General features: G+C 44.1%; 39 protein-coding genes and 2 tRNA genes (1 of these 41 running past the window's edge). 25 read left to right on the top strand and 16 right to left on the bottom strand.

Annotated features, from left to right (window positions below; all coding sequences use genetic code 11):
* From CWD77_RS15410 to CWD77_RS15395, 4 genes are all read left to right on the top strand, one after another.
* Nucleotides 1–1,873, top strand: the 3' portion of a protein-coding gene (locus CWD77_RS15410) for a cation:proton antiporter domain-containing protein (protein WP_101074502.1). The gene continues 617 nt to the left of window position 1, outside the view; only the last 1,873 of its 2,490 coding nucleotides appear in the window; its start codon lies off the left edge, out of view; the stop codon is at nt 1,871–1,873.
* Nucleotides 1,874–2,065: 192 nt separating this feature from the next.
* Nucleotides 2,066–4,225, top strand: a complete 2,160-nt coding sequence (locus tag CWD77_RS15405) for a cation:proton antiporter domain-containing protein (RefSeq protein WP_101074501.1) — start codon at nt 2,066–2,068, stop codon at nt 4,223–4,225.
* A 76-nt stretch (nt 4,226–4,301) separates the two neighbouring features.
* Nucleotides 4,302–6,428: an amino acid permease gene (locus tag CWD77_RS15400; protein WP_101074500.1), complete on the top strand. Its 2,127-nt coding sequence runs from the start codon at nt 4,302–4,304 to the stop codon at nt 6,426–6,428.
* A gap of 157 nt (nt 6,429–6,585) precedes the next feature.
* A complete protein-coding gene (locus tag CWD77_RS15395) occupies nt 6,586–8,454 on the top strand; it encodes a SulP family inorganic anion transporter (RefSeq protein WP_101074499.1) in 1,869 nt (622 codons plus the stop codon).
* Nucleotides 8,455–8,485: 31 nt separating this feature from the next.
* Here the strand turns inward: CWD77_RS15395 and hisS are convergent, their stop codons facing one another.
* Complete coding sequence (gene hisS, locus CWD77_RS15390; protein ID WP_101074498.1) at nt 8,486–9,745, bottom strand: histidine--tRNA ligase; 1,260 nt, start codon at nt 9,743–9,745, stop codon at nt 8,486–8,488.
* Nucleotides 9,746–10,287: 542 nt separating this feature from the next.
* Between hisS and CWD77_RS15385 the strand changes: the two genes are divergently transcribed.
* Nucleotides 10,288–11,958 (top strand): M1 family metallopeptidase, encoded by a 1,671-nt coding sequence (locus tag CWD77_RS15385; protein ID WP_101074497.1) that lies wholly within the window; start codon nt 10,288–10,290, stop codon nt 11,956–11,958.
* Nucleotides 11,959–12,049: 91 nt separating this feature from the next.
* Nucleotides 12,050–13,333, top strand: coding sequence for a metal-dependent hydrolase family protein (locus tag CWD77_RS15380; protein ID WP_101074496.1), 1,284 nt, complete (start codon nt 12,050–12,052; stop codon nt 13,331–13,333).
* Between the two features lie 74 nt (nt 13,334–13,407).
* Here the strand turns inward: CWD77_RS15380 and CWD77_RS15375 are convergent, their stop codons facing one another.
* From CWD77_RS15375 to CWD77_RS15365, 3 genes are all read right to left on the bottom strand, one after another.
* Nucleotides 13,408–14,313 carry a universal stress protein gene (locus CWD77_RS15375; RefSeq protein WP_101074495.1) on the bottom strand — a complete coding sequence of 302 codons (906 nt, stop codon included), beginning with the start codon at nt 14,311–14,313 and terminating at the stop codon, nt 13,408–13,410.
* Between the two features lie 8 nt (nt 14,314–14,321).
* Nucleotides 14,322–15,944 (bottom strand): BCCT family transporter, encoded by a 1,623-nt coding sequence (locus tag CWD77_RS15370; protein ID WP_101074494.1) that lies wholly within the window; start codon nt 15,942–15,944, stop codon nt 14,322–14,324.
* Between the two features lie 134 nt (nt 15,945–16,078).
* Entirely contained in the window at nt 16,079–17,314 is a 1,236-nt protein-coding gene (locus CWD77_RS15365) for a hypothetical protein (protein WP_101074493.1), read from the bottom strand.
* Nucleotides 17,315–17,471: 157 nt separating this feature from the next.
* On the opposite strand from CWD77_RS15365, the gene CWD77_RS15360 reads away from it, so the two are divergent.
* The 4 genes from CWD77_RS15360 to CWD77_RS15345 all read left to right on the top strand — a co-directional run bounded on the left by CWD77_RS15360 (nt 17,472) and on the right by CWD77_RS15345 (nt 21,884).
* A complete protein-coding gene (locus CWD77_RS15360; protein ID WP_101074492.1) occupies nt 17,472–18,893 on the top strand; it encodes a DASH family cryptochrome in 1,422 nt (473 codons plus the stop codon).
* 75 nt (nt 18,894–18,968) lie between these two features.
* Nucleotides 18,969–20,702: a DUF885 domain-containing protein gene (locus CWD77_RS15355; protein WP_101074491.1), complete on the top strand. Its 1,734-nt coding sequence runs from the start codon at nt 18,969–18,971 to the stop codon at nt 20,700–20,702.
* Between the two features lie 16 nt (nt 20,703–20,718).
* Complete coding sequence (locus tag CWD77_RS15350) at nt 20,719–20,934, top strand: DNA-binding protein (protein WP_101074490.1); 216 nt, start codon at nt 20,719–20,721, stop codon at nt 20,932–20,934.
* A 38-nt stretch (nt 20,935–20,972) separates the two neighbouring features.
* A complete protein-coding gene (locus tag CWD77_RS15345) occupies nt 20,973–21,884 on the top strand; it encodes a DUF697 domain-containing protein (RefSeq protein ID WP_101074489.1) in 912 nt (303 codons plus the stop codon).
* A gap of 153 nt (nt 21,885–22,037) precedes the next feature.
* On the opposite strand, the gene CWD77_RS15340 is transcribed toward CWD77_RS15345, so the two are convergent.
* Nucleotides 22,038–22,110: transfer RNA gene (locus CWD77_RS15340), tRNA-Arg, on the bottom strand.
* A 132-nt stretch (nt 22,111–22,242) separates the two neighbouring features.
* Here CWD77_RS15340 and CWD77_RS15335 point away from each other — a divergent pair.
* A tRNA-Thr gene (locus tag CWD77_RS15335) sits at nt 22,243–22,314 on the top strand.
* A gap of 1,059 nt (nt 22,315–23,373) precedes the next feature.
* Here CWD77_RS15335 and CWD77_RS15330 read toward each other — a convergent pair.
* Nucleotides 23,374–25,107: a Na+/H+ antiporter NhaC family protein gene (locus tag CWD77_RS15330; protein WP_101074488.1), complete on the bottom strand. Its 1,734-nt coding sequence runs from the start codon at nt 25,105–25,107 to the stop codon at nt 23,374–23,376.
* Nucleotides 25,108–25,407: 300 nt separating this feature from the next.
* On the opposite strand from CWD77_RS15330, the gene CWD77_RS15325 reads away from it, so the two are divergent.
* Nucleotides 25,408–26,067, top strand: coding sequence for a protein-L-isoaspartate(D-aspartate) O-methyltransferase (locus CWD77_RS15325; RefSeq protein WP_276307531.1), 660 nt, complete (start codon nt 25,408–25,410; stop codon nt 26,065–26,067).
* Between the two features lie 295 nt (nt 26,068–26,362).
* Nucleotides 26,363–26,833 carry a fasciclin domain-containing protein gene (locus CWD77_RS15320; protein WP_420821215.1) on the top strand — a complete coding sequence of 157 codons (471 nt, stop codon included), beginning with the start codon at nt 26,363–26,365 and terminating at the stop codon, nt 26,831–26,833.
* Between the two features lie 159 nt (nt 26,834–26,992).
* Here CWD77_RS15320 and CWD77_RS15315 read toward each other — a convergent pair whose 3' ends face one another.
* Nucleotides 26,993–28,603 (bottom strand): bifunctional aminoglycoside phosphotransferase/ATP-binding protein, encoded by a 1,611-nt coding sequence (locus tag CWD77_RS15315; protein WP_101074485.1) that lies wholly within the window; start codon nt 28,601–28,603, stop codon nt 26,993–26,995.
* A gap of 268 nt (nt 28,604–28,871) precedes the next feature.
* On the opposite strand from CWD77_RS15315, the gene CWD77_RS15310 reads away from it, so the two are divergent.
* From CWD77_RS15310 to CWD77_RS15295, 4 genes are read left to right on the top strand one after another with little or no spacing between them, the layout of a single operon-like run.
* Nucleotides 28,872–29,243, top strand: coding sequence for a BlaI/MecI/CopY family transcriptional regulator (locus tag CWD77_RS15310; protein WP_101074484.1), 372 nt, complete (start codon nt 28,872–28,874; stop codon nt 29,241–29,243).
* Entirely contained in the window at nt 29,240–31,015 is a 1,776-nt protein-coding gene (locus tag CWD77_RS15305; RefSeq protein WP_101074483.1) for a M56 family metallopeptidase, read from the top strand. Before CWD77_RS15310 ends, CWD77_RS15305 begins: the two co-directional genes overlap by 4 nt.
* Before the next feature lie 53 nt (nt 31,016–31,068).
* The gene (locus CWD77_RS15300; RefSeq protein WP_101074482.1) at nt 31,069–32,571 is read left to right on the top strand and encodes a M56 family metallopeptidase; all 1,503 of its coding nucleotides are present in this window, start codon (nt 31,069–31,071) and stop codon (nt 32,569–32,571) included.
* Between the two features lie 6 nt (nt 32,572–32,577).
* Nucleotides 32,578–33,267, top strand: coding sequence for a toxin-antitoxin system YwqK family antitoxin (locus CWD77_RS15295; RefSeq protein ID WP_101074481.1), 690 nt, complete (start codon nt 32,578–32,580; stop codon nt 33,265–33,267).
* Between the two features lie 66 nt (nt 33,268–33,333).
* Here the strand turns inward: CWD77_RS15295 and CWD77_RS15290 are convergent, their stop codons facing one another.
* The 5 genes from CWD77_RS15290 to CWD77_RS15270 form a co-directional block, all read right to left on the bottom strand.
* On the bottom strand, nt 33,334–33,837 hold the full coding sequence (locus CWD77_RS15290; RefSeq protein ID WP_101074480.1) for a hypothetical protein: 504 nt from the start codon (nt 33,835–33,837) through the stop codon (nt 33,334–33,336).
* A gap of 24 nt (nt 33,838–33,861) precedes the next feature.
* Entirely contained in the window at nt 33,862–34,740 is an 879-nt protein-coding gene (locus CWD77_RS15285; protein ID WP_101074479.1) for a TlpA family protein disulfide reductase, read from the bottom strand.
* Nucleotides 34,741–35,064: 324 nt separating this feature from the next.
* A complete protein-coding gene (locus tag CWD77_RS15280; RefSeq protein ID WP_101074478.1) occupies nt 35,065–36,087 on the bottom strand; it encodes a peroxiredoxin family protein in 1,023 nt (340 codons plus the stop codon).
* Between the two features lie 378 nt (nt 36,088–36,465).
* A complete protein-coding gene (locus tag CWD77_RS15275) occupies nt 36,466–37,128 on the bottom strand; it encodes a hypothetical protein (protein ID WP_133120250.1) in 663 nt (220 codons plus the stop codon).
* 221 nt (nt 37,129–37,349) lie between these two features.
* Nucleotides 37,350–39,833, bottom strand: coding sequence for a zinc-dependent metalloprotease (locus CWD77_RS15270; protein WP_101074476.1), 2,484 nt, complete (start codon nt 39,831–39,833; stop codon nt 37,350–37,352).
* A 168-nt stretch (nt 39,834–40,001) separates the two neighbouring features.
* On the opposite strand from CWD77_RS15270, the gene CWD77_RS15265 reads away from it, so the two are divergent.
* The 3 genes from CWD77_RS15265 to CWD77_RS15255 all read left to right on the top strand — a co-directional run bounded on the left by CWD77_RS15265 (nt 40,002) and on the right by CWD77_RS15255 (nt 42,861).
* Nucleotides 40,002–40,757 carry an alpha/beta hydrolase family protein gene (locus CWD77_RS15265; RefSeq protein WP_101074475.1) on the top strand — a complete coding sequence of 252 codons (756 nt, stop codon included), beginning with the start codon at nt 40,002–40,004 and terminating at the stop codon, nt 40,755–40,757.
* A gap of 54 nt (nt 40,758–40,811) precedes the next feature.
* Nucleotides 40,812–41,372: a superoxide dismutase family protein gene (locus CWD77_RS15260; protein ID WP_101074474.1), complete on the top strand. Its 561-nt coding sequence runs from the start codon at nt 40,812–40,814 to the stop codon at nt 41,370–41,372.
* Between the two features lie 97 nt (nt 41,373–41,469).
* Entirely contained in the window at nt 41,470–42,861 is a 1,392-nt protein-coding gene (locus tag CWD77_RS15255) for an alpha/beta hydrolase (protein ID WP_133120249.1), read from the top strand.
* 1,377 nt (nt 42,862–44,238) lie between these two features.
* On the opposite strand, the gene CWD77_RS15250 is transcribed toward CWD77_RS15255, so the two are convergent.
* Complete coding sequence (locus CWD77_RS15250; protein ID WP_101074472.1) at nt 44,239–45,696, bottom strand: glycine--tRNA ligase; 1,458 nt, start codon at nt 45,694–45,696, stop codon at nt 44,239–44,241.
* 217 nt (nt 45,697–45,913) lie between these two features.
* On the opposite strand from CWD77_RS15250, the gene asd reads away from it, so the two are divergent.
* The 3 genes from asd (at nt 45,914) to CWD77_RS15855 (ending at nt 47,650) form a co-directional block, all read left to right on the top strand.
* Entirely contained in the window at nt 45,914–46,969 is a 1,056-nt protein-coding gene (gene asd / locus CWD77_RS15245; RefSeq protein WP_101074471.1) for an aspartate-semialdehyde dehydrogenase, read from the top strand.
* Nucleotides 46,970–47,032: 63 nt separating this feature from the next.
* Entirely contained in the window at nt 47,033–47,491 is a 459-nt protein-coding gene (locus CWD77_RS15240; protein WP_101074470.1) for an energy transducer TonB, read from the top strand.
* A 12-nt stretch (nt 47,492–47,503) separates the two neighbouring features.
* Nucleotides 47,504–47,650 (top strand): DUF2256 domain-containing protein, encoded by a 147-nt coding sequence (locus CWD77_RS15855; protein WP_101074505.1) that lies wholly within the window; start codon nt 47,504–47,506, stop codon nt 47,648–47,650.
* Between the two features lie 535 nt (nt 47,651–48,185).
* Here the strand turns inward: CWD77_RS15855 and CWD77_RS15230 are convergent.
* Nucleotides 48,186–48,770 (bottom strand): DJ-1/PfpI family protein, encoded by a 585-nt coding sequence (locus CWD77_RS15230; protein WP_101074469.1) that lies wholly within the window; start codon nt 48,768–48,770, stop codon nt 48,186–48,188.
* A 670-nt stretch (nt 48,771–49,440) separates the two neighbouring features.
* The gene (gene pulA / locus CWD77_RS15225) at nt 49,441–52,293 is read right to left on the bottom strand and encodes a pullulanase-type alpha-1,6-glucosidase (protein ID WP_101074468.1); all 2,853 of its coding nucleotides are present in this window, start codon (nt 52,291–52,293) and stop codon (nt 49,441–49,443) included.
* A 227-nt stretch (nt 52,294–52,520) separates the two neighbouring features.
* Between pulA and CWD77_RS15220 the strand changes: the two genes are divergently transcribed.
* Nucleotides 52,521–53,576 (top strand): S1 family peptidase, encoded by a 1,056-nt coding sequence (locus CWD77_RS15220; RefSeq protein WP_101074467.1) that lies wholly within the window; start codon nt 52,521–52,523, stop codon nt 53,574–53,576.
* Nucleotides 53,577–53,693: 117 nt separating this feature from the next.
* Here the strand turns inward: CWD77_RS15220 and CWD77_RS15735 are convergent, their stop codons facing one another.
* Complete coding sequence (locus CWD77_RS15735; RefSeq protein ID WP_276307530.1) at nt 53,694–53,828, bottom strand: hypothetical protein; 135 nt, start codon at nt 53,826–53,828, stop codon at nt 53,694–53,696.
* A gap of 546 nt (nt 53,829–54,374) precedes the next feature.
* Here CWD77_RS15735 and priA point away from each other — a divergent pair.
* Nucleotides 54,375–56,801, top strand: a complete 2,427-nt coding sequence (gene priA, locus CWD77_RS15215; protein ID WP_101074466.1) for a replication restart helicase PriA — start codon at nt 54,375–54,377, stop codon at nt 56,799–56,801.
* Nucleotides 56,802–57,671: the final 870 nt, after the last annotated feature.

Genomic DNA, 57,671 nt, shown 5'->3' with positions numbered 1-57,671 from the left:
CCCCAGACTGGGTCGTTGGTTTTTCCGAAACGTGAAGTCGAGGGACAATACAGACTACATCTTTCTTGTAGCCATTCTCTTTACAACGGCTTTCTTTGCTGAGCTTGCAGGCCTGGCCCCGATTATCGGTGCATTTATGGCGGGACTCCTTTTGAATCGACTGGTCCCGGCAACCGGTACTCTCATGAGCCGTGTACAGTTTGTAGGAAATGCACTCTTTATCCCATTCTTTCTGATCAGCGTGGGGATGCTGGTTGATGTATCGGTTCTTGGAAGTCTGGACGTTTGGGTAAAGGCGATTGTTTTCAGTCTGCTGGTTTTTGCCGGTAAAGGAATAGCCTCGTTGGGAATAACTAAACTCTTCAATTTTACAAAAGAGGAGGGTTTTGTTATCTATGGGTTGACTACGCCTCAGTCGGCCGCAACACTTGCCGTTACGCTTATTGGGTATGACCTGGGATTTTTCAACTCCACGGCTGTAAATGCAGTTGTTATTATGATTTTAATTACCTGCCTGATTGGTCCCTGGCTGGTTGAAAAGTATGGGCGTGCCGTTGCTATACAAGAGGATCAAAAACCATACAAATCATCAGAGGCGCCTCAAAGAATTCTTGTTCCGCTTGCCAACCCCGAAACGTCTGATGCGCTCATGGATATTGCATTTATGGTTCGGGATCAGAAACTGGATCAGCCGATCTATCCGCTGACTGTTGCACGGGATGGAAGAGACGCCGAAGCGCAGGTTGCCAGGGGAGAGAAAATGCTGAGTCATGCCGTGATCCACGCAGCAGCAGCAGATGTGCCGGTTAATCCGGTAACGAGGGTAGATCTGAATATTGCCAAGGGGATCACCCGGGCGGTCAGCGAAATGAGAATTTCCAATATCATCATTGGCTGGAACGGCCAGATTTCGGCGAAACAGAAGATATTTGGAAGTATTCTGGATCAGCTTCTTGATGATGTTCAGACTATGCTTATGGTGAGCAAAATTGAAAAACCAATCAACTCCTCTAAGCGGATTGTAGTAGCCATTCCGCCATTTGCTGAATTTGAATCCGGGTTTAGGGAAGCTGTCAGATCTTTAAAGTTGATGGCCGACCAGATTGGGGATGAGCTTGTTGTTGTAACCACAAAGGCTCGTCAGGAGTTTGTGAAACCGAGAGTTCTGGATATTAAACCCGAACCTGAAGTGACCTTCGAAATCCTTCAGAAGTGGGGAGATCTGCCCGAATGGTACGATGGTTTCAAGGATGAAGAAGATCTGTTTGTTCTGCTCAGTGCTAGAGACGGTTCGGTATCGTGGAGGCCCGGACTGGACCGGTTGCCGCGTGTGATTGCACAGCGTTATCCCGGACTAAGTTTTATAACGGTCTATCCGGAACAGGTGCAAACTTCCTCCTTATCAGATAAATCTGATAATAAAGATCTTCAGCTGGTTCAGCAGAAGAGAATTAAAATGGATCTTAAAGAAAAGCCTACAGAAGAACTGCTGGAGGATATTATTCACAAGGACCCTGCATTTGACGGCATCGACTTAAACCGAATCTCAAAACGGTTGTTGAAGAATTCGGCTGACTATACACCGGAGGTAATGCCGGGCGTGCTTTTGTACGAAGCCCATACTTCAAAAGTGGAGAGTCAGCTGCTTTTTATCGGAGTAAGCAGAGAAGGAATGAATTTAAAGCAGGCCGCTCATACCGCTTATGTGATATTGATTTTATTGAGCCCAAAATCTTACAGCGTAGACCAACATCTTGAAGGAGTTAATAAGGTGGCAAAATTGATTAAACCGGGTAAAAATTTGAAAGCTGTGAGAGATGCTGAAAATATTCCCGGAATTTATCAGGCAATTTTGGAAACTGATGTGAAGTAATATTTGCTTATAGTAACCTCTGTGTATTTTAAGTGAAAGTAGAATGCATACTGAATGTGGTTGAAGGACAGATTCAGAAATACCGCGTTCATTAAAGAGACCAATGGAAATCTGAAAATTTTTAGTTTAAACTAAACAATAACTATTTTTGCCGTCAGGCTAATAAACTATTAACCGGAACCGGTTTATTCTATGGACGTATTTTCTGCAGCGCCACATCATGATATTTTTCTACTTGTCTTTCAGGTTGGTTTACTGCTTCTGGCTGCCCGGGCTTTTGGCGAAGTGGCAACGAGACTCGGTCAACCCTCCGTTATCGGTGAAATTCTAGCCGGTATCATTTTGGGGCCGTCCTTGTTGGCCGGTTTTTTCCCTGCATTTGGTGAACTTATTGTGCCCCAGACTGAAGTGAGCGGTTATCTGCTTGAAGTTATCTCGCTCTTGGGTGCCATGTTTCTGCTTCTGATAACGGGTCTTGAAACCGATATTCAACTGATTAAGCGACATGCTAAAACAGCTATTAGTGTATCTTTTGGCGGAATATCTATAACATTTATCACAGGATTCTTTCTGGGGCAACATCTCCCAGATTTTTTATTGGCCGATTCGGATGAGCGCCTTGTATTCTCCCTCTTTGTTGCAACGGCCATGGCCATTTCGGCAATACCGGTTATTGCCAAAGTGCTGATGGATATGAACCTGATGCGCCGTGATATTGGTCAGACCATACTGGCTGCCGGTATGAGTGATGATACAATTGGATGGATTCTGCTCTCCATTGTAGCGGGGATTGCTGCCGGTGATGCGGTAACAACAGGTACGGTTCTGACCACTGTGGGAAGCGTTTTAGCATTTTTGATATTGAGTTTTACGATTGGACGCTGGATGGTGCGTAAACTGCTTATCTATGTTCAGGATGAAGTGGTCAGTACAGACAGAATCCTCTCTTTAGTGATTATTCTTGCATTTTTCTGGGGTGCCATCACACAGCTTTTAAACCTGGAAGCTATTTTAGGTGCATTTGTGATGGGTATTATTTTTGGCATGATGCCTCGTCTGCCCGAAGATGTAATTAATAAACTGGAAAGTCTTGCACTTGGAATTTTTGCACCTATATTCTTTGCCGTAGCCGGTTTGAAGGTGAATATTATCAATCTTTTTGATCCGACACTGATCGTAATCACCCTGATTGTAATTGCAATAGCAACACTCGGAAAGGTGGCGGGAACCTATACAGGAGCCCGCTTCATCGGGAAAAAAGATCACTGGACATCCCTCAGTTTCGGGGCCGGACTTAACGCCCGTGGAGCCATGGAGATCATTATTGCTACCATCGGTCTTCGGCTTGGAATCCTTTCGCAGGATATGTTCTCCATCATTGTAGTGATGGCGATGGCCACGTCTCTCATGGCACCTTCAGCTCTCAAGTGGGTACTCAGTAAAGTGGAAATAGGCAAGGAAGAAGAAGAACGGCTTAAAAAAGAAGAGCTTGAAGCGGAAAGCCTCGTGGCCGATATCCACCGAGTATTACTGCCTGTTCGAACGCGCAAGACAAGTGATGTAAGAGAGAAGAATATTCAATCTACCGAAGCTCAGATTCTTGAGTTAATTGGTCAGGATACGAAAATTTCCCTCACTCTGCTTACTGTATCGAGAGGGAAGGATAGAGCTCAGTGTGAAGAGTACCTCGATGAATTGGCCGAATATTTCAACCTCGATGAAGTGATGAAGAAGGTGGTGTCGAGCGATAAACCCGGTGATGCGATCATCGATGAAGCTAAAAAAGATTACGATTTGGTTGTGCTTGGTGCTACAGAGCGGTCGGAAGATCACTCTCATCTCTTTAGCCCAATAGTGGATTTCATTACACGTTTTGCTCCCTGCCCTACACTTATTGTGCAGGCCGGAGCGATCTCAAAAGGCTGGGAACCTGAAAGAATTCTGGTTCCAACCAATGGCAGTACGGAGTCTAAAAATGCAGCTGAACTCGCATTCTTCATTGCTAAATCGGATCGAAGTAAAGAGGTGGTAGCTCTTAACGTGATAACAAATGAGTTAACACCTGTTCAGAAATCGAAACAGGCCTACATTAAATCCAGACAGCAATTTGCAAACGAAGCTGTAAATGAGCTCAAAAGGCTTGGAGAAGCTTTTGAAGTGAAAACGGAAGCGTTGGTCCGGAAGGGAGATTCTGTTGAGGGAGTGATTACCGATTTGGCCTCATCAAATGCTATTGACCTTATTGTTGTAGGTACAAATGTTCGACCGGGATCAAACCGACTGTATCTCGGGCCGCGTGTGGAAAGCATTCTCCAAATGGCATCGTGCCCGGTAATTGTTTTTAACACATAAGGTTAAATATTATTGAAAGAATCGTTGTAAGTTAAAAGCTGCAATTACAGAAGTTGAATCAGCAGTAGAAAAATTTATGCCCAAATTAAATAAGAGTAAACGCCTAAAAAAGGAGTTGAAACTCTTTGATGTATATGCAATAAGCACCGGCGCTATGTTTAGCTCAGGATTCTTTTTACTACCCGGGCTTGCCGCTGCGCAAACGGGTCCCTCTGTTGTACTTGCCTATTTTGTTGCCGGAATACTCATTTTGCCGGCCATGTTCAGTGTTGCTGAACTATCCACTGCAATGCCCCGTGCCGGTGGCGCCTACTATTTTATTGATCGAAGTCTGGGCCCGCTCTTCGGTACGGTTGGCGGAATAGGATCGTGGTTAGCACTCATTTTTAAAAGTGCATTTGCTTTGATTGGGATGGGGGCTTACATCTCTATTTTCATTGAAGTTCCGATCACTCCGGTAGCGGTTGCGCTGACTATTGCATTTGGTATCACCAATATTGTGGGGGCAAAAGAGAGCAGTTGGCTGCAAAATGTAATGGTGGCCACCCTGGTCAGTATTCTCTTTTTCTACGTTTTCCAGGGTGTTTTTGCAGTAGTTGATGTTGACTTTTTTGATGTTCTACGATCAGAATTCACCCCGTTTTTTGAGTTTGGTCCACAAGGATTCTTTGCCACCATCGGATTTGTATTTGTATCGTATGCGGGTTTAACGAAAGTTGCAAGTGTATCGGAAGAGGTTCAAAATCCGGACCGAAATATTCCCCTGGGGATGATGCTTTCGCTGGGTACAGCTACATTTATCTATGTTGTGGGTGTTTTTATTATGGTGATGGTGCTCGAACCTTCTGCACTGCAAGAAGATTTAACCCCGGTTGCCACAGCCGGTGAAGTATTCCTGACATGGCTGCCCGGACAAACCGGACTTATACTGGTCGTAATTGCTGCTATTGCCGCCTTTGCGTCCACAGCCAACGCCGGGATCATGTCGGCCGCCCGTTACCCGCTGGCAATGGCACGCGATGATTTAATTCCAACTTATTTTTCAAAACTTGGCCGTTTCGGTACACCAACAATCGCCACGGTAGCCACTACAATTCTGATGATTTTTCTTCTGGTTGTATTTAATGTTGAGTCCGTAGCAAAACTTGCCAGTGCATTTCAGCTGTTGCTTTTCGGGATCTTAAATATCTCTGTGATCGTGATGAGAGAAAGTAAAATTGAAGGTTACGATCCCGGGTTTAAATCTCCATGGTATCCCTGGATGCAAATTGCCGGATTCTTCATCTGTTTGTTTCTCATTGCTGAAATGGGGTTACTCTCGGTTATCTTTACATTTGCAATTGCCGCGGTTAGCGTAGCATGGTACTTCAGCTACTCCAAAGGAAATGTTGAGCGCGAAGGAGCCATTTATCATGTTCATGCCCGTTTGGGAAAGTATCAGTACAAAGGGCTTGAGAGTGAAATGCGTGGCATTATGCGCGAAAAAGGCCTCCGAAAAGAGGATCCGTACGAGAAAGCGATTGGGCGCTCGGCTGTATTTGATCTGGAAAAGAGTCCTCCTGTCGAAGAAATTATTGAAATGGTTTGCAAAGAGTTATCAACGAGAATTAGCTACTCTAAAAGCGAACTGGTTGAGCTGTTTGAATCTGACTACAAAGATGGCATTATCCCGGTGGGGAATACCAGCGCGTTACAGCATATCCGCATCAACGATGATGTTGATACAGAAGTGGCATTGGTTCGATTGCACGAGGGTATTGAACTGGACCGTGAAGAGTTTGAGGATATCAGTGATGAAGAGAAGAAAGACGGTAAAATTCACTGTATTATCTACCTGATCAGCTCGAAGAAGAAGTCGGGGCAGCACCTGAGAATTATCGCTCACCTGGCTGAAATGATCGACAGTATTGACTTTTACGAACGCTGGATGGCGGCAGAAGATGAAGGACAAATTCGTGAAATATTACTGCGTGATGAACGGTTTATAAATATTACCCTCAAGAAGAATGATATCACTGCATCGATGATTGATAAAGAGGTGAAAGATCTTGAGCTTCCCGGCGAAAGTCTGATTACCCTCATCAAACGAGATGGGAATATTATATTCCCTCACGGAAAATCAATTCTGAAAGAGAACGATGAACTCTCCATTATCGGGGATAAGAGTGATATCAAAGAGATGAAAAATATGCTGAATCTCTGAGGTTCCGGTCAATAAAATCAGACAGGTTTGAGATTTTACTGCTTTCTATCGAAAATCGCCTGTTGTGTTAACAGGATTAAATGTTGGACTCTTGGGGTTGGTTGAGTTAACTTTCTCTGCAAACAAAAAGTTGATCATCTCAAAGGCTGAATAATCGATGAAACCAACGGCAATCCTTTCCTGGATAAAAAACCAGTTCAACATATTGAACTGGCTGCCCGATTATACCAAAGAAGAATTTTCAGCAGATCTTAAATCGGGTGTCACCGTTGGAGTTATCGAAATACCTCAGGTGATGGCGTACGCCGTCATTGCGGGACTCTCACCGATCTACGGTTTATACGGATCACTAATTCCTCTGCTCATCTATCCGCTTTTTGGAACATCCAGGCATTTGGCGCTGGGAACTGTTGCTACGGATATGATAATTATTGCGACCGGCGCCAGTATGATCGCAGATCCCGGAACAGATCAATATGTTTCCGTGGTCCTTTTGCTTACACTTTTTGTGGGCGTAGTTCACATCAGTTTATCTTTAATGCGAATGGGCTGGCTGGTGAATTTGCTCTCTAAACCGGTTATTTACGGATTTATGATCGCTGCGCCATTGATCATTGGAGCAAGTCAGCTGGGGAACTTCTTTGGTGTGGAAACCGAAGGCTCTCAATATGTTGGGAATCTGATTATGCAGATCATTCAGCAGTTTGATCAGGTAAATAATATGTCTGTACTGATTGGCGTCATCGGAATCGTGTTTCTATTCATTATGAAAAAACTGTTCCCCATTTTTCCGCGAGCTTTTGTGTTAATCGCAGGAGGAGGTGTCGCTGTCTGGGCTTTGAACTTTCAGCAGCTTGGGGTTGATGTTATTGGAGTCGTTCCATCCGGGCTACCTTCATTTCAGTTGCCCGAGTTTACATTGGAGGATATAAGGCAGCTCATTCCTACAGCGGCAACACTTGTATTGGTCCAGTTAATGTCTGTAATGTCTATAGGCAAAACCTTTGCGAGCAAATATAAATATCCACTGAATGCGAATCGTGAGTTTTTTGCAGTAGGGATGTCCAATCTGGTCGGAAGTTTTTTCCAGAGCCCACCGATTTCGGGTAGTTTTTCGAGAACAGCGGTAAGTGAACAGGCGGGCCGAAAAACGGCACTTTCTAATGTATTCGTAGCTCTTGTTATCGGTTTAGCACTTGTCTTTCTAACACCTCTTTTTTACTACATACCCATTCCGGCACTTGCTGCAATCATCATTGCAGCTACAATTTCAATGATCGACCTGAAAGAGATTCGTTACTTTTTCAGAACTAAACCGGAAGATGCATACATCGCAATATTTACAGCTTTAAGCGTATTGGTGATTGGTATTCAGGAAGGGATTTTACTGGGTATAAGTGCTTCGCTAATTGCAGTACTCTACCATTCAAGCCGTCCAAATATGTCTGTTTTAGGGCATGTACACGGTTCCAGAGAGTTCAGGGATGTGGACCGGAATCCGAAAGCGATGCCTATTGAAGAGATCCTGATCCTTCGGTTTGACACCTCTATAGCTTTTAACAATGCAGAGATCATTAAGGATTTCATCATACAGAAGAGTGAGGAGAGTAATAAGAAAATCCGTGCAATTATTGTGGATGCAAAGAGTATTAATGATCTGGATACAACCGCTATTGAAGTATTTCAGTCTGTGGTGGAAACTCTTGAGAAATGGGATATCGAACTTCATTTTGCCGGACTTAAAAAACCGGTTCTGGATCTCTTGCTTAAATCCGGTCTGGCCCGCGAAATGGGTGGGGCACATTTTCACAACACCACGCATAAAGCGGTTAAGTTTCTGCTGAATAAGTGGGATGCAAAAGAGAAGAGCGACAGTGACCGGGAGGAGTATCAAAGTGAACTTGATAAAGAAAATCGTGAAAGTGAGGAAGAGAACGAGGATAAAAAAGAAAAGGAGCAACCGGAAAATCAGGAAGAGAAAAAGCCACCTCACCGACTCAGTGATTACCTGAAAAACATCGACTGAGGCAGCCTTCTTAGTTTTTATATCAGAGCAATTATTTGCTCAATTTTTTCAGGATCTCATCAAATTCCAGTGAGTTCTCTTCACTCTCCACCATATTTCGCAGGGTGAATTTTCCTTCTGTAAGCTCATTTCCACCCACGATTAGTGTGTACTGCGCATTCTCCCGATTGGCGTCCTTCATCTGCGCTTTCATCGACCGCCCCATGTAGTCCATCGTAGCCGAAAGTCCGTGTTCACGCAAAATTGGAAGTTTGCTAAGTCCCCATCGCCGGGCTTCATCACCCAGTGTTACGATGTAGACATCTACTTTTTTCTCGGACCCAAGTTTAATTCCAAGCTCTTCGCAGGCTATAAACAGGCGTTCCATTCCGGCTGCAAATCCAACTGCCGGTGTAGGCTGACCTCCAATTTCCTCAACCAAAAGATCATATCGTCCACCACCTGCAAGAGCGTCCTGTGCACCGAGATCGGGGCTGATCAGTTCAAACGCAGTCTGGGTATAGTAGTCCATTCCGCGAACCAGATAGGGATCTTCCTCAAATGGGATATCTAAGTCGGAGAGATACTCTTTTACTTTCTTGTAATGGGCAAGGGATTCTTCGCCCAGATAGTCTGTAATGACCGGGGCAGATTCAATAAACGGTTGGTCTTCTTCCTCTTTGGAATCCAGAATTCTGAGTGGGTTATTCTCAAAACGTTTCTTTGATACGTCGCTTAATTGATCAAAATTGGGCTTCAGATGAGCTTTCAAAGCCTCCTTGTATTTTTCACGGCTCTCCGGATCTCCGATGGAGTTTAGCTTCAGTGATGTATTGGTAATCCCCACTTTGTTGTAGATGTGGATCATAAAAGCGATTACTTCCACATCGGCTATCGGGTCGTCACTGCCAATCACTTCCGCTCCAAACTGATGAAACTGACGCTGCCGGCCTTTTTGCGGTCGTTCGGCACGAAACATTGGGCCAATGTAAAATAGTTTTTGAGAGCCGCCACGCTGGTCAAGATGATTTTCCACATAGGAACGAACCACCGGCGCAGTAAGCTCTGGACGCAAAACATAATTATCTTCACCCCGGCTGAAAGAGAAAATCTCTTTAGAAACGATATCGGTCAGCTGACCCAAACCCCGTACAATCAGCTCGGTCTGTTCCATTATGGGAGTGCGAATCTCTTCAAGGTTGAACTTTTCGGCCTCCTCACGAATCAGGTTTTCGAGATATTGCCATTTTCGAACGTCATCGGGGAGGATATCAACCATCCCGAGGTGAGTGGTATATTTTGCCTGGGCCATTGTTTAGTTACCAAATTTCAAAGTTTTTAATTGTCCGATGCAAAGATAAGGTTGATTTGGCAAAGATAGTAAGATGGATGTATGATGTTTGAGGGAAAGGTAAAACAAGGAATGGAATGGTTTCTCGCGGAGGTTCGCTGAGTTAACCGCGGATTTACGCAGAGTTTCTGTGAGAATCTGTGAAATTTTTCTGCGTAAATCTGCGAGAAAAAAGGGGGGGTTAATTTATGATTAAAAAAATTCTCATTAAGTGACCATACGTGAAAATCTGTTTAGAATTCTAAGATGCCTGGATTGATTACCGAACCCACTCCGAAGAAAAATCTTGTTAGAAGTACAAAACAGGAAATATATTATGGCTCCATCGGAGCCTCCTACCGGTATTTTAAATTCATAAAATGATTGAGAATCATTCATAGCGACTATCCTTAAATTTTCTATTTTGACAAGGTAGGTTTCTGACTTCCGTTTTTGAGAGTATATTGATGATATGTTCAGAAAGAAAGATTCTCTATTTGATACGTGAAAACTAATCTATAATCATGGCAAGAATTTCATTACTGATCACAGCTTTCTTACTCATCATGAGTTCCACAGCCACAGCTCAGGAAGTTGTGTACGAATCGGGAGGGGAGTTACCACCCGAAAAATCATCTTATGATGTCTTTTTTTATGATTTGAATTTGAAACTGAATCCGGCTGACAGTACTGTAGACGGCAGGGTTGGGGTCCATTTTAATGTGGTACATCCTACAAATGTGGTTGCGCTGGACCTGGATCCAAAACTTGAAATATCGTCAGTGAACTGGACTGAAGACGAACCAGAGCGAGCTGTTAAGATAGAGCGTAGTGATACCTCCAAAACTTTTTATGTCTATTTTCCGGAAACCCTTCAGCCCGGACGGTCGACAGCTCTTGAAATCGAGTATTCCGGGATACCCCGAGTGGGTGATAATCCGCCATGGGATGGCGGTTTGGTATGGAAAAGAACACCATCAGGAGAACCGTGGGTAGGTGCTGCCCTTCAATCACTTGGGGCATGGGTTTGGTGGCCAAATAAAGATCACCCTACGGATAAGGCCGATTCGGTAGCCATCAATTTTACGATGCCGGATAATCTGGTTGTGGCGTCAAATGGCCGTGACAGGGGAGTCACCGACCACGAAGATGGATGGAAAACGTCCCATTGGTTTGTTTCAACACCGATTAATAACTATAACGTTACTGTCAACGCGGCTCCATACGAAACCATGTCGGAAACGTATACCAGCACGGCGGGTGATGAAATGGAGATCAAGTTCTGGTATCTGCCTGAATTTCGTGAAGAGAGCGAGTGGCTTTTTCCACAGTTTGCTGAACAGATTCGATTTCTGGAAGAGACTGCCGGTCCTTACCCTTTCCGGGCAGATAAATATGGAGTAGCTCATTCACCCTATCTGGGTATGGAGCATCAATCTATTATCGCATATGGAGCAAGCTTTGAGAACGATAATTTGTTTGGACAAGATGCGGGGTTTGACGATCTCCATCAACACGAACTGGCTCACGAGTGGTGGGGAAACTTAGTAACCGCCTGGGACTGGCGCGATTTCTGGATTCATGAAGGAATTGGTACCTACATGCAGCCGTTGTATGCTGAACATCTAAACGGGATGGAATCGTACCGCGAAATGATGGAATTCTTGAGAACTAGAATTACATCAAATAGAGCAACTGCTCCCAGGGAGTCATCAATGAGTTCGCTGGATATTAGGGAAGGAGAACGCGGCGGAGATGTCTACTACAAGGGGGCTTGGTTTATGCACACACTAAGATATGTAGTGGGAGAGGATCACTTTTTTGAGATTTTAAGGAAATTCGCGTATCCAACGGAAGAATTGGAAAACACTACGACCGGTGAACAGGTACGATATGCAACCACAGATGATCTGCTTTATCTGTCAGAGGAGATTTCAGGGATAGATCTGGATTGGCTTTTTGAGGTCTATTTGCGCCAGGCAGAGCTTCCGGCTCTGAATATTACCCGTGCAGGACTTCAGGTAGTTATGGAGTGGGATGTGCCAAATGGAATCGACTTCCCGATGCCGGTGGAAGTCAGAATTAACAATGAAATGGTGACACTTGTACCGGAGAATAACCGGATTACTTTAGAAATACCGGAGTCTGCTGATATGGAAGCAGATCCGAATCACTGGATTTTGAAAGAATTATAGGACTTACGGTTAATATTTTTGGTACCAGCTGAAAATGTGACTATCGATATTTATTATTTTGAATAATTACTCCAACTAAACCAATCCATTTATGACTCTTCGACTTTTACTACTCACCCTTTTTGTAGCTATGAGCAGCTCGCTGGTTGCTCAACAAACCTATATTCATGCCGGATCGCTGTTTGACGGGACCGGTGAACAGATGAGGTCAAATGTTACCATTATTGTTGACGACGGCCGGATTGTGGATGTCCGCGATGGACTGCTGAATCCGGATTCAGAAAGCGTGCTCATTGATTTGAGTGATAAAACGGTACTGCCAGGATTTATTGATTTGCATGTACACCTGGAAAATGAAACAGGTCCCGACCGGTACCTCGATCGTTTTACCAAAAACCCGGAGGATATCGCATTTGAATCTTCTCGGAATGCAAAAAAAACACTTTTGGCAGGTTTTACTACTGTTCGGGATCTGGGAGGAACCGGAGTTAATACCTCCCTTCGTGATGCAATTCGGACCGGATATGTTGATGGCCCTCGGGTCATCAGTGTTGGAAAGTCACTGGCTACAACCGGCGGTCATGCCGATCCAACCAATAGCTTTAAAAGGGAACTGATGGGGAATCCCGGCCCCGAATCGGGTGTGGTGAATGGAGCTGATGAAGCTCGTGAGGCCGTTAGGCAGAATTATAAGCTGGGTGTAGACCATATCAAAATCACCTCCACTGGCGGAGTTCTGAGCGTGGCGAAATCGGGACAAAATCCACAGTTTATGGAAGATGAACTGGAGGCGATTATTGAGACCGCGCGCGACTACGAGATGCACGTTGCAGCCCATGCCCACGGTAAGGAGGGAATGTTGAGAGCAGTGAAAGCCGGAGTGCATACCATTGAGCACGGAACCTACATGGACGAGGAAGTAATGCAGGCGATGGTTGATAATGATACCTACTACGTGCCAACTATTACGGCCGGTAAGTTTGTCGCCGAAAAAGCTGAAGTGGAGGGGTACTATCCGCCACTGGTGGTTCCAAAGGCACGTGAAATTGGCCCGCTAATTCAGAACACCTTCGGAGAAGCGTATCGCTACGGTGTGAAAATAGCCTTCGGAACAGATGCCGGTGTTTTTCATCACGGCGATAACGCCAAGGAGTTCGGTTTTATGGTAGAAGCGGGTATGCCGGAGATTGAAGCTCTGTTAAGTGCTACTCAAACGGCATCCGTTGTTCTTGGACTCGAAAACGAAATTGGTTCCATAGAAGCCGGGAAGTCAGCCGATATTATTGCGGTTTCAGGGAATCCTTTAAGTGATATCTCAGTGCTGGAAAACGTTAATTTTGTGATGAAGGAAGGAATAGTTTATAAAAGTGAATAGAATCACCGAAAATTATTTGCATAAAAAAAGCCCGGCGCTAAAACCGGGCTTTTTATTTGGGAGTTTATTTTAGTTTAATCTCCAAGAAGGGCTCGTAAAAATTTACTATGCCTCTCTTTATTTTTCTGTACAAGCAGTGGAATGCCAAAAGCATAATCGACCATTTTGTCGGTAAAATCGTGACTGATTATACTGCTTATCTTTTTGGATTTGGCTGATACGATGATGAAGTCAACCTGATCTTTAACAACCTGATTATATACCTCATCCGCTACTTTGCCTTTTTTATGCAGTGTCAAAACAAAATTGACACTATCTGAAATGCCGTTTTCATTCTGAAAAGACTTCATCTTTTTCTCAATCTTCTTATCCACTTCTCTCTTCTCCTCATCCGATAGTGTATAAGGGAAGAACTGTGCCCGATACCGATAGATATGCTGAGCGGTAACATGACCACCATCCACCAAACTACTGGCGGTTTGAACCGCTTTGGCCGACTGTTCAGAAAAGTCGACCGGAACGAGAATATTTTCTAAGCTGTAACGGCTGTTTTCCGGTATAAACAGTACAGAGGCTGATACATACTTTAGAATTCGGCGGGGAATAACACCTTCACCGGCATACCCGATTTTCTTACCCATTAAGATAAGATCGGGCTCCAGCGAATTAGTCAGTTCAATGATTTGATCTGTCGGTTTCCCCTGTTTAATGACAATTCTGATTTCTATAGACTCATCATCAAAATGCCCGGATATTTTTTCATGAAGCTCATTTCGAATAAGATCCAGGAACTCTTCTTCTGAGTCTATTTCCGGAAATTGTTCGACAATTTCCAGTGCTGTGGGGCCTGATTCAATCGTATGGAAAAAGGTGATTGTTTTAGGCTTCACAATAGATGTTAAAAAAGCAGTGTACCCAATTAAAACATCGTCCATATTGGACAGGTCGAGACATGCTAACCAGTGTTTAGAATCTTTCATAATATCCTCTAATCCGATTTTTTCTGTTTTTTAATAGCATTCGTAACGAGCTCTCTGTACGATTGTCGCTCTTTATCTTTGTCAATTCTCTGCAGATCTTCATGCTCTTGCTGCAGTCCTTGTTGTAAACTGTAGCACATCACAAGCAGAACGATCACAAATGGAAGGCCTGTACTTATAGCACCGGCCTGGAGTGCGGTAAGACCGCCACCAACCAGCAGTACGGCTGCGACAAGTCCCTCAGTGGAAGCCCAGAAAATTCGCTGGCCCACAGGGGCATCCAGTTTACCGCCGCTTGTCAGACCATCAATTACTAAAGAACCTGAGTCAGACGAAGTCACAAAGAAACTGAGTACCAGAATTATGGCCAGAAACGATGTTATCGTTGCCCATGGAAATTGATCAAGCAGAATGAATAGCGATGTTGTTTGATCCGCCTCAACAGCTGCTGCAATCTCGGCAATTCCGTTTGTTTCCAGAAAAATTGCACTTCCGCCAAATCCGCTCATCCACAAGAATGTGATGAGAGTCGGCACAATCAGAACTCCAAGTACAAACTGCTTGACGGTACGGCCCCTGGAAATTCGGGCAATAAACATACCCACATATGGCGACCAGGAAATCCACCACGCCCAGTAAAATACAGTCCAGGTGGACATAAATTCACCCTCTTCGTATGACTGAGTCCAGAATGCAAAAGATGGAAAGTTTTGTGCATAATGCCCGATATTTTGGATAAAGGAGCTGAGTATAAAGAATGTCGGTCCAACAACAAGGATAAACAGTAGAAAGAGAGCCGCAATACGGATATTGAACTCACTTAAAACCTTAACACCCTTGTCAATACCGAGCACAACAGAAATTGTAGCAATTGCTGTTACACCGACAATGATGATGACTTGAAGCATGGTTGTATTCTCAAGTCCAAACACATATTCCATACCGGCCCCGGCTTGCGAAGCTCCAAGGCCTAAAGAGGTAGCTAAGCCAAAGAGTGTTGCCAGAACTGCCAGAACATCAATGATATCGCCCATCCATCCGTTAATACGATCACCTAACAGTGGGTAAAAAACCGATCGAAAAGAGAGAGGCAGTTTCCTGTTGAAAGCAAAAAATGCAAGTGCCAAAGCTACAATAGCATAAACAGCCCATGCGTGTAATCCCCAATGAAGGAATGTTACCCCCATTGCATCGCGGGTAGCTTCAATTGTGCCACTTTCTGCATGTGGCGGATAGAGCAGATGCCACATTGGTTCGGCTACGGCAAAAAACATCAAACCGATACCCATACCGGCACTAAATAACATTGCAAACCATGCCATGGTGCTGAAATCGGGTTCGGCATCTTCTCCGCCTAAACGAATACTTCCATATTTGCTGAATGCAAAATAGAGTGCAAAACCGATGAAAATATTTACGGCAGCTACAAAGAGCCAGCTTGCCCAACTTGTAATACCGGCTTGAATAGCGCTAAAGGTTTCTTCTGCTGCCTCACCGGCCCACAGTGTTCCAACGATCAGAACTGTGATTAGAATTACTGACGGCCAAAAGACCGGTTTGTGTATATCAAACAAACGATTGATGCCGGTTTTTTTTGACTCCGGCTTGTCGTCTTGTCCTCGTAAAGCCATACGTATTACACCTTAGATTTAGGTTAATGCGCTCAGCGACTGAGTTTGGTTAAAGAGCGACTTTCACAGATAAAATATCTGTGATTAAACATTCAGTCGCTAAACACAATTAGGATAATAATTTAATCCGTTGGTTAGAAATAGAATCCAATGTTAATATTGAATCGGATATTGTACTCAGATTCGCCAATGCCAAGATCTTCATGGCCCGGGCCAACTCCCACGCCAAAGTTATCGGTCAACCAGGGCTGATTGATTCCCTGAGCTATGTCGAAATAGGTAAATACCGGTCCGGCAGTAACCAAAAAGCCGGTGATATTCTGGACCGTATATTCAAAGTTATCGCCAAGGGTGAGGTTATCTCCTGTTGCTCTGGTAGTTGTGCCTTCACCAATTGTGTTATTCATATAACTGAAGTCGTTATAGAAGTTGATGTTGGTGATAGGTCCCCAATCCACATCATAAGAGTAGGCAAGCCCGAGTGTAGCAATCCAAGCTTCAGTAGAAACCTCATACGGAATTCCGTAGGCTCCCATAAAAACAGTACTCAGATCTGAACCGTCATTGTCGGTTGCGTTCATTCCGTAGTAGAGGAACTGCGGTTTAATATTAATATTCCCAACATTATAATCGGCATGTACAGCAAATGCATACTGGCTATCAAAAACGTCCGTCGCAGTATTATAGAGCTGTCCATATTGGAAAGATGCCCCTAATTCACCGCTGTCCAGTTGATAGGCACCCCTTACGTTAAATTGATTTCTTTCGGTAATTGAAGCGTTTGCTTCCGGAATCACATCGTATGCGTAGCGTCCGGAACCACCGGTTCCAAAATTGCCTGCACCGTTAACGGGACCTTCCGGTGCAGCCTGAAAGAAGTAGGCAAAATCCCACTGCATGTTGTCCGTGGTACGGGTAACTTTTACACCCATATCGTGATCATCCTCTAACCCAACATAGTAGGGCAAGCTGAACCACCAGTTGTTTGAGTTGTACTGAAGATTACCAAACGGTACTTGTGTTACACCCAACTGCATTTGTGTCTGCTCGTTGAAATCATATTCGAGCCACCCCTGTTTAATAAAATGGGTTCCAAAAGTAGGGTAGAATCGATATTCAAAATTCAGACCGATTCCGCCCGGATTATCATAAAGAACATTAATTCTCCATGTGTCCCAGGTAAATTGAGAGCTTTGAGCATCCATGTCACTCTCATAACTGGTCAGTATCATATTATATCGCAGAGCCCCGCCAACATGCAGCGACGACTCCTCGTCAGATTGTGCTTCTGCAACAAAAAGCAATCCGGTGAATAAGGTGAAAATTACACCTATCAATAAAGTAGTAGTCAGTTTGTATAATCCTCTCATTGTTAATTTGTTAGTTAGCATTGATTTACGAATTCCACACTCATATAAAAAGAAATTAGGTCGAATAATTCCAAAACTTCTGAATATTGGAATTGTTCATCGCTAAAGTATTGTTTGGTTACCGTTTATGAGAAGTTTTTAAAACAATCTTTAGCGGATGAAAACACTTATTTGGTTTAGAAACGATCTTAGAGTGAAAGATCATGAGCCTCTTGTGCGTGCATCAGAGGCCGGAAAAGTTGCAGCTGTTTACTGTTTTGATCCTCGGCATTTTGAAACAACAACATATGGATTCCCAAAAACAAACTCACTACGAGCACAATTTCTGATCAAGTCTGTTTCTGCTTTACGTTCTACTTTTAGAAAGTTGGGTGGCGATCTAATAATCAGGCAAGGTAATCCGGAAGAGATCATCCCAAAGTTGATTAAAGAACTCCAAATTGAGAATCTCTTTTTCCACGGGGAGGTCACATCAGAAGAGAAGAACGTAGAACTACGTATAGAAAATTCAGTAGAAATACGTATAAAAAAATATTGGGGACACGAGATGGTTCACCCCGAAGATCTACCGTTTCAACCGGATGAAATACCTGATGTATTTACTCAATTCAGGAAAAAAATCGAAAAGAGTTCTATGATTCGTGATCCGCTGCCGGTTCCCAATCATCCGGAGTTTATTTCAGTGGATGATCCGGGCGAAATTCCACATCTGAAAGACTTAGGACTTAATGCCCCACCTGCCGATGATCGTTCAGTTTTAGAATTCAAAGGTGGAGAAGAAGAGGCCTGGAAAAGACTGAACCACTACTTTTTTGAATCTGATGAGCTTCGTAATTACAAGTATAAGAGAAACGGTTTGCTTGGTGCGGATTTCTCATCCAAATTTTCTCCCTGGCTGGCTCATGGATGTCTTTCAGCGAGGTCGATCCATCATCAGGTTGAAAAATATGAGCGGGAGGTTCATGAAAACGTATCAACCTATTGGATGAAATTTGAGCTGATCTGGCGTGACTATTTCAGATATTCTGCCCGCAAACACGGCGATAAGATATTTAAACTGGGAGGGATTCAGCAGAAAAGTCTGGATAAGCGAACAGATGAAAACATTTTCCAGAAGTGGAGAGATGGCACCACCGGAATACCTTTTATTGACGCAAATATGCGAGAGTTAAAGCAGACCGGATACATGAGTAATCGGGGGAGGCAAAATGTGGCTAGTTTTTTGGCTCAGAATCTGAATTTCGACTGGCGATGGGGAGCCTCCTGGTTTGAGTCGATGCTGATCGATTACGATGTGTGCAGCAACTGGGGAAACTGGGCGTATAACTCTACCGTGGGTCACGATCCCCGGAACCGTTATTTCAATATTGTGGGACAGGCTCAGAAGTATGATCCAAATGGGGAGTATGTTCGCCACTGGCTGCAGGAGTTGAAATATGTGCCGGATGAATTTGTGCACGAGCCGTGGAAGATGAGTGAAGATCAGCAAAAACTGAATGAGTGCATTGTCGGGCAAGATTATCCAAAACCGATGATTAATCTGGAGGATAGCTATGAGGAGATTAAAAAACGAGGATGAGTTACGGTTCAACTTGACTCAGTGACCTTTCCGCATTAACATGAAGCGACTGTAATTCAAACTACATTGGCTTTCATGTTCAGAAATATTCTTCTTCTATTCTTCGTATTTCTATTTTCATCTTGCATTTCAAATGAGCGGCGCCTCGATAACCTTTTTGATGACTACTGGCGATATTCGCTGGAATCAAATCCGATGATGGCTACAGATCAGGGAGTGCATGAATGGAACGACCGCCTTGCAGATACTTCCCTTGATGGCCTTGAAGAAAACTATCAGCGAAATATTGAATTTCAGGAGAGACTGAGTCGAATCTCCAAAGAGGATCTTTCGTCTCTGCAGCAGGTGAATTACGATATTTTTGAGTTGCAGATTCAGAATGCCATCCGTTCTTATGAACTGAATGATCAACTGCTACCGTTGAATGGCTGGTGGGACTATCACGCCACATTTGCCGATCTTGCTAATCGGGTGCCGTTAAATAATGTGGAAGATTATGAGAACTATTTAAGTCGGCTGGAGGCTTTCCGGGAGTATAATGCGGGGTATATCGAAAGGATGCGCAGGGGAATTGAGATCGGGTTTGTTCGTCCAAGACAGTCATTTGATGATTATCTGCCATCCATTGAAGCTCATATTACAAGTGATGTCACAGAAAGCCGACTGTATGAGCCTTTTGAGGATTTTCCCGACTCAGTTTCAGAAGATGATCAGAGTGAACTGACGGAGAGAGCTCAATCAGTCCTGTCAGAAACCGTTATTCCGGAGTTTGAACGTCTTCTTCAATTTTTGGAAGAGGAGTACATTCCGGCTGCAGCTGATGAAATTGCAATTACCGATCTGCCCGGTGGTGAGGAGTATTACAAGCATCTGGTTCAATCTTACACCACCATGGAGATTACACCGGATGAGGTTCATGATATCGGGCTGAATGAAGTGGAGCGAATCCGTAATGAAATGATGGAAATTATTGAGGAAGAAGGGTACGGGGATGATTTTGATACGTTTGTAGAATTTTTAAGAACAGATTCTCAATTTTATGCAGAGACTCCGGATGAGCTATTAAAAGAGACGGCATACGTTTTGAAAACCATGGATGGTCATCTGCCGGAACTTTTTAAAACTCTTCCGAGACTGCCATATGGAATTATGGCGGTTCCCGATTATCTGGCACCCCGAACGGCAACGGCATATTACAGTCGCGGTGCTGCCGATGGTACACGGGCGGGTTATTATGCAGTAAATACGTACGATCTGCAGAGCCGCCCGCTCTATGAAGTAACTGCGCTATCTCTTCATGAAGCCGTGCCGGGACATCATCTGCAAATTGCTCTTCAGCAGGAGCTTGAGGATCAGCCCAAGTTCCGTTCTGTGGCCGGATTTACCGCATTTGTCGAAGGGTGGGCACTCTACTCCGAACGGCTGGGGCTGGAAGTGGGTATGTATGATGATCCTTACACTAATTTTGGACGATTGAGCTACGAGATGTGGCGGGCACTGAGGTTGGTGGTGGATACAGGAATGCATGCGAAAGGATGGTCGCGTGAGGAAGCGATCGATTTTATGGCAGAAAACTCCGCACTTTCACTGCACAATATTCGTTCTGAAGTAAACCGCTATATTTTCTGGCCGGGTCAGGCGCTGGCTTACAAAATGGGTGAGATCAAAATACGTGAACTTCGGGAGCAGGCTGAGGAAGAAATGGGGTCTGAATTTGATTTGAGGGAATTTCATGATGTGGTTCTTCTCAAAGGAAGTGTACCTTTGAGCGTTTTAGAGGACAATGTTTTAAACTGGATGAACAATTAAGTCGAAAAGAGAAAAAATGGCTAATAGAGAAGTGAGTGAGGTTCGGGTAGACGGAAAGAAAATTACCTGCCCGGTTTGTGATCACGATCAATTCTGGACCCGCAGGACTCTAATGAATACAAGAGGAGCGAGCTTTTTCAGTTTCGATTGGCTGAACCGGGATGCTTTGAATAAGATCTGCGACAACTGTGGATATGTGTTTTGGTTCTATAGGCAGCATCTGGATGAGTAAATGTGATATCGAAATAAATTCAATTCAAACAAGATGAGATGAAACGTGAAATAAGAAGAGTTTTAACCATCACGGCATTTGCTGTTTCTGCTCTGATACTGATTGTTATTGTAAATCAGCTCATTCAGTTTGCAAACTTTTTGGGAGGTATCCATCCTGTATTTGGTCAGGTCTCATTAATTCTGTTCTTGATTGTAGCAGCCGTTGCAGTACTTGCGCCTGTATGGCTCTATTTTAAACTGCCGGGCAGGTTAATTCCTCCCGAGACAGACGAAGGCGCAGAGTTTGACCGGTATATTGAGAATCTTTCAAAGAGATTAGGCGGTAATCCCATCGTAAAGATGGATCAGGTGTCCGGTGTGGATGATGTCAGGGAGGCGATTCATGTATTAGATAAAGAGTCTGATAAATCGATCAAACGAACGGCTAACCGGGCATTCATTACTACGGCTATTTCTCAAAACGGAGCTTTGGATGCACTATTTATTTTAGGACTACAGTTCAGGTTGATTTGGGAGATCGCCCATATTTATGCTCAGCGACCGACTATTAAGGATTTGAGTTATCTCTACACCAATGTGATGGTGACGGCATTCATTGCCAGCAGCATTGACGAAGCGGAGTACTACGAGATTGTGGAGTCGTCCATGTCGCAGGGAATTGGCTCTGTACTCTCGTTTGTACCCGGAACTACCATGGTGATCAACTCGGTAATTACCGGGAGCTCAAATGCTTTTTTAACGTTGAGGGTAGGAAAAGTGGCTCAGCAATATTGCGGTACGTTAGTAAAAAGGCGCCGTCAATCGATCCGGAATTCAGCAACAGCTGAAGCAGCCAAGATGCTGGCCGGAATTGTGTACGATGGAACAAAGATCGTTGTAAAGCATATTGGAAAAGCTCCGCTGAGGCTGGCTTCCAAACCGTTTCGAAGAGGTAAGAAAGAGGAGTAAAGTTTTTAGTTGAAAAATGTGACCCCGCCGGGCCTTCCCGATCCGTTGGTTAACGGATTCCCCTACGGCGGGACAGGCTTCTCGTTCCTTATGTGTGCAACCAATGAAAGTTTGGAATGAATTGATAGAGATTAAGCAAACAAAAAGTAGGAGTGACCCCGCCGGGACTCGAACCCAGATCTAAAGCTTAGGAGGCTATCGTTCTATCCGGTTGAACTACAGGGTCATTTGTTTTTGATGGATGTAAAGGTAACAAATTTCAGGTTTGATGGTTGTATATGGAGCGTGACTTTACTGAAATGATTAGATCATATTGATCTGCACTCAGAAATCTCTTTATATTTGCGTCTCTTTTTAAGCCGGAGTAGCTCAGGGGTAGAGCAATTCTCTCGTAAAGAATAGGTCGTCGGTTCAAATCCGATCTCCGGCTCTCTTTTCATAACATGCGGATGAGTGCCGCTCCTACGGAGCTCTTCAGGTGCTCTGTACCATATCATGTTCTACCCATATCCGTCCCGATAGGACGAAGAGTTTCTTGGACAATAGCCTACGCTTAGAGAGTTATTGCTGCATCTGGTTTTGAGTTCAGGAGAATACTTGATGTACAGAATGAGGGGTTTATACTTTTTCAACAAGCTTGTAAAGGAGCCAGCTGTCCCGTCAGGGACATGACGTGGGTAGTGGTGGAAAGTTTCTACTCACGGCAAGCGCCGTAGGTGCGATTCATTTAAGTTGTGGAAGGTGCAAGGGTGCGTTTCTTCGGAGCTTTGTTGTACTGCCCCGTTGTACGGTGGATTTTCTGCCTTTTTTTACAAATGTATTGCCCCTGCCGGGGCATTTTTGTCTGCAATCAGCGCAAAAGATGGATCTGAATGTAAGCCTTCTGATAGAAAAAAGGGGGTAAGGTACCTGAAGAGATACTTCATTATCTAAAACCCACACTTTAGCAGGCACGTAGCTGCTCCTTCAGAGGCATTTTTAGTTTCCTGTGTTCAAGGAATGAGTGAAACCCGACGAACTAACCCTAGTGGGCTGAGTACTGTGATGTTTCGGAAAAGTGGCTTAAAAAAAGCAATGTGATCTACGAGAGTGTCATCAAATTTGGGCCAGCTCCGGATGGAGCAATATGGTTGGATCAACCCTCTTTCATTATAAGCTGTATCGCTCCTTCGGAACTCTATTGTGCTGCCCCGTCCGGGGCAGTTGTATGGTGGCTTTTCTACTTCTTTTTACAAATGTAATGCCCCTGCCGGGGCATTTTTTGGTTTGTTGTGTTCAAGGAATGAGTGAAACACGACGAACTAACCCTAGTGGGCTGAATACTGAGGAGGATCGGCCAAGCGGGAAAAAAATCAACTTAACCTACAGGATCGTCATCAAGTTAAGGCGCTGCTCCGGATGGAGCAGTATGTTTGTAAGACACGTAACCCGTCTACTAAGTCAGCACCGTAGGTGCGGCTCAAAAAGAGTTACCATCACCCCTGAACTGTTACGCCTGAGCCGCTGTGGCTTCGGGATCTTTTCCGAAATACTTCAGAATGAAGTATAGGATTACTAACCCTGCCAGTAGTCCCCAAACCGGATGGATCCAGTCGAAAGCGGCGGGTAGTTCACCGACAACCAAGGCTACAAAGGCAACAACCAAGGCGTATGGAAGTTGAGTTCTCACGTGGTCAATAAGGTCACACGCCGAAGACATTGAACTTAGAACGGTGGTATCGGAAATCGGTGAACAGTGATCTCCAAAAACAGCACCTGCCATTACCGAACTGACAGACCCAAGAAGAATTCCGTAGTTTTCTCCTCCTGCAAATCCAACACCGGCACCCATCACAATGGCCAGTGGAACAACGACTGGAAAAAGAATGGCCATGGTGCCCCAGCTGGTACCTGTAGAGAATGCAGTGACTGCAGCAATGAAGAAAACAAGTCCGGGAAGCAGAGCAAGTGGAAGAGTATCCTCAAGGAGTCCGGCCAGATAGGTTCCGGTTCCGATTTCCTGCGTCACACCGCCAAGTCCCCAAGCCAGAATTAAAATGATAACCGCCATCAACATCGACTGCATGCCGCCTACCCATGATTCAAGCGCCTCATTGAGTGTCAACACCTTTTGAAAGACGACCAGCCCAATAGCTACGATACAACCTGTGAATGACGCCCAAAGCAGTGCGGCAAAAGGATCGGCATTACCGATAATAGCGGTTAGCCCGCCTTCGCCGGCTACTAAACCTGCACTTCCTGTGCTGTAAAGTCCATAAAGAGCTACCAGAATAACTGAAATAACCGGGAACGCGGCATTCTGCCAACGTTTTGGCTTGCCTTCTTTTGGCTGAAGACTGGATAAACTGGTATCTGTAGCCGGCATCGACCCCTCGCGAATCACCCCGTTACCTGAAGCTGCTCTTTTTTCAGCATCATACATAGGACCAAACTCACGCTTCATGATGATGGTCATCAGAACAAAGGCAAGCGCAAGTAGCGGGTAGAAAAGATAGGGGACAGAGTGTAGGAAAATCGTAAAGGCATTATCGGCTCCGGCCATCAGTTGGGCAGCCAGTTCAGGATCGGTAGTCTGTTCTGCAATTCCGGAGAGTGAATTCTGAATCTGTGTAATTTCAAAACCAATCCACGTGGTGATGACTGCACTTACGGCCAGAGGTGCCGCTGTGGAGTCTACAATGTAGGCAAGTTTTTCACGGGAGATATTCAGTCGATCCGTCATCGGGCGAAGAGCATTTCCGCGAATGAGCGTGTTGGCGTAGTCATCAAAAAAGATAAACAGTGCAGAAGCCCAAGATAGAAGTTGTCCCTTCTTTCGATTTGTGGCAAACTTGCCAAGTATATCAACAGCACCCTGTGTTCCACCGCCTCGCGACATCACACCAACCATTCCACCGAGAAGCATGCTAAAAACGATAATAGCGATATGATCGGCATTTACCAGAGCGTTAACCAGCAAATCCAGCGATTCTGCTGTACCTGCAAATGGATTCAGACTCACAATAAAAAGGGCCCCGATCCAGATTCCTGCAAACAGCGAAAGAACAACTTCACGTGTGATCAGTGCCAGGCCAATTGCAACGATGGGAGGGAGTAAACTGATCCAGGTTCCGTAATATCCGTTTTCCGTTGGCTCTTCCTGCATCATTGCATGGACATCGAACCATCCGAAAAACAGTGTGGAAAGAAGAATAAAACCGATTATAAAGCCAAATTTTTTCATTTCAATAAGAGCTTGGTAAACATTTTTTTCTGCATTGAAAATACAAGCATTGCCATTAAATACAATTTAAATATTGAAAGTTGGGTAGATGCTACTACGTGATAATATTTTATTAGCCAATCTGATTAGGAAATGAGCTAAAAGACACTGAGAAGGAGATTTGAATGCTCGAATTTTCAGGTCAATGGACACTTTAACAGTACGAGTCGATACTCATTGCATATTTTGATATGTTAGAAGGAGAAAATGGTGATATATTTAGGATTCATCAACAATCGGGTATATTAAACGGATTTTTCATTGACAAAGGGTAATAGATCTCACAAACGATTCAGTCGCCGGATGGCGAAGCTGGTAAAAATTATTGAAGAAAAAGGAATTAAGGACAAGAATGTTCTTCAGGCTGTCCAGTCCGTTCCAAGACATGTTTTTGTGGATACAGCTTTTGAAAATCGGGCATACGAGGATTCCGCACTTCCAATCGGAAATGGGCAAACCATCTCTCAGCCATATACGGTCGCGGCTCAAACCGAACTACTTGAAGTAGAAAAAGGGGATAAAATATTGGAAATCGGAACCGGGTCAGGTTACCAGGCAGCTATTCTTTGTCAAATGGGGGCAGATGTTTACAGTGTGGAACGTCATGAAAAACTTTATCAGAATGCAAAAGAGACATTACAAAAGCTGGGGTACCGCCCGCATTTGAAATTAGGTGATGGCACACTCGGGTGGAGTGCCTATGCACCGTATGATGGAATTGTTGTTACGGCAGGAGCTCCGGTTGTACCCGAAGATCTCAAACAGCAGCTCAATATTGGAGGGAAGCTGGTAGTACCTGTGGGAGATCAGAAAAGTCAGGTGATGATCCGGATTACCCGAACAGGTGAAAATGACTTTAAAGAGGAGAGATTAAGCCACTTCAAATTTGTTCCTTTGATTGGTGAAAAGGGGTGGGATTGAGAATTAATCTCCGTTTGTTCTCAATTCACATTTAATTTCTACAGTTTTTCTAGATCTAATCTTTTGTCAATCCAAATTTTGGGGCGTTTAACCCACTGAAGTCCAATGTAGTATGGGATTATTTAGGCCCACTACAGGTGGAACTGTTTTCAGGAACGTATACGCTGAGTTGTTCTGTTAAATAACCATTCTGATAACAATTTTAGTTATATCAGATCCTTAACCCCAATAAAATAGAACAACAATTATGAAGACCTTAAAAATTTTACTGATGCTTGTATTGGCAATCTCCTATATGGCGATGGCACCATACAGCGTATCGGATGCTGACCACAACCACCATGACATTGTAAGCATGGCTGAAGATACAGAAGACCTCTCAACACTTTTTGCCGCTATTCAGGCTGCAGAGTTGACAGATGTTTTGAAAGGAGATGGACCGTTTACGGTATTTGCTCCAACGAATGCTGCTTTCGATGCACTTCCTGACGGAACGCTGGAGAGCCTGTTGATGCCGGAAAACCGGGATCAGCTTGTTGAAATCCTGACCTACCACGTTATTGCCGGTGAAGTAATGTCTGGTGATCTGAGCGATGGAATGATGGCAGAAACTGTTGAAGGTTCTGAAGTAACCATTACACTCAGTGATGCAGGTGCTAAAGTAAACGACGCAAATGTAGTTTCTGCAGATATTGAAGCATCTAACGGTGTTATTCACGTGATTGATGCTGTAATTCTTCCACCGGAAGAGGAATCAGGTTACTGATTTTTAGTTAACAATTTGTTTTGATTGATGGGCCCGGTTTGAATAAAGCCGGGCTTTTTTATGTCCGGATATTTGCATGTTCATACACCTTCTCACACAACTGATTCTAAGTGTTTTTCCCCTCACCCAATCGGATAGAAACAATGGTCTTTTTCCGGATTATCGTCGCAGATGATGATCAACGAGCTTTTTGTAGAGATTTTCAAGAGTTTCGGGCAGACGATTTTTCGTGCTCACACTGATCAAATGGCTTTCAGAGAGCTCCTTGGGTGATTCATATTTGCCGGTGAGCATTTCAAAATCCTCCAAGCGGGCGTCAGAAACCGTATCCTTCTCTGTCTCCCTGGTTTTCAAGCGGTCAAGAATGGTTTCGTCTGAAGCCTGAGCTTCAATGAACAGATAATTGGCCTGTATGGATTCAAGATGATTTTCGAACTCTTTTCGTTGTGATCGCAGGCTGAATGTTGCATCGAGGATGGCGCTTTTCCCGGACCCCAGATGTGTGTTGATCTTCTTAAAAAGCTGCCGGTATGTTTTTTGAGACATCTCTGCCGAATAAAGTTTTTCGCGTGCAGATGAATCCGGACGCTTGTACAACGGAAGGCCGGCAAGGGTTTTACGAATACGATCGGATGAGAAATAATCGATCTTCAGAATATTTGCCAGGTGCTCAGCTAGCGTACTCTTGCCTGTTCCAATCCGGCCCATGAAAATGAGAAGTACAGGATGGGAACCCAGAAGGGCATATCGCAGGGAGAGATGAAAATAATCGTTAGCTATTTTTTGGAGCTGTTTTTTCTTTTTTGGTGAATTCTCTTCCCCGCCGCTTTGAAGGCTCTTTACCTTTCCTTTTACATAGCCACGGTAGCATTTATAAAAATCGATCATTTTTGAGAGGTCAGGATCATCCAGTTTCTGAGCCATCTGCTCAACGAAATAGCGGCTCTCATTCCGGCACTCCTGAAAATCCAGATCCATGGCAAGATAGGCCAGATCTGCTGCAAGGTCGCCACACCGAAACCTCTCGTTAAACTCTATACAATCATAAATACAGATGCTTTCGGGCCTGATATGAATATGTTCGAGGTGCAAATCTCCGTGCCCGTCTACGATTCGTTTCTGAGTCACTCGCCGGTTAAAAAGAGACTGATTCTTTTCAAAATATTGATCGGTAAAATATTTGATCGCCTGATACTCTTCATTTTCAATCGTCTTTCCGATGTAAGATTCGGTTTGCTCAAAGTTTTCATCGGTGTTGAACCGGATCTGTTCAATTTCACCATACTGAAGAACATCATCTTTCGGTTCCTGCTGCAGATAGAACTTCGCCAGTTTATCCGCAACCCGGTCCAGATGTTGGTTGGTCAGGGAACCATTTTCGATATATGAGTAGAGGAAATACTCCTCATCAAGCATTTTCATTTTTACGGCATACTCAACGACCTCATCCGGATTATCTGAATTGAAAGTAAACGTATTCTCCTTTTTTGAAATCGGGATGACTCCCAGATAAATATCGGAGCAAAGTCTCCGGTTCAGCGCCACTTCCCGTTCACAATAGTGTTTACGTTTCTCAAGGGTACTGTAGTCCAGAAAACCGAAATCGATAGATTTTTTAATTTTATAAACAAAAGGCGGAGCAATAAACACATGGGATATGTGCGTCTGGATATGCTTAACACGTTCGGGTTTATGAGGGTAGACCTCACGATTCTCCAGGAACTCCCACAAGCTATTTCTGGATTCTGATTCACTGTTAGATTTGCTCATGATTTTATCAGTCTATCCTAAATTTATGATGAACCAACTCTCTGATGCACTGCGGTTGAAACGGTGATAAACTCTGTACTCTGTTTGAACAAATTCCAAAAAATCCCAGGCAGTAACAACGTTTAGTTCGGGAGGGGGATTAAAAATAGTAATAATCCATTCTCTGCCATGAGTTTATATTTAAATCTTAGCAGCAAATTAAAAAAGGTGTTGCATCTTTTGGATTTTAATTCTACAATTGTAGAGAAACCTCTAAACATGTAGAACTATGAAGCTATCCAAATCTGAAGAGCAGTTAATGCAGTATATCTGGAAACGAAAAAAGGCGTTCATGAATGAGCTGCTTGAGATGTATCCGGAGCCGAAACCGGCAAATACTACGGTTGCCACGCTGCTGAAGAGAATGAAGGATAAAGGGTATATCGACTATGAACAGATGGGTCGATCTCGCCGGTACTATCCTACCGTAAAAAAATCGGACTACTTTTCGCGTCACCTGAAAGGACTGATCCGAAAGTATTTTGATGATTCTCCATCTACCTTTGCTTCATTTTTTACGAGGGAAACCGACTTGACGGAAGATCAGCTCAAGGAGCTGCAGGACATTGTTGAGCAAGAACTGGAGCGGAGGAAGAAATGATTATCTACCTGATATACTCTGCGATAAGCCTGGGAGTGCTCCTTCTTTTCTACCACCTGTTCCTGGAAAAAGAGAAGATGCACAAGGTGAACCGGGGATTTTTGATCTTCAGTCTGCTTTTCTCCTTTACGATTCCTCTGATTCCGGTAGGATTCATTGATATGCCTATCAGCGAACTGACATTGTTTGATCAATCGAAAAGTCAGGAATCCGGCAGCTTCATAGCGCTTGACGGTGAATGGATGAATGTTGACGCAGAATCTCTGGCGGTACATGATGAAGCATCCGGCTCACAAGTCTATTTTTTTTGGATGACAGCGTTGTTGGTTTATGTGCTTGTTTCGGCGGGGCTGTTTATTCGCCTGATTCGAATCGTGCACAGAATCCAACTGAAAGCCGATCGAAATAACAAGAGACTACTGAATGGCTGTGAAATTATTCTTCTGAATGAGAATGATGTCCCCTACACTTTTTTTAATCAAATTTTCTTGAATAAAAAGAGCTATCTGAATGGGGAGATCCCGGAAGAGGTGATGATTCATGAGATGACTCATGCCCGCCAAAAACATACCCTGGATATTTTGCTGGTCGAATTCTTAAAGATTCTCTTCTGGTTTAACCCGTTGCTCTATCTCTACAAAAAAGCCATTCTGTTAAATCACGAGTTTCTGGCCGATGAGGCCGTTCTTTCACAGGGGAAAAGCGTGAAAGAGTACCAAAACATTCTGTTAAATACGATGCTGATTCGTCCGGTCAACAGTCTGACGAGTACGCTGAACTACTCCCTCACCAAAAAACGACTCCAAATGATGACACAATCAAAATCTGCCTTCCGATCCGTATTGAAAGTCCTGGCACTCATGCCGCTGCTTGCAGCCATCACCCTGTTGCCGGGTTGCGATTCCACAACCACCGAGGTTTCAGACGAAGTTGAAACCGTAGATGAGGTTAGAATTCAAATAGGGGAAAATGAAGATCTGATTGTAAATGGCAATCAGATGACTTTAGATGAGCTGGAGAGCTATTTGTCAGATCTGCCGGAAAGCCCGGGTGTTGTTAAGTTAAGCTTGAATCCGGGCGCGCCATTTGCATTTATAACGGATGTACAAAGCCTGCTTCGAAATTATGAAGCATTCAGGATTTCCTATTCTACAAGCAATGAGTTGGAAAGAGTGACCAACGAATTTTTGGAAGCAGCCAATCGGTATATGGAGATTGAGGCCGACCCGTCAAATGAAGATGCGCTGAATGAAAAGTATAATGAAGCATTGGAGCTGTATGAAGCGATTCAAGCCGTAGAAACAGATGATCCGAATTCACCTCCGCCTCCTCCGCTGGTACCATCACCGGAAAAGCGTTTGGAAAGCCCTGCAGATCTGACGTTACCCCCGGCTCCACCGGCACCGCCTTCTCCTGTAGAAGAAGGGGACCTGATGCAGATTTTAATGAACAGTCAGGGTTTGCTTCTGATGAACGAAGAACCGGCTGAATTGAATGACGTAAGACAGAATATCAAACAGTTTGTTGAAATGAGTGCCTCAAGTCCATCCCAGGCGGTAATAGGAATTAAGACAGATCCGGAGACGCCATATGAGCAGTTCACTGAACTGTTGGATGAAATCAGGGCAGCGTACGGTGAAATGAGAGATGGGGCTGCACAAACTCAGTTTGGCACGGCATTTTCAAATCTGGAAGAGAACAGTTCCGAAAGTGAAACCATCCGGGAGACCTATCCAATGAAGCTATCGATTGTACCTCCGGAGAAAAATTAATGGTATCTAAAAACTGATTTATCCATTTTGGTAAAAAATAACAGTAAGAGGTCATGATTATCTATTTAGTTAAATCCACTTTACTACTTGGGCTTCTCTTTGTGCTTTATAAGCTGTTTCTCGAGAACGAGAAGATGCACCGCTTCAACCGGTTCTTTTTGTTGTTTGCCCTGGTATTTGGACTTACGGCTCCGTTGATCTCTTTTGACCTGGGCCCGGAAACATCCATGGTCGGTGTAAATATGCAGCAGATGGAACGCGTGGTCAACGCACCGGCTGAAGCGGTAAGCAGATCTGTTGAACCGTTGATCGTACCTCAACAAACAGAGGAAGCTTTACCCAAAGCTGAAAGCACCCCGGTTGTTACCGAAGAGCCAAGCTGGTCGATAAGTCCGTTAGAAGTTTTATTTGGAATCTATGGAGTGATCACTCTTTTTCTTTTGATCCGATTTGTGACCGGATTGATCGAAATTAGAAATAAAGTTAAAGCCGGAACCCATAAAAAGACAGATCATGCCACACTGGTTTTATTGGATGAGCCGATCACTCCTCAATCATTTTTAGATTACATTTTCCTGGAAAAGAAACAGTTCGAGTTGGGGGAAATTGAACCTGAGATCCTGGATCATGAACTCACTCATGTTCGCCAGTTTCATTCATTTGATGTGCTATTGATCGAATTCCTGAAAGTCATCTTTTGGTTCAACCCGCTGATGTATCTTTACAAACATGCGATTCAACTCAACCATGAGTTCATGGCCGATGAAGCTGTTGTACAAAACGGCTCAGCCATAAGCGAATACCAGGAATTGCTGATCCGGGTGAGTGCCGGGAAAACCTCATTAAAGACAACCAGTAACATAAATTTTTCACTGACCAAAAAACGGCTCCGAATGATGGGAAAAAGTATTTCTAAAGTAAAAGTAGGTGCTGTTTGGCTTTTTCTCCTTCCATTATCTGTAGCCTTGATCATTGTTTTTTCAGCGCAAACAGACAATTATCCTCAAACTATGAGTATGCAGGAAATATGGGATTCTTTGCCTCCCACTACCTATACTGATGTTGAATTGGAATCCGAGGGCCCCACCGGTTTATATCACCCACTTGATGAGCGCACCGGTGTATTGATCGGCCCTGAGGGAGAGCCGTATTCCGGAGAACGAAATACATACAGTGTCGAAACAGATTCAGTTATCTACGCAGAAACCATCGTTGATGGGAAAGTAACGCGGTCTGAGTTTCCCATGTATGATAGTACCGGAGCTTATCAATACAGATCCGTAGTTATTCCTTCTCTGGATGAAGACGGTAATACAGTCTCTTCGTATTATAGTGACCAGCATACTGATAGCTTGGTTCTTAGTCTGAAAAAAATTGATACTGATTCGTTAATAATCAATAAAGCATGGCACCCTAATGGGCAGTTGGCATGGGAATTCCAGATGAAGGTTCCTGGCGGAGGAAGGCATGGCTTAACTACCGTTTATGATGAAAATGGTGCTATTACTGAGCAGGAACGCTACGATGATGGGGAACTCATAGAGAAAATTAAATGAAATACTATGAAACAGTTTACTTCAAAGATTGACTTTAAATTTACTAGCAAACGTCTGCGCATGATGGGAAAGAATATTTCCCGCAACCGCTCAATTTCAATTAAGATTATTACAGCCCCTGTGGTTCTTTGCTTATCGTTGATGTTCTGTACGAATCCCAATGAGAGTGAATATCCGCGAAATATGTCCGGAAATAGTGATGACCTGTATTCGAATGTTGAACTTTACTTAAACCCGGATCGGGCGGACGAATTAGGAATTGAAGAAAGAGGTACAGGTATAATGTTTGATAAATCAGGTACTCCATTTACCGGAACACAGAAAATGAGATATGTGAAAAATGACAGCCTGTTTAGTGAAACAGTATATGATGATGGAGTTCTAAAAAGCACCACTGCATACCATGAAGATGGAAGTTTGATGGGTAGACATGAGTATGATTATGTGGGGGATGGATTTGCGACTATTAAGGAATACAACGAAAATGGGTTATTAGTTGAAGAATGGTTATCACCGACAACTGAAGACGGCCTCGGTTCCATTAAACAGTGGCATCCAAATGGACAACTTAAATTTGAGATGACTCATAAGAAAGGAATGGAGTATCACGGCTTAATGACCAAGTACAATGATGATGGAGAGATCATTGAGCAAGAACGCTATGAAGATGGAGAGTTGGTAGAAAAGATCGAATAAATATGATGAGAATATATCCATGGCAATATCCATTATTCCGCCCGATGATAAGTAACCAATCCGAACCTATCTGATTACCAACCGGTTCGCAGGAATCACTATCTCCTCGTCGTTCTCTGATTTCGCGTGAATCTCAAACTCCCATTCACCCTTTGGAATCGGCCGCTTCCAGCTGTTTCCGTTGATGTACTGCTGTCTGTCAAAAGAGAGCGTTTCATCAGGCGGAATTTGATACACCAGCAGCTCATCAAAACAAACAAAATGTTCATGCATTTGACTGTGCCAGATCAGTTCTTTCCCGGAGCCGGCTGAAGAATACGCCAAAATCTGAAACGCACAGGATCCGGTTTCGATGACTGTCGTATCCGCGGAGACATTTTCTGCCCGGATATTTGTTTCCAATGTTTGAGTTGAGTCGATCCAATGGATTTCAGCCTGGAGCTGAACGTCTCCATCGATGTTTAAACTGTGACGGGGAAGCTCTGGATGATCAAGTGTTGATTCATTTTCCTTGCATGAGATCAATATGATGGCAGAAATCAAGAAAAGTGAAAGGGCACAACGTACCATAATTTAGAAAAGAGATGTAAATATTTATTCAATACTCGTTTTAAGCACTTCCCCGGCCTGCTCTAAGGATGTATATGATTTGTATTCCCTTTCAGGGTTTACAATGAAATGGAGGGGAAGAGAACTGATATTAAGATCCCTTCGGGTTTTGTTTATGTTATTTGAAATGAGTTGCAAACCGGCCGGATCGTGTTTTTCGAGAAATGCCTGCCATTTATCCCTGTCTTCATCAAGTGAGATATCAATAAACTCAACTTGATCTTGATAGGCTAGCTTCAATGAATCCAACAAAGGTTTTTTCTCAATACATGGGCCACACCAGGTTGCCCAAAATGCAATAAAATGAGTTTTGCCGGTTACGCTGTCTAAGGTGTACTCATTGTTATTCTCATCAACCAGGGTGTGACTTGGCAGAGCCTGAAGCCCATCCGGCAAAGGATTCCACAAAACAGTCGCATTTACCAATTCCCCTTCCATATTACGCCTAAATCCATCCCGCTCAATAATCAACGGCTGGGCCAGTAAATAGTAGACGAAAATTCCAGAGACTGGGAGGATGGATGCAAGCTTAACATATCCGGTCACCTCGGTTCTTGAAATGACCAATGCGAGTATACCGACAGTGATTAACACAATGATGAATGGGAAATAAAAGAAGTTGAACAGATCAAAAACAATAAAGGGTATGAACAGTAAAGGCAAGTACTTAGAAGGGGTCTCTGTATTAATTATCCCGCTTGCAAATAAGGCCCCAAAGCAAAGCAATATTGGGATCCATTTAAGAAGATTGGCTTGATGCAGATGGATAGGATTGGCAAACAGGAAAAAGTAGAATCCCGCAGCCAGGATGGCTATGGATAGGAAAATACCCGACACTATTCTGAAAATATTTTTTTTAACCATTTAGGATCATTTATTCAGTCATGGAAATATGTAAGCCCGGTAATGGTGAAGTAATACGGCTGCTAGACTAGTCACTGAAAGACTACGACCGTTTCAAGCCACGAGTTCTACCCACAGTTTTTCATAGTTAAAGGCCAGCGTTTTAGGGAATTTAATTCATAGGGATAAATATAGAACTTTACGTGAGATCGCCAAGAGAATCAGGTATTCAAATAATGTTAGCATTCTTTCTCGCAGATTTTCGCGGAGTTAAGCGCAGAATATCTGTGGGACTCAGCGGAATCGATCTGCGTCAATCAGCGAGCAACAATAAAGGTGCTTTAATTACTGCTGAGCATCAGCCATTAATTGATCTACTTTTGAAATCATCTCTTCGCCACGTAGATCCCTCCCGATGATAATACCATTCGGATCAAGCAGGTACATTCTTGGAATGCCTGAAACGTTGAATAATCTTGAAATGTCTCCAGTCCACCCATCCTCTACATAAATTTGAGGCCACTCCATTTCTCTCTCTTCAATAAAGTCTGTTAATGTCTTAACCTCTCTGTCTAAAGAAATTCCGATGATGGTAAATCCACTGTCATGGTAAGATTCATAAAGCTCCTTTAGATGTGGAATTTCGGGGAGGCAGGGGCCACACCAGGTAGCCCAAAACTCCAGAATTACATATTGCCCTTCCAGGCTTTCCAGTGAAATCTTATCACCGTCTATTGTTTGGAGATCAAAATCAGGAGCCTTTTGGCCAATATTTAACGACTCAATTTCATGTAAATAACCTAAAGCTTGAGTCACATAAAATTCATTCGCATCTATTTCCACAATCTCGCGCGCAAAATCAACGGCTCTCTCTTTATGATCTTCTTCTCTGGAGTTTTTTCGTAAAAGTGAGAGCAAAACTGCTGATTTACTGTTTGGATCTGTCAGTTTTTCAGAAAGGTAGTCCAGCAGTTCATAATAGTCTGTTAAACTCAAATCTTCATTTCTTGCATAGATGTTGGACATTGGAGACACGATCATTCTCCAAAGTTCAGAATCGTAGCTGAGGTTTTGAATCGCTTCACTTACATGCTCTGAATTACCTGTATTTCCCCACATTAAAAAGGCTTGTGCAAATGCTTTTTCACCTGTTTCAGTGTCGGGATTTTCTTTGTAGTAGTTATAAAATTCAACGGAATAAACATTTTGCAGGCTGTCAGAAAAGTCAGTCTCTCGAATTTGATCCCAGGCTTGATTCATATAATCTTCAAATGTTGAATCTGCCGGAACAGTCGCGCTTTGACCAAGAAGGGTTTGAAATGGAATTGTAAAGAGTAGTATCGCAGTTGCTAATAGAATTCGACTCATGGCTATTCATTTAAAATTGAAGTATTCAAAAGCCCCTCTCGTTGATGTTTACTATTCCTAAATATAGAATTTTTGGCGAGATCGACAAGAAAATCAGGTACTTATTGTTTAATTCCATTTTGAGACTTGAGACTTGAGACTTGAGACTTGAGACTTGAGACTTGAGACTTGCTGCGTGTTTTTCACTTTGTGAGAATCGCCTTCGGCTCGGTACGCAGTCCCGAGTAATTGGGGAGACCTGAAAATAAAAAACCCGAACCGGTGGTTGCCAATTCGGGTTGGTCGATTACCTGAAGCATTTCCGGTATTGATAATATCAGGCAGTAAAAATTGGACCAATTTTATAATTAAATCAAACTGCCAAATAATCCTTGCAGACTAAAAGTATACAGATAACCCAAATTGAACTCCATCTCCTCCCAAACTGAATACTGTAGAGTTGTTTCGGATAGAATTATCTGTTGCATTTTGCTCATTCGTCTGTTTGATACGTCTGTGGTTTAATCGAATTGAACTTTGATATTCGGCATGTAAACTCATTGAGGAGTGAAAAAACCACTCCACACCTGCGTAGCCGATTCCTGAAATGCCGTAGAGAACAGATCGGTTTGTTAATTTTGAATTTGTTTCATCCTGTACGGTTCTGTTCAATCCAAAATTGACACCCGGACCGTAACCGTAATAAAACTTGATTTCTGAATCGGGGTTAATGTAGTTCATTCTTGAATAGCTCAAGCCCAGGTTAAATTGCATGTTTGAGTCGTTCTGATCGTTGATGTCATCCGGATAATCCGTTACAGCATATTGAGAAGAGAGACTCAGCCCAATCCGAGTTGCCTTTTGATCTGACAATTGACGCTTGTAGGAGAAGACTGATCCGGAAAATGATTCGAGATTAAAGTTTTCGGATATTTGAAACTGTAGCGCTCTTGATCCTTCCTGAAGTGGTAATAAGTTTTCTGATTCCTGAGCCTGAACATGAGAAATCATTAACATGGATGTAATTAGAGCAGTGACGAATATTTGGCAGATCAATTTCATTGTTAGGTGTATTTAGTTTGTAAGTACATAAGATATAGTCAATTAATGTAGATAAAATACAAATATATATAGCATAAAGATGTGAGTGTATGCAATTGATTGTACGTTATTTATATAATGTCTCACGAGGTTGTAGGTACTAGATATACTCTGAAAATAAAAAACCCCGAACCGGCGGGTGCCAATTCGGGGCTGTAAATTTTGAAACGTTCTGATCCGGTTTAGTTCGGATTCAGGATGTTGTCAATTCTCCTTTCGGAGTCAGCAAGGTGAATTCGGGTTGCGCGGTCACTAACACTATTTCGTGTATTATTGATATCGCGCTGAAGAATTTCGAGCTGCTCACGTACAATCGGACGAATGTCGGACTGGCTAACATCAACGGATGTAAATCCTACAAACTGACGGAATGCGGCCGGAACGCTTGGCAGCTCTTCAGTCATCAGATACTCCATTCGCTCAATGTAAGCTCGCTGCAGATTTCTTCTGTAAACTGAGATCTCACGATTTCTATCGAGCTCGGTCCAGATGGTACCGCGTACATCGTCCATAAATTCGTATGGAGAGTAAACATCTGCATCTGACCTGTTATCGTACTCAATCAGGCGTGCAATACGCTGTGGGTCCACCAAATTATTCAGCACTGAAACCTGACGTCCGCGGAAGTTGTCTACGAAATCCGCCTGGTTTACACGGCTCAGAATATCCTGGTTCAATACCCATGAAGGATCGGAGAAAGCGTGGGTTCTCAGGAAGTCCATCGCCTCTTTCTGGATCTCTTTCGGAGTTGGCTCATACACGCCGCCTTCCTGATCGAAGGTTTTGTCGTTTTCGTAAACCCCGCCAACGTTCTGTGTAACGTGGCCCATGTATCGGCTCCACTGGCCAAGAATTTGTCCGTAAAGTTCGTCCAGTTCAGCAAAATCTTCACCTTCCTGGCTTGTCCATTCAATCAGGTTGTCGGTAATGACCTGAAGGTTTGCAATTCCGTATGTACTGGCTTTCATACTATTGTCACCCAGATCCTCATTTTGTGATCTCGGGTCAATTTTTGATCCGGTCTGAGCTCCATAAAAGTAAACCGGGTCGTCGGCACGCTCTTTCGTCCATTCGTGAAGGGTTTCATTCTGTTCTTCGAGTGGAGTATCTCCAAACCAGGTGTAACCCCACTTAACGGCCCACTTGTCGTATGGACCCACGCGTGGGAAGAAGTTCGTTACGCCATCACCGGGCTGTGCAATGTAGTTGAATCGGGCATAGTCCATGATGGATGGTGCTGTACCGTTTTCATCGGTGTATGTTGGTGAACGTAAAGAGTCTACAGGAATCGCGGCACTTGAACCAAAGTTATGTGGAAGTCCGAGTGTGTGGCCTACTTCGTGAGCCGATACAAAGCGAATCAGTTCGCCCATTACGTCATCATCAAACTGAACGGAACGTGCTTCCGGATTGGCGGCTGCCGTCTGGATAAAGTACCAGTTTCTGAGCAGACGCATCACGTTGTGGTACCAACCAATGGCTGATGTCATAATCTGACCTGATCGCGGATCGTGTACGTGCGGGCCAAATGCATTTTGAATTGGCGATGCAAAGTAACGGATGGTTGGATAGCGTGCATCTTCGAGGCTAAAGTCGGGATCTTCTTCCTTCGTTGGTGCCATTTTACCGTAAATAGCATTTTTAAAACCGGCTTCCTCAAAAGCTACCTGCCAGTCGTCCACACCTTTAATCAGCCACTCTCTCCAAACTTCCGGAGTTGCGGGGTCGATGTAGAAAATGATCGGTTCTTCAGGTTCAACCAGTTCGCCTCTCATATAAGCTTCTTTGTCTTTAGGTACCAGTTTCCATCGGGTAACGTGACTTACCGGTTTTGCACGATGTTCGTCTGTACCAAAGTCTGTCTGGCTGGCAGTGAAATATCCAACACGTGCATCAGGCTCTCGTCGCTGCATCGGTTCTTCCGGCAGCAGGTGCATACTGTGGTTAATTTCAAGAGAGATGGTATTGGCATCTGAATTGGACGGAGGATTTTGAGCAACATAGGTCAGTAAATGGCGTGCTTCCACATTTTCAGGGAAACTGCGAATCTCTTCAATAAAGGTTCTGCTTCCGTCAACACTTCGAACCTGAAAACGTGTTCTGTTACCTTGTTGCAGACCTAAAGCAGGAACATCGGTTGTAAAGAGGCTGGTAACATCAATAACAGATCCGGTGGAATCTTCATTGATAGCCGCAATATCGAAGGACGCCAGAATAGGCTCAAAATTTGAGTTTCTTACAGCTTCGTAAATGGGAAGTGTATCACTTGCCGTATTGCTGAATGATACCCGGCGAAGGAGAATTTTGTTATCACGCTTTTGCCAGCGGAGAACCTGTGTATTGTTTTTCATACCGCCATAGGCAATGCCGTCTGCCGTTCGGGCAATTCGCGACACCATAAGCATCTCTCGCTCCAGCATGTCGTCTGGTATTTCGTAGTAGTAAGTAGAATTGTCTTTGTAGACATTGAACAGTCCCTCATCTTTATCGAAGCTCTCTTTAATCACTTCGGAGAAAGGCTTGGGGCCGTCTGATGATGCAGCTGCCGCTCCGGATGGCCGTTCACTTGGCGCATCAGAACTTTGAACGCTATCTGTGCTGGCACAGCCGGCGATCAAAAGTAGAGCAAGCATCAATGCTGATAGCTTTTGTACTAAATGGATCATAAAACGTAGTTTTAGTTGGTGGTTAAGTCGTGTTATATATAGTTAAATAAAATATTCAACGGTAATGTAAAATGATGATAATTATACATTTTTCGAAGAAATAATAAGTGAATGCTAAGCATCAAATAATCATTGTACTAAATAGCTAAGACGCAATCGATTAAAATTATGGAAACTAAAAAAATAGAATTTCAGGGTGCTTTTGGTGATACGCTGGCAGCAAAAATTGATATACCGGAGGGAGAACATAAAGCATGCGCGCTTTTTGCTCACTGTTTTACCTGTTCAAAGAATTTGAAGGCTGTAGGAAATATTGCGAAAGCCTTAAACAGAAAAGGGGTGGCTGTTTTCCGGTTCGACTTTACAGGATTGGGCGATAGTGATGGAAGTTTTGAAGACACCAACTTCAGTTCAAATGTTGATGATTTGATTGCCGCATCGGGATACATGGAGAAAGAGATGAGTTCTCCATCAATATTGATCGGGCACTCTTTGGGGGGAGCTGCAGTAATCCAGGCAGCTCATCGATTAGAATCCGTGAAAGCCGTGGCTACTATTGGAGCGCCATCAAACCCAAAACATGTGGAGAAGCATTTTGAGTTAAAACGCGACGAGATTGAACAGGAGGGATCCGCGATTGTAACGCTTGCCGGACGGCCATTTCGAATAAAAAAGCAGTTTTTGGATGATCTGGAAAAGTCGAAAATGGATAAATACATTCTGGAGCTGGACCGGGCATTGATGGTGATGCATTCCCCGCTGGATGATACCGTAGGCATTGATAATGCGGCTCATATCTATAAAACTGCGAAACACCCCAAAAGTTTTCTGTCAATGCACGAAGCAGATCACCTGCTCATGGAAGAGACCTACAGCCGGTATGCAGGTTCAATGATTGCTGAATGGTCATCCATTTATCTATGATTTTTTGTACAATTCAACCATACAAATCACACAAAATAAAACTATCTCAAAATTATGATGAAATATATATCAATAGCGCTTATGGCACTGTTTCTTTTTGCCTCTTGCGCGGAGCAAGAACAAGAAGAAGTGGAAATGGAATATCAGACACAATCAGAAGATAAAGCTGTGGCCGTACTTCACGCTACGGAGGGGAATAGCGCTGAAGGAACTGTAGTATTTACACAGACGGATGAAGGAGTTCGGGTAGAAGCATCAATTAGCGGACTTGAAGCAAATTCAATGCACGGATTTCATATTCATGAATTTGGTGATTGCCGGGCGGATGACGGAACATCTGCTGCGGGACACTTCAATCCTGAAGAGATGGAGCATGGCGGACCGGATGATGATGTTCGTCATGTCGGAGATCTCGGAAATCTGGAATCTGATGAAGATGGAAACGCCAATGTTGACTTTGTAGATCCCAGACTTCAACTATCAGGGATGACTTCCATCATGGGACGCGGTGTAATTGTCCACGCGGGTGAGGATGATCTGGAGTCTCAACCTACCGGCGATGCAGGCGCTCGTCTGTCATGCGGCGTAATTGGAGTTGCCAATCCGGATTACTGAGAGAAGATCAGCTTTAATCTGTAAAAAACTTTAAACCTCGCCTTTGAGCGGGGTTTTTTATTATAAAGGAGTATTCTTTTTTTATTACATTCCGAATATGAAAAATCTATTCGTTGCTATTACTCTATTTTTTTTGGGAATTCCATTTGCTCAATCTGTTACCGCACAAAATTATCAGGAAGTTGCCGGTAATTGGGAAGGTACTATTCAGATTACGGGACAGAATCTTACCACTAATTTTACATTCAGTTTTCTGGATGGAGAATTGGACGGTACCATCGATATTCCGCAACAAAACGCGTACAACTTACCGGTTGAGTTTACCCGGATGAATGGGGACTCTCTTCTTTTTCAATTTCAAACAGGCACAGGGCCGGCAACATTTAAGGGCGAGTGGAACCGGGACGCCGGAACGATTTCAGGTACATTTGAGCAGATGGATATGAGTTATCCCTTTTCAATTAAAAAGAGAGAGGGGAACCAAGTAAATGAAAGAAATTTAGCCGGCGGTGAGGAGATTATCATCCAAACCCGGGCAGGTCAAGTAAGTGGTACTCTGCAACTCGCTGATGAACCGGCGCCCATTGTTATTCTGTTGACCGGCTCCGGATCGCAGGACAGGGATGAAACCGTAGCGGGATTTAAAATTTTTGCTCAAATTGCAGATTCCCTTTCTAAAAACGGTTACTCATCATTCCGGTATGATGACCGGGGAGTAGGCCGCTCTACCGGTGAAACAGACGCCACTCTTTTTGATTTATCTGACGACTTGCTGGATATCCTTGTTCACCTTGAGGATGAGTACCCTGATCAGATCACAAAAACCATTTTATTGGGTCATAGCCAGGGAGGTTTGGTTTCTGTTATTTCGGCGGTTAACAAAAATGTAGATGGTGTAATTTTGATGGGATCTCCATTTCTACCGGGTGATGAGGTGATTAACCATCAGATCAAAGCAATTTCTGAATCCCAGGGTATTGCGGAAGAGGTTGTGGAGCAGAATCTGGAGTTTCAGGAGAGGATTTATGAAGTCATCCGAAATGAGGACGACTGGGATGATGTGGAGCAGGATCTGTATGATCGGCTGGAAGCGCAAATCAATGAACTGCCTGAAGAGCAGCGTGAAGCTTTGGGCGATATGAATTCGTTTATTCGAAGCCAGATCAATCGACAGCTGGCGGCTGCAAAAACCGAGTGGTTTAAGTCGTTTATTGAGTACAATCCGGAGAATGATATTTCAAATCTGGATATTCCGATGCTGGCACTTTTTGGTGAGAAAGACACGCAGGTTATTTTAGGGCCAAACCGTGAAAAAGCGGAGCAGTTACGGGATGAGGCTGAGCTTCTGATGCAAATTGTGGAAATTGAATCGGCCAATCACCTGTTTCAGCTGGCCAATAGCGGCCTGCCCAGCGAGTACGGTATGCTCGAAAAAGAGTTTGCTCCCGGTTTTGTGGAAGCCATGATTGAGTGGCTTAACTCACTTTAATTTCTGTTTACCGTAGGGACGCTAAGTGCGCAGGAGATTATTTATGAGTTCTCGTGGCTAAATTGATTAAAACGGCAATCTTCTTCAGATCGCTAACTATACGTTGCTTTATCAGCCCGCTCCGCATGGTTACGTCGATTAATTCAATTCTGGCTCTGACTCTTTAACCCGCTCCGGATGGAGCGGCAACTTTGTAAACTCTGATCAGTGTTTAATCACCAGCGCGCCGGAGGTGCGCTACTTCTCTTTGTACACAAAGTATTAACGTACTGCTCACTCCGGAGCAGTGGGTTGATGTGTCTCACCTGTTTTTACAAACGAAATGCGCCTGCCGGCGCATAAGTGTGATGATCCCATCAGTCCACTTCCTGTGGTCAGATGGGTAAGTGTAAGGCTGATTCTTTGAACGTTCTTCAATGTCTGTTTAATGAAGATTAAGAAATTCTGAGCCGATCTTAGATCCTAGCCGACAAACCACATTGAGTGGTCAGTCGGGATAATGGTGAAAACACTAGTGGCACAATTTTGAGGCTAGTCAGACGTGGAGCGGACATCCATAAATCCGCTCCGGAAGGAGCGGCAACTTTGTAAAACTCTGATCAGCGTCTAAACACCAGCGCGCCGGAGATGCGCTACTTCTCTTTGTACACAAAAGTATTAACGTACTGCTCACTCCGGAGCAGTGGGTTAATGTGTCTCGCCTGTTTTTACAAACGTAATGCGCCTGTCGGCGCATTGATGAAGCTATTCCATCAGCTAGCTCAAAGCTGTCACAGGGATGAGTGTGAAGCTGACTTAGCAGGTTCAATAAAGTCAATTGAATGAATGGAAACTAAACCCGTAAGGATCTTAGATTCTATTTTACAGGCTGTCATGAGTGGTCGGCTAGAGATTGTGCTAAAACACTCGAAGACGATTATAAGGATAGTCACGAGAGTGAACAACCTAAAACACGCTCCGGATGGAGCGGCAACTTTGTAAACTCAGATCAGTGTTTAATCACCAGCGCGCCGGAGGTGCGCTACTTCTCTTTGTACACAAAGTATTAACGTACTGCTCACTCCGGAGCAGTGGGTTAATGTGTCTCGCCTTTTTTTACAAACGTAATGCGCCTGCCGGCGCATGAGTGTGATGATCCCATCAGTCCGCTTCCTGAGGTCAGATGGTTAAGTGTAAGGCTTGCCACGGGTACTAAGATCTGACAAGGAAACCTATCAGCGTTGTAAAGCTACGCGACATTTGACGCTGCCAGGACTTTCGTTGCACTTCAGACGCTGGCAGGTCTATGAATTATTAACCATGAAGCCGTCTGACCGACTATAGCGGTCTGACGGCACCATACGCTCTGTGTACTTCAGCGCCACTGCGGTGAGTTGATTACTCCGATTTCCAGTTTCTCATCCCGTCGCGAATTACATCACCCAGCTTATCTATGGAAACACGCTCCTGTTCCATATTGTCTCGGTAGCGGATGGTTACGGTATTATCTTCCAGACCATCAAAATCAACGGTTACACAAAATGGTGTTCCGGCTTCATCTTGGCGGCGGTATCGTTTTCCAATAGAACCGGACTCATCATAGAGAACATTGTAATCTTCCCGGAGTTCGTGCTCGATCTTTCTTGCTACTTCCTGCAGTTCAGGCTTTTTGATAAGCGGGAAGATCCCAACTTTGGTCGGAGCCAGTTTTGGGTGAAGCTTGAGTACGGTTCTTGTATCGCCATCCACCTCTTCTTCGCGGTAGGCATCACAAAGCACCATCAGCGTACAGCGGTCCAGCCCAATGGATGTTTCGATCACATAAGGAGTGTAACGCTTTTGTTGTTTCTGATCGTAGTACTCCATTTTCTTTCCGGAGTACTCCTGGTGGCGGGAGAGGTCAAAATCGGTTCGGTTGTGGATACCCTCCACTTCCTGCCATCCAATAGGGAATTTGAACTGAATATCAGCGGCAGCACGGGCATAGTGAGCCAGCTTATCTTCCGGATGCGGAGCGGTTCTTAAATTCTCTTCCCGGATTCCCAAACTCTTGTGCCACTCCATTCGGGCATTGAGCCAGTTTTCATAACTCTCTTCGTCCGTACCCGGTTCTACAAAGTATTGCATCTCCATCTGCTCAAATTCGCGCATACGAAACACAAACTGACGGGCAACCACTTCGTTACGGAAAGCTTTTCCAACCTGTGCAATTCCAAATGGAATCTGAACCCGTGCCGTATCGAGTACATTTTTATAGTTTACAAAAATACCCTGCGCAGTCTCCGGGCGCAGATAAATAGCATCATCATCTCCGGATGATGTTGCTCCATAGTGAGTTTTGAACATCAGATTGAACTGACGCACTTCGGTCCAGTCGAATGCTCCTGAATCGGGAGCCTTAATCTCTTCCTGCATGATGATATCGTAGAGATCTTCACATAATCCCTTACGGGTACCGGTGGTGTCGAGCTGCTCCTGGAGTTTGTCAGCTTCGTCATCTTTATCTTTATCGCGCAGTTTCTGGATGTGCTGCTCGATCAGCATATCCGCCCGATATCGTTTTTTGGACTGCTTATCGTCAATCATCGGGTCGTTGAACCCTTCCACATGGCCACTTGCTTCCCAGACCTTCGGATGCATAAAAATAGCCGCATCCACACCAACAATGTTGTCGTGGAATTGTGTCATCGATTTCCACCAGTTCTCCTGAATGTTTCGTTTCAGTTCAACGCCAAGCGGGCCGTAATCATAAACGGCTGCGAGACCCCCATAAATATCTGAGGATTGGAAAATGAACCCTCTGGCTTTCGACAGTGAAACAATTTTGTCTAATGAATCTAAATTCTTTACAGGCATAAAATCTGATGGTTATTCGTTTTGAAAATCGTATTTCAATTCGGATTTGCTACAAAACACCAAAGATATGAAAAATCTGCCCTTTGATGAATCGTTTGTATACAGGAATTGTTATTTTCGACTCCGCCGGTAAAGATCACTAAAGTACCAACTGGTTACTTGGATGATCAGGTGAAACGATACATTTTAGGAAGATTAATAAAAGGATTAGCAGTTTATGACTTCATTTAAAGTCGGAATATTGGGAGCTACAGGAGCCGTTGGGCAGAAGTTTATCCGAATTCTTGAAAATCACCCCTGGTTTAAGATTACGGCTTTGGGTGCGTCAAGCAGATCGGCGGGTAAACTTTACGAGGAAGCTGCGAATTGGATTGAAAGCACGCGCATGCCGGATGGGGTCAAATCACTGACAGTACTGGAGTGTACATCGAACCATTTTGATGAGGTAGACTTTGTTTTTTCCGGGCTTGATTCGTCAGTAGCTACTGAGATTGAAACTGATTTTGCCAAGGCCGGGATCCCGGTAATCAGCAATGCAAAGAATTTCAGAACCGATCCAACTGTACCGCTCTTAATCCCTGAAGTAAATCCCGATCATATCGAAATGATACGTGAGCAGAGGTTTACAGCTGATGGGTCCGGCTGGATTGTAACCAATCCCAACTGTGTGGCTGTTCCCTTAACTACATCCCTGAAGCCGCTATACGATGCTTTTGGAATTGAGTCGGTAGTTGTAACGTCTATGCAGGCGATATCAGGAGCCGGCTATCCCGGTGTTCCAAGTCTCGATATAATGGGAAATGTAATTCCATTTATTGGCGGTGAAGAGTCCAAAATTCGCCAGGAGCCACTGAAACTATTAGGTAAATTGAAAGACGGTGCCGTTCGATATGCAGATTTTCCTGTTCAGGCAACCGCCACCCGGGTTCCGGTCATCAACGGACATCTGCTTTCAGTTACGGTGAGCTTAAAAAGGAAAGCAGATCAAGATGAGATTATCAATGTGATGAAGAGCTGGGGAAGTCCAATTCATGATCTAGATCTGCCATCAGCCCCAAAATTTCCACTAAAAATATTTGACGATCCGAGATACCCTCAGCCGCGACTGCATGCAGACAGTGAAGGTGGGATGCAGACGGCCATTGGAAGAATTCGTCAGGCTCACGTGATGGATGTAAGCTATATTGCCATGGCTCATAATACGGTTCGCGGAGCTGCCGGTGGCGCTGTTTTAAATGCAGAACTACTGGTTAAGAAAGGATTTTTGAAATAAACGCAGTTGAATTGGCAACATAATTTATTTATGCTTTGTGATCTTTTAATTAAATAGGTTGCTATGCGTAAATATTTATTCACAATCCTTTTTTCACTCTTTGTATTTGTAGGGTTCAGCTGTTCAACGACCGGTAATCAGGTGAACAGTTCATCTGCGAGTTATGCCGAAGTACCCATGCCTAATCAACTGGTCTCTGAAGAGTTTCCCCAACCGGATGAGTGGGCAAAGTATCCCGGTGGAAATGAGGCGCTTCAATCTCATATTCAAATGAATACAATAATTCCTGAAGAGGCCAGGATAGAAGGATATAACGGCCGACTGGTGATGACTTATGTGGTTAACAATGAGGGAGTTGCGGGACAGGTCGAAACACTGATGAGCCCGCATGAAGCCATTACATCTATGTATGAAAAAATCATAGCAAATATGGAGAGATGGGAACCTGCAATTTTAAATGGCGAACCGGTTCAACAGCAATATGCAATCAGTGCGTATTTTAACGACAACACGAGTCAGTAATTGCTACCCGGGATGACCCATAAAAAGCCTAATCTGCCCGAAAAAATCTGTCCGGTTTGTAATCGGCCGTTTAGCTGGCGTAAAAAGTGGGAGAAGAATTGGGATGATGTAAAGTACTGCAGCGAGAGATGCCGAAGAGAGAGGAAGAGTAGAAAATAATTCTCCGTCAGACCGTTGCCTTTTCGGTCAGACGGGTGAGATATGATCCAATAATTGACCTGACAGCACCTACAGGATCTGTCAGCGTCAGAAATTTTGTTTCTCGCAGAGTTTCGCTGATTGAAACGCTGATTTCCACGGAGAAGATTTTGTGAACCGTTGATTTTTTTGCTTTAGTGGTAGGTGAAAAATGTAAGGCTCTAGAAAAACTCCGTCAGGAGTGTCCTGTTTATAGCAAACCCTCGCTGCTCATATTTAGGCTCCATCGGAGCCTCCTGATCAATATTGGAGACAGAGAAAAATAATAGGTCGAAAAAACAGGTCGCACCTACGGAGCGACGGTAACTGCTGTACATTTTTCTACAAACAGGATATTCCTACGGAATGAGAATTATTTCTCGCAGATTTCCGCGGAGATATCTTTGTGAAACTTCGAGTCTTGGAGACTTTGTGGCAGGAGGGATGTGCCAACATAAATTTGTTATTAAAATAACTCGTGGCACGGCTTGGAGACGTGCCACGAGGATGTAGAATATTAATTGTGTGAAATTTTTGTTCCAAGTACATCCAGGAATTCTGCAAGCCATTTTTGATGTCCTGGCCATGCGGGGGTAGTTACCAGGTTACCGTCCCGGACAACTTCCGTTGGCTCTACATCTTTGTAATCTGCACCGGCAAGCTTCATTTCAGGACCGCATGCGGGATAAGCGGTCAGAGTTTTCCCTTCAATTCCACCAACGGCTGCCAATATTTGCAGTCCATGGCAGATAGCAGCGATCGGCTTATCCTCTTCTACAAAATGACGAACCATCTCAATCACATTATTATCCAGGCGCAGATATTCAGGACCACGACCGCCGGGAAGGACCAACGCATCATACTTTTCAACCTTCACATCATCGAAAGAGTAGTTCAGGGTGAAATTGTGTCCGGTTAGCTCTTTATAGGTTTGATCGCCTACAAAGTCGTGAACGGCGGTAGGGCAAGTTTCCCCTTTCTTTTTATTCGGGCAAACGGCGTGAACATTATGTCCAACCATCTGCAGAGCCTGAAACGGAACCATGATTTCCAGGTCTTCACCATAATCCCCAACGATCATTAAAATCTTTTTTGCTCCCATAAATTCTCCTTGTTTTAATTTTTAGTTGATGAGTCTATCAATAAAAACCTGAATAGAAAAGAGATCGTTCTAAAGATCACCCAGTCACTCCGTCAGACCGTTGCATTTTCGGTCAGACGGATGATATTGATGAATAAGACCTGGCAGCTTACCGACAGCTGTCGGCACCTGAAAGCGTCGGGTAAAGAATACAGAGTATTGTTTCTCGCAGATTTTCGCTGATGTAAGCGCAGAGTTTCGCGGGGATAAATCCCGCGCTCGTGTGTTAAACCCATGAATGGGTTTTTTGAAGAATGAAAACCGAGTTCAGTAAGTTGGTTTGATTTGAATGTTCGGCACGAATATAAACCAACTCCGTTAGGAGTATTCTGTTTATAGAAATACAAACGTAATGATGACAAGGGCTCCCTCGGAGCCTTCTGATCGATATTGGAAAAAAAGTAAAATTGTAGAATGAAAGAAAAGACCTGGCAGCGTACCGACAGCTGTCGGCATCTGTAAGTGTCGGGTATAACCTACAGGACACTGTTTCTCGCAGATTTACACGCGGATTTTTCGCAGAATAGTCTTTGTGAATCTTCGAGACTTTTTGCCTTGGTGGAAGAAGAGACAACTCAACCAAAAGACCTGTCAGGTTTTGGAAACCTGACAGATCTGGACTGAATATCAACTATTCTATTGGATTACACACAAACTCTCCCTGCTCGCCATTTTGTTCTTTTATAAAAACGGCAGCGGTTAGTCCCGGTACCGTGACCATTCCGTTTTCAATGCGGCTCTCTTTTACGATCTCATCAGACCCGTTAACCTGGCTTGGATGGAGAGTCATACCGGAGAGGTTTAGCTCAATCGATTGCTCATCCAAACTACTGTTGAAGATGATAAGTACTCCGTCCAGACTAGAATCCAGATCATTACCGGAGCACACTCCATCAGAATAGCTCATCGCAATAATACCGGGAATTTGATCGGGACCGGTGTTGTGATAGGCTACCCGTTTGTTGATCTCGTCACCGGTTGGTAATCGGAAGAGCGGAGAGCTGTACCGGATCTCCAGCTGCTCACGGAAAAGCTGATGAGAGAGCTCCATATGTTCTTTTTGAATATCGATATTGGGATTGGATAGAAACTCCCGCTGCCCATCCCATAGGTCGGAGTTGTCCCAGCCGGGTGGCAGGCCAATGCCCCAATTATTGTTTTCGAGCGTAAAATCGATGGCGTTGTACCAGTCTCCGGAGTCGTAGCTGTTTCGGTCCATCGACTTGGAACGCAGGATATCTGTTCCCATCTGATGGAATGGAACTCCCTGGCCAAAGTTTATCATCGCCTGACTGAGTAGATGAACTCGGATGCGTTCGTCCATTTCCAGATCGTGTGGCAATTTGGATTGCGTGTTATCCCAAAGTGTTTCGTTGTCGTGTTTGTCGATGTAGTTGACCGATTCCTGAGGCAGTTCCGCATAGCCAATCATCTCATTTCCGCCGGTCACACTTTCACCGTTTCTGTTGATGTACGGATAGTCGGCAAGGTTACCGGTCATGCCAACACGGATACGATCTCCCTGGTCCAGAAGTGCAGCAAGTTCCTCATTCTCATCTCCGGTATCATCATTTGGGAAGAGATAGCGCCCGTTTGTAAATCCTTGATCGCGCCGGTTGTTGGTATAATTTCCTCCTCGGATTCCATCACGACTTCGGTCGTTGAAATTTCCGATACCTGTTCCGCCCATCATAAATTGGGTAGCCTGATCAAAAATGCGGTTGTCGGCGACTTCTCCAAAATTCCAGCCTTCACCATAGATGTAGATGTTTTTCCCATCCACACCGTCTTCTTCGAGCGTGAGTTTTGCAAGCTCTTCGGTCAGACGCTCCATTACATAACGCGGGTGATGCCCCATCAGGTCAAACCGGAAGGAATCGATTTTGTACTCTTTGGCCCAAAGCAAAACAGAATCAATGATGAGATTCTCCATCATATTAAACTCTGCTGCTGTATTGGAGCAACAAGTGGATGTTTCCACGTCACCGGAATTTGGATCCAGTCGGTGGTAGTAGTCGGGAACCATCTTATCGAGAACGGAGAATCGGGACGAACCGGTAGCGTGCGTGTGATTGTAGACCACATCCACAACGATGTTCAGACCAATTTCATCAAGTGCCTGTACCATCTCCCGGGTTTCCAAAATGCGCTGTACTCCCTCCGGATTCGTGGCAAAACTTCCTTCCGGCGTGTTGAAATGAAAAGGATCGTATCCCCAGTTAAAACCGTCGTAGTCTGCCAGTTTATTTTCGTGTTCAGGTGATCTGTAAATTCGCTGAATTTCTAAAGTAGTCGGATCGTCCTCAGATAAACTCTCAAAAACTTCCCGGATGGGAGTAGTGCCATATTTTTCACAATCTTCAGCAAGCTGGTCATTCGTACCGATAATTTCACAAATCCGGTTGAAAGGATCATCCAGATCCACGCGATTATTTGTGTCCTCTTTGATGGAGGCGATATCGTTAATTGGCAGAAGGTGCAGGTGCGTCAATCCTGACTCGCTCAGCCGTTTCAGATGAGCCATCGCGTCTGACAGATTTGAACCTTTTTCTCCATTGTGAGTAAATGCCATATAGGTTCCACGGTGTTCCTCAGGAATCGATTTATCAATAATGCTGAAATCACGCATGTGTGCTTCGTACAATGTGATATCCGCAGGATGTGGAAGCTCCTTTTTTAGCTGATCCCAGCCGGCCGGTTTGATGTTATCATCCTTCAGATTCACAAACTGGCTGTAATGACTATCCGTTGAAAGGCTGACCGAGTAGGGATCCGTTACCTCAAAAGTGTTAATCTGATTGTTCTCAGGATGAAAAACGGTAACATTAAAGCGATAGAAATTTCTATCCCACTCAATCAGGTTCTCAAATTCCCAAACGCCGTTCTCAGGATTATTCTGAACCGCCTCAATGGTTTCAATTTCGTTCTTATCATCATCAAAAATCGAAAGTGTTACTTCCTGAGCCGTGGGTGCCCAGAGTTTAAGTGAGAGATCATCACCGGAATAGATGGGTCCGAGCTGCCCGTCGTAGGTGTAGAGGTCGTCAATCACTCCATGGGTTTGTACGCGAGTTGCGGAGACAGGAATCCGGTTTGAATCGTATGCCACTGCGATGAGTTGCCCTTTCAAGGCACGGCGAAGTTCATCTTTTTCAGCATCTACAGAGAAAACGGGTCGCTCTGAAATATGTCGGAATTTATCGGCTAAATATCCGGTTAGTATTCCATCCGTTTCAAGTGAGATAGATTCTCCGGAGGGTATATCGAAGCTTTGAATCGTAAGGTCTGCTTTCCGGCTGTAGTGGATTTCATATCGATCGGCTTCAACTCCGGGATCCCAGATTAACAAATCAGACGAGACCCAATGGGCGGAAGCGCCGTCAATTTTCAGTTCTGTTGAAATTTCTGAAACCGGCTCAGGAGTAGAACAAGAAGTGATGAGAACTCCGGCAGCGATGAACAGGAAGACGATAGATAATCTCATAATGATTAAGTAGCAGGTGTAGTATTCGGTTGTTTTGCAGAGTATTATACAACGAATTTATGAAGTGTGTGTCAAGGAGCTTACGCTTCACCGGTTTTACTTGCCTTGAAAATATGTGTAAAAGTGATCAACTGTAATGTGCATGATTAAAATCGTGTTGGATAACAAAATTGCAATACAGACGTACAAGAAATAAATTGATATAAACTTTCAATATCAGGTCTATAATGAAAAATCTTACCCGATTGTTTTTTCTGGTATTTATTGCGGCTTTCATTGGATCCTGCACCCAAACCTATCAGGTTAAGATTGATGATTTACCTGTAACGGATCCGCTTTATACTTCGGGTTATCCAATTGTGGATGTGTCTGACAACATTAAAGAAATTCAGCAGTCTATCATCCGAATTACATCCACAGCACGATATCGGGTCTACATACTTGATGAAAATGTAAATATGACCGCCGCCGAGGCGGATACCATCAACCCGGCTGATATTGCCGTAGATCAAACCATAGTAGAGGAGAGTTCGGCCGGCAGTGCAATTGTAATCAGGAAATCTGAGGACAGGGGAATTCTTTTAACCTGTGCGCATACGGTCAATTTTCCTGAACGGGTGTACAGCTATAAAATCGGAGATGATATTCCGGAAAATACATATGTGAGAACCATTGCGGTGAAGCAGAGTCAATCTAATGTGGCTCTTACAAACAGAACTCTGGCAACTTATTCACTTCTTCAGGAAGATACGTCAAAGGATCTGGCTTTAATCAGTATCAATCTCAGAAATTTCAAAGATATTGCAGAAGACCTGACACCACTCGAAATCCCCATGGGATTTTCTGAAAATTTGAGATCGGGGAGTGTGCTTTATGTTATGGGCTATCCAAAAGGTTTTGAAGCCGTTACGCAGGGTATCGTCATTCAGGATAACAGAAATACCAAAGGTGATTTTTTAACGGATGCTCTTTACAATAGAGGAATCAGCGGGGGAATTATTGTAGCGTCAAAGGATAATTTCAAGTCGTTTGATTGGGTAGGGGTTTCCAATGCCGGAATTGCAACACGAGAATTTTATTTGGTTCCTGAAGAAAACCAGTTAGATCCTGATTTATCGTATCAGTTTTACGACGGATATATCATGGCCCGGGAGATAGCAACACTGGATTATGGTTTAACTCAGGCGATATCAACACAATCTATTCGGGAGTTTTTGAGTGAGAATCGCAGGGTTTTACGTGAGCTCGATAAGAGTTATCGTATGATTTACGGTACAAATTAAATGCCCTGTCTACATCAGACCGCTCCAAGCTGTCACATGCACTTTCTTAAACACAAGATTTGATATGCTATACCCACAAGGTTGTGTAAAACGGTCAGGGGAATTTCCTAACCATGTTCATGTTCTTTGTGTAAATCGGCGAGCCACTTTTTTCGACTGCTCAGAAGTGAGCAGAGTGAATAGTGCTGTCAACAGTTGTGGTAGCGCACCTCCGGCGCGCTGAAGGTAGATAATATGATCCGTTCTGTACAAACCTGCCGCTCCATCCGGAGCGGGTTTTCGAATACGATTTTAAATTTCACAAACCCTTCTTAGCAGGAGGGTCAGTTTAAAACTTAACTGTGCGTTCGTTTTGTAAAGTAGATACTGAATATTACTATCCCACCTAAAAATTTATAATCGACCAAGATGCACCGGCAGGTGCATTATGTTTGTAAGTAAAAAGAAGCTGACTTCATACCCTGCTCCGGATGGAGCAGTACATAAAGCAATGTGATAATGTCACTATAAAAAGAGTAGCGCACCTCCGGCGCGCTGAAGGTAGATAATATGATCCGTTCTGTACAAACCTGCCGCTCCATCCGGAGCGGATTGTGAGTAGGATTTTCAAATTCATGAATTTCTTGTTAGTAGTAGATTCAGTTTAAAAATCAACTGTTCATTTGTTTTGTAAAGTAGATACTGAATCTTACTATCCCACTCAAAAGTTTACTATCACTCAAGATGCACCGTCAGGTGCATGATCTTTGTAAAAAATCTCTCAATCTTTACGGCTGAAATCAATAGTTTGTGGATCGGATGAATAAACAGTTTGCAGACATAGCTTTTCCCACAGCCGTACGGCAGGTTTTTACCTACGAAACCCGGGATGATTCGATCAAACCCGGAATGAGGGTTTGGGTGCCATTGCGTAATGAATTTGCGATCGGGATGGTGGTTCGGGTACACGATAATAAGCCTGATTTTGAGACTCGTCCGATTGAGCGGATTCTGGATTCGGACCCGATCATGAATGAAACCGTGCTCAACCTCACGGAATGGATTCACCGGTTTTACTACTGCAGCTGGGGTGAGGCTATTCAGGCTGCGCTTCCGGTTGGGCTCAACTTTTCATCCGAGAAAAGGCTCAGGGTTAAAAAGGGATTCAAGGCTGAAATCACTGAAGAAGAACTCGCGATATTAAAGGAGATAGAGGAGAAGTCCATCACCTTGAAAGAGGCCGAAAAGCGGTGGCGGGATGGAAAAGGGAAAACGTTTTTCAAAAAGGCGCTTCAGCACGGCTGGATAACCATCTGGGAAGAACCCCGGCAAAAAGTCGATTTCAAGAAGGTTAAACATTGGCAGATTAAAAAGGGTGTTGATCCCGGGTCTGTTCTGGAGGGGCTGACGGAAAATGAGCGGGAGACAAAATGGGTTCAGGCGTTTGAGAAGCTGACCACACTCGACTTGCCAATGCCAAACAGTGAGCTGCAGGAGATGGACGATCTGTTTACTTCATACTCACTGAATCGCATCGAAAAGGAGGGGTGGATTGAATCTGTGGATCTGCCGGTAAAGGGTGAGGAGATCTACAAGGGAGTGTTTGAGCCGGAGAAGCTGAACAGTTTGTTGGATCAGCAGGAGGATGCGTTTGAACAGATTCGTGATGCGCTCGACGCAGAGACTTTTAAAAGTTTTCTGCTCTTCGGTGTCACCGGCTCGGGAAAAACAGAAGTTTATATTCATGCGCTGAAACATGCCTTGGATCAGGGCAGGGGCGGGCTTGTACTGGTGCCGGAAATTGCGCTCACTCCTCAAACCGTCAAACGTTTCTATCAGATATTTGGGGATCAGATTGCGGTACTCCACAGCCGGCTGAACGAACGGGAGAAATACGAGGCGTGGCAGAGTTTAAAGTCGGGCGAGAAAAGAATTGCGATTGGCCCGCGCTCGGCGGTTTTTGCACCGGTCGAAAATCTGGGCCTCATTGTGGTGGACGAAGAGCACGACAACTCCTACAAACAGTTTGATCCTGCACCGCGATATCACGCTCGGGATGTGGCCATTATGCGTGCTCACATGGAGGGAGCGGTGACTATTCTGGGATCGGCCACGCCGGGAATGGTTTCGGTTCAAGCGGTGAAAGAGGAGAAACACACGTTGCTGCACCTTCCCATCCGTCCGACCGGAACTATGCCTGAAGTGAGTATTCTGGATATGAAGGAGTACAAGTCGGCCATGCGCGGACCGCTGACAGTGGAGCTTTATGATGAGACAAAAAAAGCACTTGATCGAAAAGAGCAGGTTATTTTTCTCTACAACCGGAGGGGATTTGCTTCCTTTATGCAGTGCGAAGATTGCGGACATATTCCCGAAAGTCCGGAGAGTTCGACGAGCCTGACCTATCATAAACGAAAGAATATTCTGCTCGATCACTATAGCGGATACTCCCGTCGTGCAGACAGTCGCTGTGAGATGTGCGGATCCAGCAATTTGAAAACAAAAGGAAGCGGAACACAGCAGGTGGAGGAGCAGGTTCAGGAACTCTTCCCTGATGCCCGGCTGCTGAGAATGGATATGGATACCACGTCCGGCAAAGATGGTCATCAGAAGATTTATGATCAGTTTTTATCGGGTAACGCCGATATTCTGATCGGGACTCAGATTGTGGCTAAAGGCCTTGATTTTCCAAATGTGACGGTCGTAGGTGTGGTCAATGCCGATACGGAGCTGGCGTTTCCATCCTTCCGTGCCGGGGAGCGAATGTATCAGCTGCTGAGCCAGGTAGCGGGTCGTGCCGGCCGCGCGGAAAAGCCGGGGGTTGTTTATGTTCAGACCTGGAAACCGGATCATCCGGCCATTAAGTGCGCCCGAACCCACGATTTTAAAACCTTTGCGCGATATGAGCTTCACCAGCGCGAAATGTTGATGTTTCCGCCCTATTCAAGGATGATTGTGTTTCAGTTTAAGAGCCAGTCATGGAGCAAGGTTCAGACAGTGGCGGACAAATTTTGTGATGCGATGCGGATGGTGGTTGGCGAAAATCCTGTGATGGGACCATCGCCTTCGGTTATTGAGTGGATGAGTGGAAAGTATCAATGGGAAGCGAACATCAAACTGGATCGAAAATATAACGGTCATGCCATTGAGAAGCTGCTGAATACCATATTTGCAAAGTATGATGCCATCAAACCGAAAGGAGCCGGCGCGGTGCGAATCAATGTGGATGTGGATGCGGTGGAGTAGGACTCAGATATGAGATGTGAGATTTGGGATGTGAGAATTGAGATGGGTTATTTCGAGATTGGCTTTTAATTCTGATCAAACTGATTTAGCCGAAAAATCTTACTGGGGCAAAATATTGTGATTACTTGCTTTGGGGGAATGATTGGATCATTATCGGACATTGGCACAATCAAGATAGTGCCGATAAATACATGTAATAGAGCTATACATAATTAATCTTTCACATAGAGTAAATGTTATATGGAATATTCAGCTTTTAAATTAAACTACAAGTTAGTTTGGGTTATTGTAATCAGTAGTGTTCTATTTTCAATAACTGCACTGCTTTCCATATTTCAACAATGGGTTGTTCCTCAAGTCATAACTCATTCTGCAATTATTTTATCGGCGGCAGCCTGGCTAATTGTTATTGGAGATATGGCATACAGAAAATTTTACCATAAGTCATTATGGGTAATATTCATGGTACTATTTCCTTCGATCACGCCAGTTGTTTATCTGTTTCAAAGGAGCAAACTTGAAAGAATTGAAAGTAAAATCAGCATATAGTTTTTAAACATATAAAGTTCACCATTTACGCTCTATAACAACCGCCTAAAGCGGACATACCTCGATTTAGGTTTTAAGAAATTGGGGTGTAGTTTTCGGCTTTCTCGGGTTACAATACTTTCAATTAACAACCCGGCATGACCGCTTAGGCGGTGAGTCGTTATAGGGCTCACTTTAAATTCCCCCTTTTTAAGACCAATATCTGTTGATTATCGTTAAACAGAAAAATTAATTACATTTCAAATATGAAGTCGTTAACGATAAACATACCGAACACAGCAGATGTTGATGACAAAAAGGGGGAATTTAAAGAGATCGAAA

The organism is Rhodohalobacter barkolensis (assembly GCF_002834295.1).
Lineage (GTDB): Bacteria > Bacteroidota > Rhodothermia > Balneolales > Balneolaceae > Rhodohalobacter > Rhodohalobacter barkolensis.
The sequence above is the reverse complement of the archived record's forward strand: the minus strand, read 5'-3'. Positions and strand labels throughout refer to the sequence as shown.

Coding starts and splice junctions, on each gene's coding strand:
- CWD77_RS15405 (WP_101074501.1), top strand. CDS start 2,066: ATGGACGTATTTTCTGCAGCGCCACATCATGATATTTTTCTACTTGTC.
- CWD77_RS15400 (WP_101074500.1), top strand. CDS start 4,302: ATGCCCAAATTAAATAAGAGTAAACGCCTAAAAAAGGAGTTGAAACTC.
- CWD77_RS15395 (WP_101074499.1), top strand. CDS start 6,586: ATGAAACCAACGGCAATCCTTTCCTGGATAAAAAACCAGTTCAACATA.
- hisS (WP_101074498.1), bottom strand. CDS start 9,745: ATGGCCCAGGCAAAATATACCACTCACCTCGGGATGGTTGATATCCTC.
- CWD77_RS15385 (WP_101074497.1), top strand. CDS start 10,288: ATGGCAAGAATTTCATTACTGATCACAGCTTTCTTACTCATCATGAGT.
- CWD77_RS15380 (WP_101074496.1), top strand. CDS start 12,050: ATGACTCTTCGACTTTTACTACTCACCCTTTTTGTAGCTATGAGCAGC.
- CWD77_RS15375 (WP_101074495.1), bottom strand. CDS start 14,313: ATGAAAGATTCTAAACACTGGTTAGCATGTCTCGACCTGTCCAATATG.
- CWD77_RS15370 (WP_101074494.1), bottom strand. CDS start 15,944: ATGGCTTTACGAGGACAAGACGACAAGCCGGAGTCAAAAAAAACCGGC.
- CWD77_RS15365 (WP_101074493.1), bottom strand. CDS start 17,314: ATGAGAGGATTATACAAACTGACTACTACTTTATTGATAGGTGTAATT.
- CWD77_RS15360 (WP_101074492.1), top strand. CDS start 17,472: ATGAAAACACTTATTTGGTTTAGAAACGATCTTAGAGTGAAAGATCAT.
- CWD77_RS15355 (WP_101074491.1), top strand. CDS start 18,969: ATGTTCAGAAATATTCTTCTTCTATTCTTCGTATTTCTATTTTCATCT.
- CWD77_RS15350 (WP_101074490.1), top strand. CDS start 20,719: ATGGCTAATAGAGAAGTGAGTGAGGTTCGGGTAGACGGAAAGAAAATT.
- CWD77_RS15345 (WP_101074489.1), top strand. CDS start 20,973: ATGAAACGTGAAATAAGAAGAGTTTTAACCATCACGGCATTTGCTGTT.
- CWD77_RS15330 (WP_101074488.1), bottom strand. CDS start 25,107: ATGAAAAAATTTGGCTTTATAATCGGTTTTATTCTTCTTTCCACACTG.
- CWD77_RS15320 (WP_420821215.1), top strand. CDS start 26,363: ATGGCGATGGCACCATACAGCGTATCGGATGCTGACCACAACCACCAT.
- CWD77_RS15315 (WP_101074485.1), bottom strand. CDS start 28,603: ATGAGCAAATCTAACAGTGAATCAGAATCCAGAAATAGCTTGTGGGAG.
- CWD77_RS15310 (WP_101074484.1), top strand. CDS start 28,872: ATGAAGCTATCCAAATCTGAAGAGCAGTTAATGCAGTATATCTGGAAA.
- CWD77_RS15305 (WP_101074483.1), top strand. CDS start 29,240: ATGATTATCTACCTGATATACTCTGCGATAAGCCTGGGAGTGCTCCTT.
- CWD77_RS15300 (WP_101074482.1), top strand. CDS start 31,069: ATGATTATCTATTTAGTTAAATCCACTTTACTACTTGGGCTTCTCTTT.
- CWD77_RS15295 (WP_101074481.1), top strand. CDS start 32,578: ATGAAACAGTTTACTTCAAAGATTGACTTTAAATTTACTAGCAAACGT.
- CWD77_RS15290 (WP_101074480.1), bottom strand. CDS start 33,837: ATGGTACGTTGTGCCCTTTCACTTTTCTTGATTTCTGCCATCATATTG.
- CWD77_RS15285 (WP_101074479.1), bottom strand. CDS start 34,740: ATGGTTAAAAAAAATATTTTCAGAATAGTGTCGGGTATTTTCCTATCC.
- CWD77_RS15280 (WP_101074478.1), bottom strand. CDS start 36,087: ATGAGTCGAATTCTATTAGCAACTGCGATACTACTCTTTACAATTCCA.
- CWD77_RS15275 (WP_133120250.1), bottom strand. CDS start 37,128: ATGAAATTGATCTGCCAAATATTCGTCACTGCTCTAATTACATCCATG.
- CWD77_RS15270 (WP_101074476.1), bottom strand. CDS start 39,833: ATGATCCATTTAGTACAAAAGCTATCAGCATTGATGCTTGCTCTACTT.
- CWD77_RS15265 (WP_101074475.1), top strand. CDS start 40,002: ATGGAAACTAAAAAAATAGAATTTCAGGGTGCTTTTGGTGATACGCTG.
- CWD77_RS15260 (WP_101074474.1), top strand. CDS start 40,812: ATGATGAAATATATATCAATAGCGCTTATGGCACTGTTTCTTTTTGCC.
- CWD77_RS15255 (WP_133120249.1), top strand. CDS start 41,470: ATGAAAAATCTATTCGTTGCTATTACTCTATTTTTTTTGGGAATTCCA.
- CWD77_RS15250 (WP_101074472.1), bottom strand. CDS start 45,696: ATGCCTGTAAAGAATTTAGATTCATTAGACAAAATTGTTTCACTGTCG.
- asd (WP_101074471.1), top strand. CDS start 45,914: ATGACTTCATTTAAAGTCGGAATATTGGGAGCTACAGGAGCCGTTGGG.
- CWD77_RS15240 (WP_101074470.1), top strand. CDS start 47,033: ATGCGTAAATATTTATTCACAATCCTTTTTTCACTCTTTGTATTTGTA.
- CWD77_RS15855 (WP_101074505.1), top strand. CDS start 47,504: ATGACCCATAAAAAGCCTAATCTGCCCGAAAAAATCTGTCCGGTTTGT.
- CWD77_RS15230 (WP_101074469.1), bottom strand. CDS start 48,770: ATGGGAGCAAAAAAGATTTTAATGATCGTTGGGGATTATGGTGAAGAC.
- pulA (WP_101074468.1), bottom strand. CDS start 52,293: ATGAGATTATCTATCGTCTTCCTGTTCATCGCTGCCGGAGTTCTCATC.
- CWD77_RS15220 (WP_101074467.1), top strand. CDS start 52,521: ATGAAAAATCTTACCCGATTGTTTTTTCTGGTATTTATTGCGGCTTTC.
- priA (WP_101074466.1), top strand. CDS start 54,375: ATGAATAAACAGTTTGCAGACATAGCTTTTCCCACAGCCGTACGGCAG.